This window comes from Mesorhizobium sp. WSM3879 (assembly GCF_002294915.1).
Classification (GTDB): Bacteria; Pseudomonadota; Alphaproteobacteria; order Rhizobiales; family Rhizobiaceae; genus Mesorhizobium.
This window is the reverse complement of sequence record NZ_NSFZ01000004.1, coordinates 1-55961: the sequence shown is the minus strand read 5'-3', so window position 1 is coordinate 55961 and position 55961 is coordinate 1. Positions and strand designations below refer to the sequence as shown.

Annotated in this window: 58 protein-coding genes and 1 pseudogene; 26 read left to right on the top strand and 33 right to left on the bottom strand. The window is 62.3% G+C overall.

Annotated elements, in window-relative coordinates:
* Positions 1-337 precede the first annotated feature (337 nt).
* Both CK218_RS10105 and CK218_RS30920 read left to right on the top strand, forming a co-directional pair.
* Entirely contained in the window at positions 338-547 is a 210-nt protein-coding gene (locus CK218_RS10105) for a hypothetical protein (RefSeq protein WP_066994857.1), read from the top strand.
* 344 nt (positions 548-891) lie between these two features.
* Positions 892-996 carry a putative RiPP precursor gene (locus CK218_RS30920; RefSeq protein ID WP_210201060.1) on the top strand — a complete coding sequence of 35 codons (105 nt, stop codon included), beginning with the start codon at positions 892-894 and terminating at the stop codon, positions 994-996.
* Positions 997-1693: 697 nt separating this feature from the next.
* Here CK218_RS30920 and CK218_RS10100 read toward each other — a convergent pair.
* Positions 1694-1906, bottom strand: coding sequence for a hypothetical protein (locus CK218_RS10100; protein ID WP_095827607.1), 213 nt, complete (start codon positions 1904-1906; stop codon positions 1694-1696).
* Positions 1907-2306: 400 nt separating this feature from the next.
* Positions 2307-2747: a hypothetical protein gene (locus tag CK218_RS10095; RefSeq protein WP_245434962.1), complete on the bottom strand. Its 441-nt coding sequence runs from the start codon at positions 2745-2747 to the stop codon at positions 2307-2309.
* Between the two features lie 175 nt (positions 2748-2922).
* Here CK218_RS10095 and CK218_RS10090 point away from each other — a divergent pair, with 175 nt between their 5' ends.
* Both CK218_RS10090 and CK218_RS10085 read left to right on the top strand, forming a co-directional pair.
* The gene (locus CK218_RS10090; RefSeq protein ID WP_066994860.1) at positions 2923-3216 is read left to right on the top strand and encodes a hypothetical protein; all 294 of its coding nucleotides are present in this window, start codon (positions 2923-2925) and stop codon (positions 3214-3216) included.
* 663 nt (positions 3217-3879) lie between these two features.
* Complete coding sequence (locus CK218_RS10085; RefSeq protein ID WP_095827606.1) at positions 3880-4794, top strand: YihY/virulence factor BrkB family protein; 915 nt, start codon at positions 3880-3882, stop codon at positions 4792-4794.
* A 231-nt stretch (positions 4795-5025) separates the two neighbouring features.
* Here CK218_RS10085 and CK218_RS10080 read toward each other — a convergent pair whose 3' ends face one another.
* Positions 5026-5463: a CBS domain-containing protein gene (locus tag CK218_RS10080; RefSeq protein ID WP_095779493.1), complete on the bottom strand. Its 438-nt coding sequence runs from the start codon at positions 5461-5463 to the stop codon at positions 5026-5028.
* Between the two features lie 315 nt (positions 5464-5778).
* On the opposite strand from CK218_RS10080, the gene CK218_RS10075 reads away from it, so the two are divergent.
* The 4 genes from CK218_RS10075 to CK218_RS10060 all read left to right on the top strand — a co-directional run bounded on the left by CK218_RS10075 (position 5779) and on the right by CK218_RS10060 (position 11733).
* Positions 5779-6879, top strand: a complete 1101-nt coding sequence (locus CK218_RS10075; protein WP_095827605.1) for a chemotaxis protein CheB — start codon at positions 5779-5781, stop codon at positions 6877-6879.
* Positions 6833-10426, top strand: a complete 3594-nt coding sequence (locus CK218_RS10070; RefSeq protein ID WP_095827604.1) for a CheR family methyltransferase — start codon at positions 6833-6835, stop codon at positions 10424-10426. The genes CK218_RS10075 and CK218_RS10070 overlap by 47 nt, the downstream gene beginning before the upstream one ends.
* The gene (locus tag CK218_RS10065; RefSeq protein WP_067320576.1) at positions 10423-10827 is read left to right on the top strand and encodes a response regulator; all 405 of its coding nucleotides are present in this window, start codon (positions 10423-10425) and stop codon (positions 10825-10827) included. Before CK218_RS10070 ends, CK218_RS10065 begins: the two co-directional genes overlap by 4 nt.
* Before the next feature lie 342 nt (positions 10828-11169).
* The gene (locus tag CK218_RS10060) at positions 11170-11733 is read left to right on the top strand and encodes a sigma-70 family RNA polymerase sigma factor (RefSeq protein WP_067320579.1); all 564 of its coding nucleotides are present in this window, start codon (positions 11170-11172) and stop codon (positions 11731-11733) included.
* A gap of 9 nt (positions 11734-11742) precedes the next feature.
* Here CK218_RS10060 and CK218_RS30530 read toward each other — a convergent pair whose 3' ends face one another.
* The 20 genes and pseudogenes from CK218_RS30530 to CK218_RS09960 form a co-directional block, all read right to left on the bottom strand.
* The gene (locus CK218_RS30530; RefSeq protein ID WP_082953720.1) at positions 11743-11919 is read right to left on the bottom strand and encodes a hypothetical protein; all 177 of its coding nucleotides are present in this window, start codon (positions 11917-11919) and stop codon (positions 11743-11745) included.
* Positions 11920-12102: 183 nt separating this feature from the next.
* A complete protein-coding gene (locus CK218_RS10050) occupies positions 12103-12321 on the bottom strand; it encodes a hypothetical protein (RefSeq protein ID WP_095827963.1) in 219 nt (72 codons plus the stop codon).
* Between the two features lie 64 nt (positions 12322-12385).
* A complete protein-coding gene (locus CK218_RS10045) occupies positions 12386-13294 on the bottom strand; it encodes a class I SAM-dependent methyltransferase (RefSeq protein WP_095827603.1) in 909 nt (302 codons plus the stop codon).
* Entirely contained in the window at positions 13291-14283 is a 993-nt protein-coding gene (locus CK218_RS10040) for a GNAT family N-acetyltransferase (protein WP_095827602.1), read from the bottom strand. The genes CK218_RS10045 and CK218_RS10040 overlap by 4 nt, the downstream gene beginning before the upstream one ends.
* Complete coding sequence (locus tag CK218_RS10035) at positions 14280-15344, bottom strand: glycosyltransferase (protein ID WP_095827601.1); 1065 nt, start codon at positions 15342-15344, stop codon at positions 14280-14282. Before CK218_RS10035 ends, CK218_RS10040 begins: the two co-directional genes overlap by 4 nt.
* Positions 15345-15366: 22 nt before the next feature.
* Positions 15367-16299 carry a beta-xylosidase gene (locus tag CK218_RS10030; protein WP_095827962.1) on the bottom strand — a complete coding sequence of 311 codons (933 nt, stop codon included), beginning with the start codon at positions 16297-16299 and terminating at the stop codon, positions 15367-15369.
* A complete protein-coding gene (locus CK218_RS10025; RefSeq protein WP_095827600.1) occupies positions 16292-17053 on the bottom strand; it encodes a TIGR04290 family methyltransferase in 762 nt (253 codons plus the stop codon). Before CK218_RS10025 ends, CK218_RS10030 begins: the two co-directional genes overlap by 8 nt.
* Positions 17054-17055: 2 nt before the next feature.
* Positions 17056-17859: a sugar phosphate nucleotidyltransferase gene (locus CK218_RS10020; protein WP_095827599.1), complete on the bottom strand. Its 804-nt coding sequence runs from the start codon at positions 17857-17859 to the stop codon at positions 17056-17058.
* Entirely contained in the window at positions 17859-18959 is a 1101-nt protein-coding gene (locus CK218_RS10015; protein WP_095827598.1) for a glycosyltransferase, read from the bottom strand. The genes CK218_RS10020 and CK218_RS10015 overlap by 1 nt, the downstream gene beginning before the upstream one ends.
* Positions 18960-18972: 13 nt before the next feature.
* Complete coding sequence (locus CK218_RS10010; protein ID WP_067320596.1) at positions 18973-19566, bottom strand: histidine phosphatase family protein; 594 nt, start codon at positions 19564-19566, stop codon at positions 18973-18975.
* Positions 19563-20666: an inositol-3-phosphate synthase gene (locus tag CK218_RS10005; protein WP_095827597.1), complete on the bottom strand. Its 1104-nt coding sequence runs from the start codon at positions 20664-20666 to the stop codon at positions 19563-19565. The genes CK218_RS10010 and CK218_RS10005 overlap by 4 nt, the downstream gene beginning before the upstream one ends.
* A gap of 191 nt (positions 20667-20857) precedes the next feature.
* Positions 20858-21016 carry a DUF3309 domain-containing protein gene (locus tag CK218_RS10000; protein ID WP_066991972.1) on the bottom strand — a complete coding sequence of 53 codons (159 nt, stop codon included), beginning with the start codon at positions 21014-21016 and terminating at the stop codon, positions 20858-20860.
* A gap of 453 nt (positions 21017-21469) precedes the next feature.
* Positions 21470-22426 (bottom strand): annotated as a pseudogene (locus CK218_RS09995) (UDP-glucuronic acid decarboxylase family protein); the annotation flags it as partial.
* A gap of 23 nt (positions 22427-22449) precedes the next feature.
* Positions 22450-23559: a glycosyltransferase gene (locus CK218_RS09990; protein WP_095827596.1), complete on the bottom strand. Its 1110-nt coding sequence runs from the start codon at positions 23557-23559 to the stop codon at positions 22450-22452.
* Positions 23556-24650 carry a glycosyltransferase gene (locus CK218_RS09985; RefSeq protein ID WP_095827595.1) on the bottom strand — a complete coding sequence of 365 codons (1095 nt, stop codon included), beginning with the start codon at positions 24648-24650 and terminating at the stop codon, positions 23556-23558. The genes CK218_RS09990 and CK218_RS09985 overlap by 4 nt, the downstream gene beginning before the upstream one ends.
* Positions 24647-25777 carry a glycosyltransferase gene (locus CK218_RS09980; protein WP_095827594.1) on the bottom strand — a complete coding sequence of 377 codons (1131 nt, stop codon included), beginning with the start codon at positions 25775-25777 and terminating at the stop codon, positions 24647-24649. Before CK218_RS09980 ends, CK218_RS09985 begins: the two co-directional genes overlap by 4 nt.
* A gap of 2 nt (positions 25778-25779) precedes the next feature.
* Complete coding sequence (locus CK218_RS09975; protein ID WP_066991984.1) at positions 25780-26880, bottom strand: glycosyltransferase family 4 protein; 1101 nt, start codon at positions 26878-26880, stop codon at positions 25780-25782.
* On the bottom strand, positions 26865-28157 hold the full coding sequence (locus CK218_RS09970) for a TIGR04295 family B12-binding domain-containing radical SAM protein (protein ID WP_095779481.1): 1293 nt from the start codon (positions 28155-28157) through the stop codon (positions 26865-26867). The genes CK218_RS09975 and CK218_RS09970 overlap by 16 nt, the downstream gene beginning before the upstream one ends.
* Positions 28154-29227 carry an NAD-dependent epimerase/dehydratase family protein gene (locus tag CK218_RS09965; protein WP_095827593.1) on the bottom strand — a complete coding sequence of 358 codons (1074 nt, stop codon included), beginning with the start codon at positions 29225-29227 and terminating at the stop codon, positions 28154-28156. The genes CK218_RS09970 and CK218_RS09965 overlap by 4 nt, the downstream gene beginning before the upstream one ends.
* Positions 29224-30330: an SDR family NAD(P)-dependent oxidoreductase gene (locus CK218_RS09960; RefSeq protein WP_067320618.1), complete on the bottom strand. Its 1107-nt coding sequence runs from the start codon at positions 30328-30330 to the stop codon at positions 29224-29226. Before CK218_RS09960 ends, CK218_RS09965 begins: the two co-directional genes overlap by 4 nt.
* Before the next feature lie 213 nt (positions 30331-30543).
* Here CK218_RS09960 and CK218_RS09955 point away from each other — a divergent pair, with 213 nt between their 5' ends.
* On the top strand, positions 30544-30816 hold the full coding sequence (locus CK218_RS09955; protein ID WP_095779479.1) for a hypothetical protein: 273 nt from the start codon (positions 30544-30546) through the stop codon (positions 30814-30816).
* Positions 30817-30896: 80 nt separating this feature from the next.
* Here CK218_RS09955 and CK218_RS30025 read toward each other — a convergent pair whose 3' ends face one another.
* From CK218_RS30025 to CK218_RS09945, 3 genes are all read right to left on the bottom strand, one after another.
* The gene (locus tag CK218_RS30025; protein ID WP_128292676.1) at positions 30897-31139 is read right to left on the bottom strand and encodes a hypothetical protein; all 243 of its coding nucleotides are present in this window, start codon (positions 31137-31139) and stop codon (positions 30897-30899) included.
* Positions 31140-31202: 63 nt separating this feature from the next.
* Positions 31203-32381: a zinc-dependent alcohol dehydrogenase gene (locus tag CK218_RS09950; protein WP_095827960.1), complete on the bottom strand. Its 1179-nt coding sequence runs from the start codon at positions 32379-32381 to the stop codon at positions 31203-31205.
* 80 nt (positions 32382-32461) lie between these two features.
* Positions 32462-33247, bottom strand: a complete 786-nt coding sequence (locus tag CK218_RS09945; RefSeq protein WP_095827959.1) for an SDR family NAD(P)-dependent oxidoreductase — start codon at positions 33245-33247, stop codon at positions 32462-32464.
* Between the two features lie 160 nt (positions 33248-33407).
* Here CK218_RS09945 and CK218_RS09940 point away from each other — a divergent pair, with 160 nt between their 5' ends.
* Both CK218_RS09940 and CK218_RS09935 read left to right on the top strand, forming a co-directional pair.
* Positions 33408-33647 (top strand): hypothetical protein, encoded by a 240-nt coding sequence (locus CK218_RS09940; RefSeq protein WP_095779478.1) that lies wholly within the window; start codon positions 33408-33410, stop codon positions 33645-33647.
* Between the two features lie 564 nt (positions 33648-34211).
* Complete coding sequence (locus CK218_RS09935) at positions 34212-35078, top strand: Ku protein (protein ID WP_095827958.1); 867 nt, start codon at positions 34212-34214, stop codon at positions 35076-35078.
* A gap of 389 nt (positions 35079-35467) precedes the next feature.
* Here CK218_RS09935 and CK218_RS09930 read toward each other — a convergent pair whose 3' ends face one another.
* Positions 35468-35788: a hypothetical protein gene (locus CK218_RS09930; RefSeq protein ID WP_095827592.1), complete on the bottom strand. Its 321-nt coding sequence runs from the start codon at positions 35786-35788 to the stop codon at positions 35468-35470.
* A gap of 197 nt (positions 35789-35985) precedes the next feature.
* Here CK218_RS09930 and CK218_RS09925 point away from each other — a divergent pair, with 197 nt between their 5' ends.
* The 3 genes from CK218_RS09925 to CK218_RS09915 all read left to right on the top strand — a co-directional run bounded on the left by CK218_RS09925 (position 35986) and on the right by CK218_RS09915 (position 38174).
* Positions 35986-36471, top strand: coding sequence for a hypothetical protein (locus tag CK218_RS09925; RefSeq protein WP_095827591.1), 486 nt, complete (start codon positions 35986-35988; stop codon positions 36469-36471).
* Positions 36472-36809: 338 nt separating this feature from the next.
* A complete protein-coding gene (locus tag CK218_RS09920; protein ID WP_066992011.1) occupies positions 36810-37235 on the top strand; it encodes a hypothetical protein in 426 nt (141 codons plus the stop codon).
* A gap of 618 nt (positions 37236-37853) precedes the next feature.
* The gene (locus CK218_RS09915) at positions 37854-38174 is read left to right on the top strand and encodes a hypothetical protein (RefSeq protein ID WP_095827957.1); all 321 of its coding nucleotides are present in this window, start codon (positions 37854-37856) and stop codon (positions 38172-38174) included.
* A 72-nt stretch (positions 38175-38246) separates the two neighbouring features.
* Here the strand turns inward: CK218_RS09915 and CK218_RS09910 are convergent, their stop codons facing one another.
* A complete protein-coding gene (locus CK218_RS09910; protein WP_095827956.1) occupies positions 38247-40238 on the bottom strand; it encodes a protein-L-isoaspartate(D-aspartate) O-methyltransferase in 1992 nt (663 codons plus the stop codon).
* Between the two features lie 469 nt (positions 40239-40707).
* Here CK218_RS09910 and CK218_RS09900 point away from each other — a divergent pair, with 469 nt between their 5' ends.
* A complete protein-coding gene (locus tag CK218_RS09900; protein WP_066992318.1) occupies positions 40708-40971 on the top strand; it encodes a hypothetical protein in 264 nt (87 codons plus the stop codon).
* Between the two features lie 287 nt (positions 40972-41258).
* Here CK218_RS09900 and CK218_RS09890 read toward each other — a convergent pair whose 3' ends face one another.
* A complete protein-coding gene (locus tag CK218_RS09890; protein ID WP_066992020.1) occupies positions 41259-41819 on the bottom strand; it encodes a hypothetical protein in 561 nt (186 codons plus the stop codon).
* Between the two features lie 579 nt (positions 41820-42398).
* On the opposite strand from CK218_RS09890, the gene CK218_RS30525 reads away from it, so the two are divergent.
* From CK218_RS30525 to CK218_RS09860, 5 genes are all read left to right on the top strand, one after another.
* Entirely contained in the window at positions 42399-42560 is a 162-nt protein-coding gene (locus CK218_RS30525) for a hypothetical protein (RefSeq protein WP_082953723.1), read from the top strand.
* A gap of 178 nt (positions 42561-42738) precedes the next feature.
* On the top strand, positions 42739-43545 hold the full coding sequence (locus CK218_RS09875; protein WP_095827588.1) for a nucleotidyltransferase: 807 nt from the start codon (positions 42739-42741) through the stop codon (positions 43543-43545).
* On the top strand, positions 43538-44284 hold the full coding sequence (locus tag CK218_RS09870; RefSeq protein WP_095827587.1) for a metallophosphoesterase: 747 nt from the start codon (positions 43538-43540) through the stop codon (positions 44282-44284). The genes CK218_RS09875 and CK218_RS09870 overlap by 8 nt, the downstream gene beginning before the upstream one ends.
* Before the next feature lie 76 nt (positions 44285-44360).
* Positions 44361-44537 (top strand): hypothetical protein, encoded by a 177-nt coding sequence (locus tag CK218_RS30520; protein WP_095783951.1) that lies wholly within the window; start codon positions 44361-44363, stop codon positions 44535-44537.
* 5 nt (positions 44538-44542) lie between these two features.
* Positions 44543-45367, top strand: coding sequence for a Ku protein (locus CK218_RS09860; protein WP_066992028.1), 825 nt, complete (start codon positions 44543-44545; stop codon positions 45365-45367).
* 16 nt (positions 45368-45383) lie between these two features.
* Here CK218_RS09860 and CK218_RS09855 read toward each other — a convergent pair whose 3' ends face one another.
* Positions 45384-45665: a hypothetical protein gene (locus tag CK218_RS09855; protein ID WP_066992031.1), complete on the bottom strand. Its 282-nt coding sequence runs from the start codon at positions 45663-45665 to the stop codon at positions 45384-45386.
* A gap of 131 nt (positions 45666-45796) precedes the next feature.
* Complete coding sequence (locus tag CK218_RS09850) at positions 45797-46828, bottom strand: ATP-dependent DNA ligase (protein WP_095827586.1); 1032 nt, start codon at positions 46826-46828, stop codon at positions 45797-45799.
* 159 nt (positions 46829-46987) lie between these two features.
* Here CK218_RS09850 and CK218_RS09845 point away from each other — a divergent pair, with 159 nt between their 5' ends.
* Positions 46988-47596 (top strand): cysteine hydrolase family protein, encoded by a 609-nt coding sequence (locus CK218_RS09845; protein WP_066992037.1) that lies wholly within the window; start codon positions 46988-46990, stop codon positions 47594-47596.
* 942 nt (positions 47597-48538) lie between these two features.
* The gene (locus CK218_RS09840) at positions 48539-49225 is read left to right on the top strand and encodes a response regulator transcription factor (RefSeq protein WP_245299539.1); all 687 of its coding nucleotides are present in this window, start codon (positions 48539-48541) and stop codon (positions 49223-49225) included.
* A 149-nt stretch (positions 49226-49374) separates the two neighbouring features.
* On the opposite strand, the gene CK218_RS09835 is transcribed toward CK218_RS09840, so the two are convergent.
* Positions 49375-50457, bottom strand: a complete 1083-nt coding sequence (locus tag CK218_RS09835; RefSeq protein ID WP_095827585.1) for a hypothetical protein — start codon at positions 50455-50457, stop codon at positions 49375-49377.
* A 548-nt stretch (positions 50458-51005) separates the two neighbouring features.
* Here CK218_RS09835 and CK218_RS09830 point away from each other — a divergent pair.
* Entirely contained in the window at positions 51006-51593 is a 588-nt protein-coding gene (locus CK218_RS09830; RefSeq protein WP_170950320.1) for a sugar transferase, read from the top strand.
* Positions 51594-51676: 83 nt separating this feature from the next.
* On the opposite strand, the gene CK218_RS09825 is transcribed toward CK218_RS09830, so the two are convergent.
* Complete coding sequence (locus CK218_RS09825) at positions 51677-51925, bottom strand: hypothetical protein (protein ID WP_095827584.1); 249 nt, start codon at positions 51923-51925, stop codon at positions 51677-51679.
* A 411-nt stretch (positions 51926-52336) separates the two neighbouring features.
* Here CK218_RS09825 and CK218_RS09820 point away from each other — a divergent pair, with 411 nt between their 5' ends.
* The 3 genes from CK218_RS09820 to CK218_RS09810 are packed head-to-tail and all read left to right on the top strand — an operon-like array spanning position 52337 to position 55531.
* The gene (locus tag CK218_RS09820) at positions 52337-53641 is read left to right on the top strand and encodes an O-antigen ligase family protein (protein ID WP_066992048.1); all 1305 of its coding nucleotides are present in this window, start codon (positions 52337-52339) and stop codon (positions 53639-53641) included.
* A gap of 43 nt (positions 53642-53684) precedes the next feature.
* The gene (locus CK218_RS09815; protein WP_095827583.1) at positions 53685-54518 is read left to right on the top strand and encodes a hypothetical protein; all 834 of its coding nucleotides are present in this window, start codon (positions 53685-53687) and stop codon (positions 54516-54518) included.
* 8 nt (positions 54519-54526) lie between these two features.
* A complete protein-coding gene (locus CK218_RS09810; RefSeq protein WP_095827955.1) occupies positions 54527-55531 on the top strand; it encodes a hypothetical protein in 1005 nt (334 codons plus the stop codon).
* Positions 55532-55961 lie beyond the last annotated feature (430 nt).

The window sequence follows — 55961 nt, the reverse complement described above, 5'->3', positions numbered from 1 at the left end:
CCTATGCCGATGACAACCGGTACGGAAACACTCCTCCCGCCCGAGACAAACGGATCACCAAGAAAAAGTTCCGCCATGGAGGAACACCTCGCATTCGAAGAGGTTTGGGGCGCGGCGGCGCAATTCCCTCCCGATCTCGTGCACAGCCGCCGGGCGGAGCCTCCCATTCTCCGCAGGCCCGCTCCCTGGCTCCCATCAGGGGCGGGCCTTTCTTTTAGATCTCGCGGTAAGGGAACGCTCACGGGAGTTCCATATTGAATCAAATTCGAGTTTCCCCATTGGGGTTCGCATGCGCACGCCTGCCGGCAGAGCCAGGCACGAATAGGAGTTCACCGCCATGGCGATCCGCCAAAGAGCACTGGAAGCGGAAATTTTCGATCCGGAAGAGCTGGAATTTCTGGCCCGCGTCTTCGACCGGTTGAAATATGATGGCCAAACTACGGAGCAGCGCGAGGCGCTGGCCTCTCGCATCATCGCCAACTTCATGGCGGGTATTGTGGACGAGAATGAACTGGTTTCGCTATCCAGGCTACCTTTAGGTAGGTAACGGTCTGAACGGACTGGACTGCCTGCCGCCCGCCCCTTGTGAATATTCGTCATTGTTGCCGCTGGGCTACAGCCCTTTGGGGGCGACTGTATTAGGAAACGCTTGTGCGGGGTTCCCGGAATCGGGCGGACCATCTGGGAAAGGGGCGCACAGTTTTGAGGGAAAATGGCCCGTCGGCTTTGGTCGGCGGGCTTTTCTTTTCTATGGCCTTGTCGTCGAGCAGCGCCGCTTTCCTCGTGCTTCGGCCCTTTCGTCGCTACTTCCGGACCTACATCTTTTTTAAATGACGGTCGGGTGCTGCCTCAGCCAGATCGGCGAGCCAACTTCAGCAAGGGGGATTCGCCATGAAGCGCACTTATGAAAAGCCCGTCCTGGTCAAGCGTGACCGCCTGTCGGCCGTTACGGCCGTGATCGTCGTCTCGCTCGTGAACGGCGCGACGTCCCGATAAGGACGATGCCCGTCACTCCAGGCAGGAAATGGCGGGCATCTCTCTAGCTGCGACCGACCAGGAAGGTGACGCACTTCCTCACCGGCTCTATCAAATGATGCAGCGAGGCTTAGGTTTCAGCATGGGGACCAAAGCGTCAGCCTCTCGGACTTCTGTCGCATCGGCGGAAGGGAACATTCTGCCAATCGTCCCGGTTGGGTCGCGCGGCGTGTGTCTCCGGCAGAGGTTCACCGCGCCGCGCGGAGGCGTAGCCCGTTCGATCTCAGGCGAGCGGGCTCTCTTGTCTGTCTTGGAACAATTCTGTGCCGCTGCAGTTCGCCTTCCGGGCGCAGCTCCCGGCAAACAGGGACGGTCGAGCGCGCCTTGGTCGGGTTGACCCCGACGCAAAGAGCCCGCCCGCGGAGGAGGTGCGGCGGGCTCTTCCGCTGATCCGGCTAATTCAGCCTGGCCGGCGGCTCGCCGGGATAGCAGTAGTGATTACTATCCGCAGGCCGACCGGGGTATAATCTCCAATGGCCGTTCGGATAGCGGTTGTCCTGGCGCTTCTCGCCGCCTTCGCCTACGGGTTCGCAAAACTCGTAGAGCGGTATGGCGGTGCGGGCAATGATCCCGCATCACCCTGCGGCAAGGTGCCAAGCGTCGATTGCCCGGACCCGAATGCGCCGCCTCCCTTTCCCAAGCCCGACCGGACGGAGCCTCAAAGGCAGTCCGGTGCGTCAAGCCTGAAGGCATATTTATAAATTGCGCGGTTTCCCTCATCGGTCACCCGCACCCAGAAATGTTCATCCCGTCTCGCCAGGACGTCTTTGCCGGTGACTTTCTGAGCAGCCTCCCAAGGGGCACGGGCATTGGCAACGTGATAAGCCACCACCTGGTCGCCAACCATCTCTTCAACTCGGTAAGTCTTCATGATCGCTCCAAACAGCGACCCGAACTTGGAGCGAGGAGGGTTGTTCCGGGTCTTCCATTTCGCTGGCCCATAGCGAGGGCGATTGCAGGGCAGCCTTGGGGCCTAGAGGACGGGGCAGGTGGCCCGGTAGCCTGGGTGGCTGTGGGGTGGCCACCGGGCCTTGGCCGGCAGGGGCTTAGGGAACACGATGCCGGCAAACGAGTATATGCACATCTACTAATAAATCAAATTCAGCCAAAAGACCGAGCTCGCCTTGAAACCCAAACATGACGGCTGGACACTCCAAGCGCCGATCGATGCGGGCATGTCTGCCACGGCCGGCTGCCTCGACTGCCATCGTCATCAGAAGCTCGATCACCGGCGATCCGCGACCGCTTGGGTGAACAGGAATCTGGCTCAATCAGCCCGGTTTGGAGAGCCGGTTGAAATTTGTTCGGACCCGGCGGCCGGCAGGTTTCAGTGCTGCGACCATGGACTCGTTCAGCGTGCCGCCGCTTAGAAAAGACGGGCTCCGGCCGGATAGAACTTCCGGCCAAGACCTCAAAGCCGTTCGTAAGATAACCAATTGCGCAGCGGCCATGCCTTCGGCGAAGGCGAGCGCCTTCTCGTTGACCGCAAGCATCGCCTCAATCCCTTTCGGGGCGCGGCTGCTTGCATCCAAAGCAATCAGCGGAAGGCGCATGGCGACGACAGCGGGTGCCAACATCAGGTCTCCACAAAGCGAGAATGCATTTTGGGTGTGGCGCTTCTTGCGAGTTGACATTGTGCCCCCATCTGGACCCGGCTGTTCAGCCAATACGCACCAATCCGGGGTTTGTTCCTGGAGGACGGCGGCCTTCATGAGCTCGTTAAACCGGTTGTCGGCCACCAGCCTGCAACAGCGTCCCGCCCAGCAAGGGCCTTGGCGTTTTTCATCATCGTTCGTATAATCACAATCATCGCCGGCAGCTGGCAAAGGAAGCCGGCGAGAGAACAGCTACCGCGCTCCCGTCTGCAGCAAAGGCCGGAGACCTGCCATGTCCGACGATCCCATATACGAACGGCCGCTCCAATCCGAGCATGACAGGAACGTGATTGCTCAAACCAGAGCATCGATTGACCGTTCAAGAAAATTACTACTCGCCACGAAGCTGCCCGGGGCCAAGCGCGGCACCGTTTCCATCAAGAAAGCCGGGGACGAATGGCACGTTTTGATAGAAGAGACGGGACTGCGTGACCGCGTTCGGTCCTTTGATGTGGAGGCCCATGCGCTCAGCTACGCCGAAGAGCAGAAGGCGCGGCTACGGCTCAACGAAGTGAGGCGCATCTAGGCTGCGTCCACCCCTTTGTGCCGTTTCCAGCAACCTCGACAGGTGCAAGTCGTGGAAGGACTGTAAGCTTTCGAGGACTTCTAGAAATTCTTGCGCTTTGTCGGCCGACAACCCGAGGCGCTCCAGTTCGGCAATACGACCCCGCTGCTCGGCGATGTGTCGCTGGCCTTGTCGAACGTGCTGTCGTGCCATTTGAATGTCATCTGCAAGGGCCATTGCCGATAACGGTCTGGCGGGCGAGGCGTTCCGGCTATTTTTCCTGCCGTCCTCTGGACGTGACTTCGCCACCTTTATGGCACCGGGCGGCTCAGGGCGTTAGATTCGCCAACCTTGGCCGGACTTGCGCTATTAATTCTGGTCCGCAAGGAAGGGACCATGCTCGCCGGCCCAATCAAATGATGCAGCAAAGCGTAGGTTTAGAGGTGTCAGCCTCTCCGACTTCTGTCCGAGTGTGGAACATCGCAATCAAGCAGCGTGACGTCCCGCCGAGACATCGAACAGATCGGAACCTCCCGCCCGCGGCGTCATTGATCTCTGCGGGCCGCGTCAGCCGGACCTGGTGGCAAAGAGAACAGGGTGGTTTTTCCGGCTTCACATCCTGGCCAACGAAAAGGCAGTCGAGCTCTTGTCCCACCCGGCCCGCTTCAGTTCGGTGTCGAGCGCATGGCGGAAGACAGGAAATCGAAGACCGGCTGGCTTCAGGAAGCCTGGCTTCTGCTGAAGGAAAGCGTCAGCGGTTATATGGATGACAACGCGCTGAGCCATGGGGCGGCGATTGCCTTCTATGCCACCACCTCGCTTGCGCCGATCCTTCTCATCGTCGTGGCGGTCGCAGGTCTCGTCGTCGGCAAGGACGCCGCCCAACTCGCGCTATCGGCCCAGATATCGGGCGTGATGGGTCCGCAGAGCGCCGAGCTCTTGAAGGCGACGATCGAGACCGCTTCGCGTCCCTGGTCCGGCGCGCTTGCCACCATTATCGGGCTGGTGACGCTCCTGATCACAGCTTCCGGCGTCTTTGGCGAGATGCAGCAGTCGCTGAATGAGATCTGGAAGGTCGAGCCAAGGGCCATGTCGCTCTCGCGTTTGGTGCGGGCGAGGGCGGCGAGCCTTGGTCTCGTAGCCGCGCTCGGTTTCATGCTCCTCGTGTCGCTCGCGGCGAGCACGGCCATCTCGGTGTTGGCCGATGTCATCAACCAACACCTGCCGTTCGGCGAACTGATTGTGAGTTCGATCAACACGATCGTATCGTTCGCGTTGATCGCGCTGCTCTTTGCGGCGATTTACAAGGTCCTGCCGGACCGCAGTCTCAAATGGCGCGATGTCGCTGTCGGTGCGCTGGTCACCGCGCTTCTCTTCACCATCGGCAAGTCGCTGATCGGCTGGTACATCGGCAGCAGTTCGATCGCCACTTCCTATGGCGCCGCCGGCGCGCTGATGGTGGTGCTGCTATGGGTCTATTACTCGGCTCAAATCTTTCTGTTCGGCGCCGAAATCACGCGCGCCTATTCGGTGAGCAGAGGAAGCCGGGCCGACCTCAGGCGGGTTATGAAGCCGGAGGTCGGAAAGACGGAGAGGTGACGGTCAAGCAACGCCGGAGAACGCAACACTGCGCGCGACCCTCTGGCTAAAGAGATCAGGCGTTGGGCCAGACAGCGTTGGCTTAGGCTGACAACCTGAGAGGGATCGTCGCCACCTGTCGGTCCATCAGGACGTGATTAGGTTGCGAAGCCGCGATGAGGCCGCCGCAACCCAGTCACGCCCGGCGGGCGTCAACCGACGATCAAACAGACCCCGATGTCGTCGTTGTCATCAATGGGCGGTCTGCGAATGAACACCGCCCGGCGCCGAAATGCCGCTCAAAGCCTCTCCAGCCTCCCGTGTCTCACCCTTTCTTGCGAGGTCTCCGAGGGAGATGATGCCAACGAGCCGTTTGTCTCGGTTCAGAACCGGGAGCCGGCGCACCTGCAAGTCTCCCATGTTAGCAAGAACATGATCGACGTCTTCGTCATCGAAGCAATATCTTACCTCTTGGCTCATGACATCGCGCACCTTGGTATCGGGACCTTTGCCCAGCGCTATCCCGCGGATGACCATGTCCCGGTCGGTGATCATCCCCACCAGCCGGTCATTTTCACCGACAGGCACGACGCCGGCGTCGAGCTTGCCCATCATCAGCGCCACCTCGCGGATCGACTGTTCGGGATTCGCGACGGCAACGTCCTTTGTCATGCAACTGCCGACCTTCATGGCTATCTCCCTTTGTTGCGGAGCCCGCCCGCCGAACCTGAACTGAGAAAACAAATGCTCGGCGCTATTGGTTCCTTCAAATCTCGCGCGGGAGAGGGCACGGAAAGTTCCGCCGTGGGGCTCGAATGACAGCCGGACAGGCGACCGGTCCTTGCGGAGGCCCGAGGGAAGCAGGCCGGCACCCCATTGCGCATGTTCGGCCGAGACCCGTTCGTGCTGTTGCCGATCCGGCGATCGTTGCGTGCGCGGCTCATGGAACAGAGTCCTGCCTTCGGCCATTGTGTTATGGGCCGGGGGCGACCTGATAGGGGAGCCATGGCCGACTTTCGAAACCGGATCTCACCTGCCCGCGAGGCCGAGACAAGCTCGCGGCAAGCTAAGGCGCGCAACCGCTGCATCATCGTCATCGGCGCGTCCGCTGGCGGGGTTGAGCCCCTGAAAGCGATCGTGAGCGACCTGCCTGCCGATCTACCGGCGGCCGTGTTCGTCGTGGTCCATGTCGGCCAGGTCAGCTATCTGCCGGAAATCCTCGACCGTGCGGGAGCGCTGAAAGCCTCCGGCGCCAAGAACGGCGAGTCCTTCAAGATGGGAAACATTTATGTCGCGCCGCCCGGCTTCCATCTTCTTCTGCATGACGATCACATGATGCTGCGCCGCGGCCCGCGCGAGAACCTCGCGCGGCCGGCGGTAGACCCGCTGTTCCGCTCGGCGGCGCTGAGCTTCGGCGCAAGCGTCGTCGGCGTGCTGCTGTCGGGCGCGCTTTCCGACGGCACCGCCGGCCTGCGGGCAATCAAGGCGGTCGGCGGCCTCGCGGTGGTCCAGCATCCCAAGGACGCGCTGGTGCCTTCCATGGTGGAAAGCGCGCTGCGTTATGTCGACATCGATCATTGCGAACCCGCCGCCAAACTCGGCGGCTTGCTGGGCAAGCTGGCGGCCGAGCCGGCCGGAGAAACGTTGCCGGCCCCACCGACGGTCAGGCTGGAGGCCGCAATCGCGGCACAGGAGCATTCGACCATGAAAGAACCAGATCGACTTGGGCAACTGTCGGTGTTTACATGCCCGGAATGCCACGGGCCGCTGTGGGAGATCGAGGACGGTGACATGCTGCGCTATCGGTGCCATACCGGGCACGCTTTCACCGCCGATGCGATCATGGAGGCGCAGGCGATCGAGGCGGACGAGATCCTGTGGAGCCTGCTGCGGTCGCATCAGCAGCGGGCGGAGTTTGCCCGGCGCATGGCGGAGCGGGAGAAGACGCGACATCGCTCCCAACTCGCCAGCGAGTTCGGCAAGCGGGCGAGGGAATACGAAGCGGATGCCTCCGTCATCGAGCGCATCCTGGAAAGCAGGCGGACACAGGTAACAGGCAATGGCGCAGGCGGCGAGGAAGGCAAGCACAAGGAAGGCACGGACTAGCCCGCGCCAGGATGAGAGAGAGCCCGCGCTGTTCCCTGTCATCGGCATCGGCGCATCGGCCGGCGGCATCGCGGCGTTGCAGAAGTTCTTTCCGGAAGTGCCGGCCGACAGCGGCTTTGCCTATGTCGTGATCCAACACCTCGATGCCGAGCATGAGAGTGTGCTCGCGAGCATCATCCAGCGCTCCACCGCGATCGAAACGCAGACCGCGGTCGAAGGCGCGGAAGTCGAGCCGAACAACATCTACGTCATCCCGCCGGGCGTCTCGGTGACCATCCGGGGACAGCGTTTCAACATGGCCAAGATGGCCGCCACGCGCGCGAAGCGGACGCCGATCGACGATTTCTTCACGTCCCTGGCACAGGATCAAGGGGAGGATGCGGCCGGGCTGATCCTTTCCGGAACCGGCAGCGACGGCACGATCGGGCTCAGGGCAATAAAGGAACATGGCGGCCTAACGCTGGCGCAGCAGAGCGCCGAATATGATGGCATGATGCGCAGCGCCGTGCAGAGCGGCCTGGTTGACATGGTGCTGCCGGCCGAGGAGATGGCTGCGAAGCTCGTCGGCTATTTCAGCCACGCCAACCGCGATGAAAGCGAACGCGACCGCCGCAAGCGCGAAGTGGGCGAACAGCTTTCGCGGATCACGGGGCTGTTGCGTACGCGCACGGGCCATGATTTCAGCGGCTACAAGGACAACACCATCCTGCGGCGCATCCAACGCCGCATGCAGGTGCTGCAGATCGACGATCCCACGGCTTTCTACGAGCGGCTGCGCGACGAGCCGCAGCAGGTCGACCTTCTGTTCCAGGACCTGCTCATCGGCGTGACCAGCTTCTTCCGGGACCCGCAGGCCTTCGATGCGCTAGAGAGCTTAGTTATTCCGAAGCTTTTCAGGGGCCGCAAGCCGGACGAGACGATCAGGGCCTGGGTGCCCGGCTGCGCCACCGGAGAGGAAGCCTATTCGATCGCCATGCTTTTGAAGGAGAACGCGCCGCGGGGCGCCGCTTCTCCCAACCTGCAGATCTTCGCCACCGACATCGACGAGCGTGCGCTGGAAGTGGCGCGCGCCGGCCGCTATCCGGCGACCGTCGCAAGCGACATCACGCCGAAGCGCCTGAAGGAATTCTTCTCGCGCGAGGACGGCACATATCGTGTTTCCGCCGAGTTGCGGGAAGCCTGCCTGTTCTCGGCGCACAATCTGTTGCGCGACCCGCCGTTTTCCAAGCTGGACCTCATCGCCTGCCGCAACCTCTTGATCTATATGGGGCCGGAGCTGCAGGAGAAGATCATCCCGATCTTCCATTATGCGTTGCGCAATAACGGCTATCTCTTCCTCGGCTCGTCCGAGAACGTTACGCGCCATGCGCGCCTGTTCTCGACCATCGACAAGGCGACCCGCATCTTCCAGAAGCGCAGTGAGGTCGCCGCGCAACGCCTGCCGGAATTCCCACTTGCCGCCGCCGCCAGGCAGGCTGTTCCCAGCACGCGCCCGCGGGCAACGACAGGAACCCTGCAAGAAGTTGCCGAACGCTTCCTGGTCGAGCGCTATGCTCCGGCCTACGTGGTCGTCAACGCCGCCGGCGAATTGATGCACAGCTCGGGCGGGACAGGCAAATATCTGGAACTTGCCGCCGGCGCGCCCGACCACAACGTCTTCTCCATGGCCCGTCGCGGGCTGCGCATGGACCTGCGCGCTGCCCTTCACAAGGCAGTCAGCACCGGACAGATGGCGGTGCAGAACAAGATCAGCATCGGCACCAATGGCGGACGCCAGACGATCAGCCTCGCCGTGCAGCCGCTGCCGGTCGACGGCAATTCGGATCCGCTCTACATGCTGGTCTTCCGCGATATCGGCGGGATAAAGGCGGAGGTAGAGGACGAGCCCGTCCACACGACCGACGATGTCGAAAGCGCCAATGTCAGTCAGCTCGAAAAGGAGCTGCGGGAAACCAGGGAACGGCTGCAGATCACGACGGAGGAGCTAGAATCCTCCAACGAGGAGTTGAAATCCTCCAACGAGGAACTGTCCTCCATCAACGAGGAGCTGCAGTCCTCGAACGAGGAACTGGAAACCTCGAAGGAAGAACTGCAATCGATCAACGAGGAATTGCAGACCGTCAATGCCGAGCTCAACATCCGTGTCGACGAGCTCAGCCGCGCCAACAACGACATGTCCAACCTGCTCGAGAGCACGCAGATCGCGACCGTGTTCCTCGACCGCGATCTTTGCGTCAAGAACTTCACGCCGACGGCGCGGGACCTGTTCAGGCTGGTCGAAAGCGATGTCGGCCGGCCGCTTGCGCATGTGCGGCCGCGCTTTGCCGCGGACCGGCTGCAGGCAGACATGGAGCAGGTGCTGCAGCGGCTGGGGACGATAGAAAGGCAGGTGGAAGTCATTGAAAGCGCCAAGCGATACATCATGCGCGTGATGCCCTATCGTACCGTCGACAATGTCATCGCCGGCGTCGTCGTCACCTTCGTCGACATTACCCAGATCGCGCAGGCGGAGGAAAAGATCGGCGCGCTGTCGCACGACCTGCGCAACCGCCTCGAAAGCCTGGAGACTGTTCTGGATCTTGTGCCTGTCGGCATCTTGATCGCCGAAGACGACGACGGCGATGCCATCCGCGCCAATCGCCGCGCGGCCGAGCTCGCCGGCCGGCGCGCCGCGGACGGCAAGCTCAGCACTGTGCCGGCGGTCCTGCCGCTGATGGTGAACGGCTCCGTGGTGGAAACGCACGAGCAGCCGCTGCAGAAGGCGATGCGAACGGGCAAGCCCGTCCCCGGCTACGAAGCCCGAATCGCCCAGGGGGACGGCTCAAGCATCGACGTGATGATGTCGGCCAATCCGCTGTTTGACGAGTCCGGCAGGGTTCGGGGCGCTATTGCGGCCCTGGTCGATGTCTCGAACCATAAGGAGGCCGAGCGCGCTCAGGAGAGGCTGCTGCACGAGCTGCAGCATCGTGTGAAGAACATCCTAGCCACGATCACCGCACTGACCTCGCGCATGATCCGCTCGTCAAGCTCAATGGGGGAATTCGCGACATCATTCCATGAGCGACTGCACGCGATGGCGCGCACGCATGAGGTCCTGTCTTCCCACAATTGGGGCGACGCCGACCTCGAGGAACTGCTGAGGGCGACGTTTTCCCCCTACAGCAGCACGGGACGCCAGAATCTAGTCGTTCACGGCCGGCCGTTCCACCTCGATGCGGCAACGGCGGCGGCACTCGGCATGGTGTTCTTCGAGCTTGCCAGCAACGCCGCCAAATATGGGGCGCTTTCCGTCGAGACCGGACGCATCGAGGTCTCCTGGAACGTGGTGAAGCCGGGCATGCTTTCGATCAGCTGGAAGGAACTCGGCGGTCCGGCCGTGGAAGAGCCATCCCGCAGAAATTTTGGAACCACTTTCATCCAGCAGAGTTTGGAGTACGAGCTGAGGGGGAGTGTCGAATTGAACTTCCGGCCCACCGGCCTGGAGTGCCTGCTTGAAATCCCCCTTGCCCGAACCGAAGCCTTCGAGCCGCTGCCCGGCTACGCATGAACAAGAGCGCTCCATTATCGGGCCTGCGGATCCTCGTCGTCGAGGACGCTTTCCTGGTTGCGCTCGACCTCTCCGACGAACTGACCGATGCGGGCTGCCATGTGGTGGGGCCCGCGCCCTCGGTTCAACAGGCGCTCGAGCAGATCGATGGCGTCGAACTCGATGGGGCGGTGCTCGACGTGAACCTGCATGGCGAACGCAGTTTCCCGCTTGCCGAGCACCTCGCAGCGCGCCACGTTCCTTTCCTCTTCCTCACCGGCTATGACAGCGCAACGGTCTTTCCCGATCAGTTCCGGGATTCGCCGAGACTGTCGAAGCCAGTAGACTCCAAAGTGCTGATCGAGGCGGTCGCCCGATTGGCGAGCGCAGGCACCGAGGCCGCGCGGCGCTCTCGCCTGTAGCAATCGGGCTCCTGCAAGGGTTTCGCAATCCAATGTAGGTATTGGTCTGCAGGTCTTTTCTACTCCTCCGCTAGTGAATGATCGCAGGATCACGGGCGGCCGGGTCAATAGTCGGACCACGAACAACCTCGGAGCATAACGAGCGTGGTGATCTTTGCGGCCTCGGCGGATTGGTCGCGAGTTGGTTTCTCTAGCTCGAACGGCGACCCCGTTGGTTGGCCGGAGGCGTTCAAGCAAGTTCGTTTACAACAGGAACGATCATCATCGTCACGCATTCTCCCTAATCAATGCCCATCAACTCTCTCTGCTGGGGTGAGAACCGTGTTACCCAAAGGCCATGCCGTGCCTGACTGCGTACCGGGCGAGGTCGCTGTCGTCGACCTCATTCCTGCCTTGCGTGCTTTTGCGCGCACTTTTTGCCGCTTGCCCGATGATGCCGACGATTTGGTGCAGGAGACCCTGACCAAGGGGCTTGCGAACTTGGACAAGTTCGAGCCGGGGACGAGATTGAAGTCCTGGCTTTTCACCATCATGCGCAATACGCATTATACGCGGGTCAAGGCGGCAGCTAGGGAGGCGCCCGGTTTGCTTGACTGCGCCTCCAGCCGGCCGATTTCGGAAGCCTCGCAGGACTGGTCCGTTCGGACCAAGGAAGTCTACCGCGCCATCCAGAAGCTTCCGATACATCAGCGCGAGGTACTGACGCTGATCGGTGTGCTGGGCGTCAGCTACGAAGAAACCGCGGAGATATGCGATTGCGCGGTCGGGACCGTTAAAAGCCGTCTCAACCGCGCGCGTGCAAGCGTCCTGGAATTCCTTGATGAAAGCTCATCGCAAGCGCTGGTCGAAAGACACGACCATCTCGCGGAAGATCACTGGGACAGAAGCGCTGACAGGCATCGATGAGGCTTGCCGTCAGTTCTCCTTTTTGCACCGGCGCTTCTCGATCAGCGCATTCTGCAACTCGATCGCGAGCTTAGCCAGGCGATCAGGAACTTTTTCCTGCTCAATGGCGGTCAACAACGACGCGATCTCTTGGTCTATGCCCAGGCTTGCCTGGCTGACGGGATCGCGCTGGCTCGGACGAGACATGGCATTCTCTTAGCAAATGTGGCCCCTTTGAGATTCACTTGAGACCATACACGGCCGGAGTTTGCAAGGCGCTTCCAGCCGCCGATCAGCTTCAGCCCCGCAGCAGATCGTGGCGGAGCGAAAACCCTTTGCCTGAACTGATCCGTTGCGAGCCGGCAAAGTCTTGCGATAGTCCCCGCAAGATCAGTCTTCCGGAATCCGGTTTGCCGCGTGGTCCTGATACTGATCGGACTTGATCCGATTGCTGTCGAGGCCGCGTTCTTTTGTATGCTGCTTCTTATCCCCGTTCGACAGGACGTCATTTTCGCCATTCATGTCTTTCGGAACCGTCGTCTTCGCTCCGGTCCCGTCACCTTTGCCCTGACTGCCGCGTCCCATGTGTTTCTTACCGCCGGACGCCATCTTGTTCTCCTGGGTCTTCCAGCTTCTGCGCAAGTGGTTTGGGAGCCGAACTTCGGTCCGTCGGTTATGTTCCGCCGGTACGACGAATAAGAAAAACGGTGCCGTCCCATCGACGGAAAGGCATCTCGCCATCGATGAGGACGTCCATGGCGCATATTCGGGCGAGATGGCGGATGTCGGAGGAATCGGCGGCGGGCGACATCCGGTACGAATAATTCAGGATTGCCGCCATCCCTCCCGGCCGCAACACGCGCGCCACTTCGATAAAGTGCCGCTCGGCGACGCCGGCAAGTACCAGGTAAGGGAAGCTGTCGACCGCCAGCACGCCATCAAAACCCGCATTGACGAATTCGCCAAGGTCGAGGCCGGAGGTCCGGCGGAATTCAACATTGCCAAGACCGGCGCAGCGTCGGCGCGCGACGGCAACCATCCTGGGGGAGATATCGATGCCGACGATATGCTTCGCTCTGGCGTGGAGCGCGCATTCGAAGCGGCCGATGCCGGAGCCGATATCGAGTATTGTCTTGTCCGCGCCGGTAAAATCCTGTCGCTCCAGCCAGGAGACGATTTCGGCCGTTGCAGCCGTAAGCTTTTCCTCGTCGCCAAGCGACGAAAGTTGGACGCTGGCCGCCGGAGAGATGGCGACCGCCTCGTCAAAGCCCCCGGCCAGCCGGCGGATCGTCATCTCACCGGTTTCGCCGCGCAGACGGTCATGACAAACCGAAGCTGCCGTTGACCTCAGACTATCGAAGGCATCTGCCTTGCCTGAAAGAAGCACAGCGATGTCCTCGAGCCAGCCCCTTTGCTCGACAGCGCTTGTACGCATGTCCAATGCGACGTCCGCCAATTCTGGCGCGCGCATATCCGTCTCGACTGCCAATCTGGCGACCGCGACTTCGGCGGACAGGTCGGTCGCCATGCAATCCTCGAGGATATGCCTCGCGGTCGACCTCACTCGCTCTGCTGTGGTCATGGCGAGGCGCTCCGGGTCCAGACCCGTTGTATGGTCCATCGGTCCTTTGCTCCCCAGCTGTATTTGTAGCTCTCCCGGCCGCGTAGAAAATCGAACTCTCGCGCGCCGTCCTGAACGGCTTCGGCGATAGCCTTGCCGATCAGAATGGCGCCGGGGCTCTCCGATGCGTAAGCGGGGTCGAAGCCGCCGAGATAGGCATAGGCGCGGTCGTGGTGATGAAAACCGTAATACGCGCCGACGACGGCGCCGTCGATTTCCATCAGCCAGCACCGCGCCAAATGGCTCGCGGCGAGACGGGGCAAGGCATTGCGATGAAACTCGATCGCGCTTTGCGTCAGCACGCCGCCGCCCTGTCCGGCCCAGCGGGCGTCGTGCAGGCGGATCAGCTGACCAAGAAATATCTCCGGCGCGGCCTCCGCCCGGTTGATCGTCACCCGGCCTCTCCGTTGCGCGGCTCGCAGCGCGCGACGCAGCTGGCGTCTTCGCCGCGCGGGAACGCACCCTGCAAGCGTCTCGTCGCCAGCCAAGGCAAGCACGGGGCAGGCGGCATGGCCGGTAGATCGGCTCTCTTCGATATCGGGCAGCAAAAGCTCCAGGGATGCGGCTTCACTCGAAAGGTCCGGCAGGATCCATTGCGACCATTCGAGCGAAAGCACAGTCTCGGCAATCAAGGTACCGACGGCTTCTTCGAACTTGGGTGCGCAAAGAATATCGAGATAGTCGCTCAGCGATATTCCGATCGGAAGCAGGCGCAAACCGGAAGCGTGCCGTTCGAGGTAGAGTGGTGCCAGGCCGACGAGATCGTTTCCGTTCCACACGGCGATCGCCGAGAGATCGCCCGGCGCGAATGTCCGCCACCATGGCAGGAGCCAGGCGGGTGACTGGAAAGGCGTAGCAGAGCTGCATTGCGACCAGAGCGGCCACCAATGCTGCTCTAGACCGTCGAGCGCTTCTTGGTCGCGGATGACATCGGCACGCAGGCCGCTCACCCGGCGACTCCCAACCGTGCTCGGGAATCGCCGAGCTTTGCCAATGCCCGATAGGCATCCATATAGGCCGAAACCATGCGATCGAGCGAAAACCGATCTCGCGCCTCGGCCCGGCATGTTTCGTTGTCGAGGTCGGCCGAAGCGTCGATGGCTATCGCCATCTCGTCGATATCATTGACCAGGAACCCGGTCTTGCCGTGCTCAACGACATTGGGCAGGGCGCCATTCGGGAAGGCCACAACCGGCGTGCCGCAGGCGAGGGCTTCCATGGCAACGAGCGAGCTCGTCTCCGCGGCGAGGCTCGGAATGACCAGGCAGCGGGCGGCGTTGAGAAGCCACCGCTTGGCGAAAAACCCGAGCGGTCCCAGGAAACGCCGCCGCCTGTCGAGGCGAGGCTCCACCTCGTCGGCGAAATACTGAACATGTGTCCGGTAGGGATATATCTGCCCTCCTATTGCAAGCGGCACTCCAGCGCGCTTCGCGGCGTCGATCGCCAGGTGGATGCCTTTTTCCGGGCATATTCGGCTTAACACGAGCGCGAAATTGCGATGCGACCGGGGGGCGGCAAGCGCATTGACGTCAACCCCGTTTGGGATGGGCGCGATCAGTCTCGATCCGGCCGGCGCGGTTGCTTGCTGCGCCTCCGAGACCGCGTGCAGCCACAGGTCTTCACGGGCCGGGCTCAGCACTCCGGCCGGATACCAGGCAAGCGGCAGGTGCAGTGTCACGAGCGTGGGGCCGTCATCGGGAAGATAGGCATCGAAATCGATGCCATGCAGATGGACGACATCGATCGGCCAGCGCGCACGCGCGGCTGCGATCGCCGCGCGGTGCGCGTCCTGGGCGCGGCTCTTTGCCGTCTCGTCGAGCGCGCCTGTTTCGGCAGGCGTCTCGACCAAGGTCCCGGCCGCGCTGGAGCCCCGGCAGGCGACGACGATGGATTGATGGCCTTGCCTGACCAGTGCGTGATCCAGCATCGACAGCACCTGCTCGGCGCCGCCGACCGCATCGAGGCCGACAGGCGCAAGCGGATAGGCGACGTTGAGCACTGTAAGCGTCATGGCTGATCGAGCCGAAGTGACCTCATGCGGCCGAGACCCGCCGCATGGGAATCGCGGCGTCGCGCACGCCAGGTGCGTAGCGGCGCACCATCTTCGCGCAGAATTCGGCGAACTCTTCGGGCGCCTGTGGCGGGCTGGTGTGATGAGGCTGCAGGCCTCGGTGCTCGGGCGTGAAGCAGAAAGTGATGGTGACGTTGAAGTCTGCCAGGGCTTCCATCTGGCGGTCGAACCAATCGAGGGCATTCGGTCTGAAACTGTCGGCCCAAGAGAGGCCGGTGCGCAGATTGGTGACGCCCAGCCGCTTCATCCAGGCGACGGCGTCGTCCAGCCGGTGGTCCTCGAAATGGAACCACTGGACGAGGCCCATTTCCGGAGTGTGCCGCACGAACTCTTCGAGCGCGGGCTTGGGCGAGCCATCCTCGCGCAGAAGACCCATGTAGAAATGACGGTAATAGGAAGAGCCTTCCACCTCGCGATGCCGTGTGGTCGCTCCCCAAGCATGCGGCAAATCATAAAGGCTATACCATTGGACGCGGGGCGCGTTGCCAAGCAGAAGCTCCGCCGTCCGCCGCAGGCCCCAGACCTGGACCTCCTCGGCGCCGAAGCTCGACACGCCGACTTCGCTGATCCAAATCGGCAGATCGGTGACTTCGGCGATCTCGCCGAGCTTTTGCGGCCATTCATGGATCTGCCAAAGGTTCCAGTCGAGCGGGAAGCCGTGCACGGCGACGGCGTTGACATGGTCGAGGACACCATACCCCTTGATCAGCGACATGAAGCCGGCATCGATCGGCGAAATGCCGCCAAGCACCCTGGTGATCGCCGGGTTTTCAAGCCCGATCGCGTCCGCCGCCAGGATAGTCATGCCGGCGAAGCGGCTCCAGTCCGGATCGAGCTCTGGGTCCCAATGCGACTTGTTGTTGGGCTCGTTCCAGATCATGGCGGCTTCAATCATCATTTCGTCCTTTCGACGGGTAGACCGCACCTTCACCCGCCGGCTCATCGGACGCGCGGCAGAAGTAGACCTCGTCTTCCGGGTGAAGCAGGATCTGGAAGCCGGCGCTGCGCAGCATCGCCTCGATGCAGCCGCGGTTCGGGATCCACCAGTTGGTCGGATCGTCGGCGTAGCGGTGCTCGATGAAGTGCAGCTTCGGGAATTCGGTTCGATCGAACAGGTCGAGCGTCCAAAAATCATAGTTCTGTTCGAGCGCGAGGATTTCGCTGCTCCCGCGTTGCATCGACTGGAAGACCATCAAGTCGCGCGCAACATGCTCGCGGATCAGGTCGAGCGCCAGCAACGGGTGGCGTAGATGGTAAAGCACGCCCATGAAGAGCACGATGTCGAAGGTCTCGCCGAGCGCGCCGACGTCGTAGACCGACAATTGCCGGAATTCGATGTCGCACTCGGCGATTTCGGCGGCGAAACGCGCTTGCGTCAGATAGTCCACGTCGAAATCAATGCCGAGCACGCGATCGGCGCCTCGCTTCTTCATTTCAATGGAATAGAACCCGGCGTTGCAGCCGATATCGAGCACCGACTTGCCCGAGAGATCGGCCGGGATCGCATCCGCGAATTTCTGCCATTTCACCAGAGGATAGTTGCCGAGGAAATGGTCGGGAGCGGTCTCCACGCCCGCCAGTTCCATGTTGTGGAACCACGGTCCAAGCGCATCGATACGGCGGCGAATTTCCGCGTCGGAATGCAGCACGGTCAGCCTCCTTCGCCTGGCAAGGATGGCACCTGCGAGCGGCTCGGCGGCACGAATATCGCTGTGTCTTCGTCTTCCGAGGCGTCGTTGTTTTCAAGCAGCCGGAGCGCCGTGCGGTAGCCGTTGAAGGTGCCGACATCGACATAGGCCGAGCCTGCCTTGACGCCCCAGGCTTCACCGCCGACGGCAAGGTAAGCATTGACCAGCGTTCCGAAATACTCGTCGCAGCCGTCCCGCTCGCGCCAAAGCGCCGCGAGCCGCTGAAAGGTGAAGCCCGGCATCTTGAACGCGCCCCAGACCCAGTCCGTGGCTGCGTCCTGCTGCTTGACCTGAATCTGCTCGACGCGGCCGTCCTGATCGACAACCACGGCGTCGAAAAGCTCGGGACGGTCTACAGGAAACAGCAGGAATGACAGCCGGTCGTCCGGCAGATGGCAGAAGCCGTCCTCGGGGAACCAGATCGTGTCCGGCAGACCGATCAGGACGGTCTCTTGCGGCGCGACGAGAGGGGCGGCGCGGAAGATCGCGTCGCAAAGACCGACGGGAGAGGGCTGGGCCACGAAAATTGCGGCCGCGCTGTCATAGCCGGCCGCATAGTATTCGAGGATATCGGACTTACCCGAACCGATGATGAAGCAGATCCTGTCGACGCCGTTGCGCACCATTCGGCGCACCAGATACTCGCTGACCGCGCACGGACGCTCGGTTTGCCCGTCCATCCGGCTGCCAACCGGGAGCAGTTCCTTGGAAAAACCCAGCGGTTGAATGCGGCTGCCGCGCCCCGCCGCAGGCACGATACCCAACATCAGACGGTTTCCTTCATCGGTTCGCTTGCTGGCGCGGTGGCGGCTTCGACCAGAATCCGGTCCAGTTCCGCGGCGCGGCGTGCGGATGTGTGTTCGTCGAGGACGCGTTCGCGGGCTCGGCGGCGCAACGCCTCGAGCTCGCCGTCCGACAAACCGAGCGCGGCGACCACATCGTCGGTGGAATGTGCAAGCAGGATTTCGCAGCCGGGCTCGAAGAAGTCGTCCAGACCCGGCCAGTCGTCGGAAACGATGGCGGCGCCGCAGGCAGCCGCTTCGAACAGCCGGCCGGAGGGGCACCAGCCCTTGCGCGCCATGGCCTCGCGGGTGACATTCAGGGTGAGACGTGACGAGCAGAAGAAGGGCGGATGATCGGCAGGCGGCAAATGCCTGACGAAGAAGATGTTGTCGCTCCACGGAAACTCCTGCGGATATTGAGCGCCGCCAATGACGAAACGGCGATCCGGCAGCCGGACAGCGGGCGCGACGAGCAGCTTCTCGACGCCGGCCTGGCGATCCGCGGCATAAGTGCCGAGGTAGGACAGATCGCCGGCAAACTCGGCCCTGGGCTTTGCCGGCCGATGACGCTCCGGATCGACATGACCGTAGAGCGGCACGACGCGGCGCGCCCCCAGCATGGACTTGAGCGAACCGAGTGCCTCGCCGCCGGTGTAGCTCAGCACCAAATCGAAATCGCGAAGGCCTTCCGGACCGAAATAGGGAGGCTGCTCCCCCTGCTCGATGCGCGCGAGCGTCACCGCGGTGTCAAGATCGTAGAACACCTTGAGCCCACGGCAACTCTCCTGCGCGAGGCGTGAGGCTTCAACAGCATCCGGGCAGTAGGAGGTGACGATGACCGCGTCAGCCTGCCGGACCGCAATTGCCGCAGCCTGGGCAATATCATCCCATCCCGGATAGAGCACCACGTGGCCGCCATCGAGATCGGTGAGATCCCTTGCGCCGGCATAGTAGGGCGTGTCGCGCTCAAAGAAGCTGATCGACCAGCCGAGTGGCGCCAGCGCGCGTATCAGCCCGCGCCAAAGCGTGGCATGTCCGTTTCCCCAGGAAGAGGTGACCGTGAGGCCGAAGATCACCATGCGCATCGGGCAGCTCCAGTCAGGCGATTTCGTTCAGGCGAATGAGCTTAGAGCCCCAGTCGCCATGGACGACGGTGGTGATCGAGGCAGGTTCGATGTCGAAGCGAAAACAGTCGCCGAGCTGAAGGCCAAGCACCTTGCACACCGCAGCCTTGATGACGTCCGCGTGACTGATCAGTGCAACGCATCGGTTTGGGGCCTGTTCGCGAAGCACGTCCATGAGGTCGACGATCCGCTGCTGGGTGTCCTGCATGGTCTCGCCGCTCGGTGTTCGGGCGCTCTGTCGCTGGTCGTTCCACATCCGCCAGGCGGCGTCATCGGCCAGCTCTTCGAATGTCTTGCCGGACCATGCGCCGAAATCGATCTCGTCCAATTCCTGGCAGATTCCGATCTGCTCGATATTGCAGGCGACAGCGATCGGTTTCGCGGTTTCCAAGGTGCGCTTGCGCGGGCTGCTGAAAATGGCCGCGAGCGGTTCCCTCGCCAGACGGCGGGCCAGACGCAGCGTCTGTGCCTGGCCGGTTTGGCCAAGATCGATATCCTGGCGGCCTGCCAGATAGCGGCCGACATTGTCATACGCAGCATGCCGCACGAGGAAAATAGTCGTTGTCATTCCGCGGCGTCGAGCATCGGCTCGCCCCTACCGGCTATGAAGGCGAGGGTGCGCAGGCGGGCTTCGGCATCGGTGAACTGCTCCGGCGGAGACTTCATGAAATAACTGCAAGGCCCGGTGAGCGCCCCAGCGATACCGCGATCGAGCGCCAGCTTGGCGCAGCGCACCGCGTCGATGACCACTCCGGCGGAGTTGGGGGAATCCCAGACTTCCAGCTTGAGTTCGGCATTCAGCGGGACGCCGCCGAAGGTCGTGCCTTCGACCCGGATATAGGCCCATTTGCGGTCGGTGAGCCAAGGCACATGATCGCTGGGTCCGACATGGATGTTGCCGGGCTCGAGCGGTACATCGATCTGGCTGGTGACCGACTGCGTCTTGGAGATCTTTTTCGATTCCAGCCGCTCACGCTCCAGCATGTTGAGGAAGTCCGTGTTGCCGCCGAAGTTGAGCTGGTAGGTGCGGTCGATGCGCACCCCGCGCTCCCGAAACAGATTGGCGAGCAGCCGGTGAACGATGGTAGCGCCGACCTGGCTCTTGATGTCGTCGCCGATCAGGGGCAGGCCGCGCTCTTTGAAGCGCCGGCGCCATTCCGGCCGCGAAGCGATGAAGACCGGTATGCAGTTGACGAAAGCGCACCCGGCCGCCAGCGCGCATTCGGCATAATAGCGGGTTGCCGCATCCGAGCCGACCGGCAGATAGGACACCAGCACCTCGGCCCCGCTTTCCCGAAGGCCTGCGGTCACGTCGGCGACCGGCTCATTCGCTTCCTCGATTTCATCGCGCAGATATTTGCCGATGCCGTCGAGTGTAGGTCCGCGTTGCACGCGCACGCCGATCGGCGCCACATCGGCAAAACGGAAGGTGTTGTTCGGGGCGTTGTAGATTGCTTCGGCCACATCGCGCCCGACCTTGCTCTTGGCGACGTCGAAGGCGCAGACGACCTCGATGTCTTCGACATGGTAGCCGCCGAGATCGGCATGCATTAGCCCGGGGATCGGCTCGTTGCTTTTTGCCTGACGATAATAGGTGAGGCCTTGCACTAGGGAGGATGCGCAATTGCCGACACCGACGATGCCGATGCGAACCTTTTTCGATGTCACGAAACCGCCGCCTCTATTGTTGGAGGTAAGTTCCTCGCGCCGAACTGTGACCGGTCGGGAATGTTCCTTGAGAGGTGGAAAATTCGCCGATGCGGTCGACGTTCGAGACTCCCGTTGCCGGGTTGTCTCCGAGCGGCCAGCGCAGGACGCGAGGTTCGGAATGCGGCTAATGGAATCTCGCCCGCTCGGCCTCAAATCCGGCCCATGAGCGCCATGATCACCAGGATGACAAGTATGACGCCGAGCACGCCCGAGGGCCCATAGCCCCAGCCCGACGAATACGGCCAGGCCGGGATCGCGCCGATCAGCAACAAGATCAGGATAATAATGAGGATTGTGCCGAGACTCATATCGGGTCCCCTTCATTGACGAGGTGGACGTTCGGACCTCAGACTGCGGGGCTCATATGCATATTTGTTCGTCATTCGTCTGAGGCGCTGGGGGCTCAGTCCAGCTTTCGCAGCATGTCAGCTTCCCGCTCGAGGATGGTTGCGACTTCCTCGCGTTGAAGATGCGTCATCATCAGGCTGACGCAACATTCGAGGTAGGTGATGGAGGCTCGTCGCAGGAAGGCGGCGGTTTCCGCGGCCGCCATCTGCTCGATGTCCTTGGCTGATCGCTTCGACTGCACGACTGCGTTCTCCGTGCCGGTTATCGGGCCCAACCAGAATCTCGGTCGGATGTTCCGCTTCGGTGAAAAGAACGCGGGACGCATCGGGATCCTGCGCGCCGCCGGTTTCAAATCCGTCTGCTCCGGGCCTGTTGGTCGCGGCGGCGGGCGACACGGTCGCGCTGCCTTCGAGTTCGGCGAAGTAAACGACCGTTTGCAGCAGGCCCTGCCGGAGAGGTACCTTGGGGGCCCATCCGAGAAGCTCCTTCGCACGGGCTATATCCGGGCGTCGCCGGCGAGGATCGTCTTCCGGCAAAGGCAGGAATTTCACGGGCGACCTGGTGCCGGTCAGTTCCCTCACCAGGCTCGCCAGTTCGAGGACGGTAAATTCCCCGGGGTTGCCAAGATTGATCGGCTGGCGCGGATTGGGCTCGATGTCCATCAGCCGCAGCAGGCCTTCGACCAGGTCGGTGACGTAGCAGAAGGATCGCGTCTGCCGGCCATCGCCGAATATCGTCATCGGCCGCTTTTCAAGTGCCTGCATGACCAGATTCGAGACGATGCGACCGTCGGCGGGGTCCATCCTTGGGCCATAAGTGTTGAAGATACGGGCGACACGCACGTCGGCGCGATCGGCCCGAAGATAGTCGAAGCAAAGCGTCTCCGCGGTGCGCTTGCCTTCGTCGTAGCAGGCGCGCGGGCCGATGCAGTTCACATGGCCGAGATAGTCCTCGCGCTGCGGATGCTGCTCGGGATCACCATACACTTCGCTGGTCGATGCCTGCAGGAAGCGTGCACCGTCGCGAACGGCAAGCTCGAGGAGATTGAGCGACCCGACCACGCAGGTGCGCGTGGTGTGAACGGGATCGGCCTGGTAGCGGGGCGGTGACGCCGCGCATGCCAGGTTGAAGACACGGTCGACCGGTTCACCCAGTTCCAGCGGGCTGCAGATATCCTGCTCGATCAACCGGAAGCGCGATTGGCCGATAAGCGGCGTAATGTTCTCCATTCGGCCGGTGAGAAAGTTGTCGATGCAGATCACGCGATAGCCGATGCCAAACAGGGCCTCGCAAAGGTGCGAACCGAGGAAACCGGCACCGCCGGCGACAAGCGCCGTCCGTGTCTGTTGGGCCTTTCTTGAACGCCGCATCTGTGTGTTCTCCTGTCTGCCTGTCATGCTGCACTTTCGACATCCAGATCGAGCACCGGACGTGTCTGTCTTGCCCGCGCCAGCATCGACGTGAACTCTCGTGCCCGAGCAACTCCGGTATGTCTTTCCAGGACCAGCGAATGGGCCTGCCTGGCCATGGTGAGCCTGGCGCGGTCCGGCTGTCCCAGAAGAATTCCCGTCACATCATCCGCGCTGCCGGCCGTCTGTATCGCCGTAGCCGGAAAGAAACTGTCGAGGCCGGGCCAGCGATCGCTGATGATCGGCGTCCCGCACGCCGCAGCTTCGAAAAGCCTGACGCTGGGCGACCATCCGGCTTCGACCATCGAAGTGCGTGTCACATTCAGCGTGTAGCGCTGCCGGCTATAAAATCCGGCATGCTCGGCCGGCGGCAGGTGCTCGATCCGCTCGACATTGTCGGGCCAGTCGATATCGTGCGGGTATTGCGAGCCCGCGACCACGAAGCGTCGATCCGGCAGTCGACGCGCAGGCTCGAGCAGAAGCGTTTCCAGGGTCTGCTGCCGATCCGGACTGTAGGTGCCGAGATAGCCTAGATCCCATTTGATCACATTTCGGTTTCGATGGTGCCGCTCGGGGTCGACGGAGCAATAGAGCGGTTCGGCCCGACGCGCGCCGAATTCGAGCTCCAGGCGATGGAGGGTCGGTCCGCCCGTGAAGGAGAAATAAAGGTTGAAATAGGGAACCTGCCGGCGGGCGAGATAGTCGCAGTCATCCTCGGCAACCCTGGCCAGCGTCACCGGCGTGTCGATGTCGTAAAAGCAGAATAGCCCGGTGCACAGCGACGCCAGGTCGTCGATGACCGCCCTGCCTTCGGGCACGAACGAGCCGATGACCACGACATCGGCCTGCTGAAGGTCTCGTTCATGGTTGCGACGAAGCTCCTGGACGGTGTCGTAATAGCGCAAGTCGCAGTAATCGGGGTCGCGCAGGTCGCGGTGGTGCGCGTACCAGGGCACGTCGCGTTCGAGGAAGGTGATGCGATGGCCGAGCTCGTCGAGGCCCCGCAGCAGTCCCCGAAAGGTCGTCGCATGGCCATTGCCCCAGGAAGAGGACAGAGAAAGACCCAGGAACACGATGTCGAGTGCCTTCGTCATTCTGCAGCCTCCACGGTCTCGCGCTCGAAATGCGCCTTGAAGATTGCGTCAACCCGTTCAGCCCTCAGTGTGTACGTGTGCTCGGCCAGAACACGCCGAAGTGCTGCCGCCCCGATCGCCTTTGCGCGCCCTGGTGTGAGCGTGCACATGATCTCGACAACATCGGCGCCGTCCCGCGCCACCAGGATTTCCTCGCCAGGCGTAAGGAACAGCTCGACACCGGCCCAGGCATCGGTGATGAGGCATGCACCGGCGCCGGCCGCCTCGAACACCCGCGTTGCCGGCGAAAAGCCGTTGCTGGCCATGCTGTCGCGGCTGATGTTCAGCACCGCCTTCGGCGTGACATTGAAGGCGTTGTGGTCTCGAGTGCCGACATGGCCGAGCCAGGAGACATTCTCCGGCATCGCCTTGTCGCCCCAGCCTGATCCGCCGAGCAGGAACTTCTGGTCCTCCAGCGCTCCGGCCGGCTCGAGGAAGAAGCCTTCCACGCGGGCCTCGCGGTCCGGCAGGCGATTGCCGAGAAAGGCGAGATCGCAGGCGAAGCGGGGATCTCGGGCGACAGGGAAATGCGTCTCAGGATCGAGCGCGTTGTAGATCGGCACACATTCGGCGGCGCCAAGCGCCCTATAGTCCCACACGACCGGATCTCCGCCGCCATAGGTCAGCACGAGGGCGATCCTTTTGAGCTCCTCGTGGAGAGGATGGCCGGCATCGTTCCGCAAGTCGCTGAGCGTCGCCGGGGCGTCGACGTCCCAGAACACCGTCAGCGCGTCATTGCGCGCGTGGTCGAGCACGGCGCGCAACAGTGCTTCGTCTTCGAAGCCCACACCGCTTGCCTTGACGACGATGTCGGCCTGCGCGGCGCAGCAAGCGACTTGCATCAGCGCATCCGGCGTCGCCTCGTAGACGACGACGTCGCACCAGTCGGGAACCTCGATGTCGCGGTGCTTCTGCCGGTCAAAGGCGTCCGGCTCGTAGAAGACGATGTCGTAACCGCGCCGGGAAAGTGCCTTCAGCAGGCCGCGATAATAGGTGGCGGCGCCGTTCCAATAGGACGACAGCAGGCTGGATCCGTAAAAGGCGATCTTCATGCGGCGGCCTCCCTTGTTGGCACCCCGTCAACCGCATGGCGATTGCCGCATGCGGCGAGTATGTCGAACAATTCGTCGGCGCGGCGCCGGCATGTGTGCCGTGCCAGGATGGTTTCCAGCCCGGCTGCCGCCAGAGCCTTCGCAAGCCCGGCGTCGTGCAGCACGTCGCGCAGGTGCTGGCGCATCTCGGCGCCGTCGCGGGCAAACAGAAAGTCCTTGCCGGGACGGAACAGCTCTTCGACGTCCGACCATGGCGCAGAGACGAGGGGAATGCCGCAGGCCAATGCCTCGAACATGCGGATCGTGGGAATGCCCGGCAGATGGTCCCGATAGGGTCGGCGCGGGATGTGCACCGTCACGCGATGCTGCGCGAACGCTTTCGGGACGTCGGCATTGGCGATCCAACCCTCGTGGCGCAAGCCGGCGTCGGCGAGCGCGGCCCGCGCCTGCGCTGGGTAGCGCACCCCGTGAACGGTTCCCGACAGGCCAAGCTCGCGTGCCGGCTCCACGAGGAACTCCTGGATTTCGGCGCTGCGTTCGTCGTCGCCCCAGTTGCCGACCCAGACCAGATCCGATACGGCGTCGACTTCGGGAGAGGGTTTGAACAACCGTTCGTCCGCTGCTTCATGCCAGGTGAAAGCCCGTCGGCCCCAGCCGGCGCGAAGGTAGCTCTCGCGCAACGCCTCGCCGAAGACCAAGACGCCGTCATAGTGCTCCAGGTTCAGTGCCGAGATCGACTGCGTCGCCGACACGGCGCGGTGATGCGTGTCGTGAAACAGCAGCGTGAACTTGCCGCCGTTGAGCTTGGCCCGCCCGATCCGCGCCACAAGATCCGGATCGGTCCATTCATGAACGATCACCACATCCGCCTTCGCAATCCAGGCCTCGTGATCGAAGGACGCATCGTAGGTCACCGGCATCAGCTCGGGAAAATCCTTCCGGAAGCGCTCGACGGCGAAGGGGCCTTGCTCGGCCAGAAGGTTCGAACGACTCCAACCGTCCGCGGGTTCGAGCGCGAGGGCGTGGTGTCCGTTCGCAACAAGCTCGCGCATGATGCCGCGCTGGAAATGCGCATTGCCATGGTTCCAATCGGAAACGACGGAATGGGTGTAGAATACAAAATGCATGCTCAGCGCCCTGCGACGGCCATCGCCGCGCGATCGTAGATTTCACTCATCGCGACCGCCTGCGCCTGCGGCGAAAATTTGCGCGCGCGACGGACGGCGCGCCGGCCAAGCTGACGCCGCAAATTTTCGTCGCGGGAGAGGTGGGCGATGCATCCGGCAAGCGCATGCGGATCGCGCGTGTCGAAGAACATAGCCGCGCCGTCCCAGAGTTCGCGATAGGTCGCGATGTCGGCGAGGACCAGCGGCGCGCCCGAGAGCGCGGCTTCCAGAGCGGCAAGCCCGAAGGGCTCGTAGATGGATGGCGAAACGAAAATGCCGGCCCGCGCCATCCGCTGGCGCACTTGGGCATGGCCGATCGAGCCGAGCGCGACGCAATGATCGAGACACGCCATCTGCCCGTCCGGCCCGCCGAGGGGGCCGGCGGCATGGACCGGCCATTCCGTCATGGCAGCCGCGGCATCCAGCACAGCCGCGTTCTTTCCTTCATCCCACCAGCGGGCGGCGGCCAGGACGAAAGGCTCGCGGCGCGAGGCGACCGGGCCGGGAAGAGCACTGTTGTGGACGACACTTAGCCGCGCGACCGGCCCGTAGCAGGCCTCAAGCATGTCGGCGTGGCTTCGGCTGGGTGCCACCACAATATCGGCGCGATTGAAACCGGCCCAGTTGCGGTCCTTCTGCCAGGCCCAGCCGTCGGTCGGCACCTGACCGCGCACGGCATGCAGCCACGTCACGACGCAGGAGTGCGAGACCGTGAGAATGGGGCAGGGCAGATCGACCTCGGCCGCCTGGGCCGGAGCGTTGAGATGAACGAGGTCCGCGGCACAGGTCGTTGCAAGCTCGCGAAGCTCGCCGGGCAGGCCGTCGAGATCGCTCTCGTTGCGCGTCATCCAGTCCGGAGGGGTCTCGAGCCAGGCGAGCGTCGCGAAGGACTGCGCTTCTTGTGCCTGCTCCCGAGAAGGCCGAGGCCCTAGCCCGGCCAGCACGACGCTGTCCCCTCGGGCGGTGAGCTCGCGCGCCAGGTCGAGCGAATATCGCCAGACGCCACCGACGGAGTCGGTGGTCATCAGGATGCGCCGCGGGCGATGGATCAATGATTGCAGCATGAGGACTCCAATTCGGCCAGCGCGCGCGGGCGCTGATCCTGGATGTCGCTGAACGTCCTGAACGAAGCCAGATAATGCTCATGCGCGCGCTCCCAGGCGAAATCGTCGGGCTCGCCCCACAGCTCGCGGTAGCTTGGCGAGCTCGGATAGGGATAGAGCGGCACCGGCTCGTTGGCCCAGACACCGTTGTCAATGAGGTGCTTGCGCCAATACTCCACCAGGGCCGGATCGTCCTCGACCACGCCGATCAGATTGGCCTGGACGAAAGGAACATGGCGGCGGGCATCGACCAGCAGCGCGGCCAGTTCCTCAGTGCCCAGCCGACAGCGCTTGGCCAGCATTTCGCGGCCTTCGACGGTCAGGCTTTCCAGGCCAGCTTCGATCGAGACGCAGCCGGCCTCGCCCAACAATTCCAGCAACTCCGGTTTCCAGAGGTCGATGCGCGTCTGAACGCCGAATTGGATATCGCGGTCGACAAGGGCCTCGAGCAGCGCCTTCTGGGGCAGGAAAATCTCGTCGATGAAGTAGATGTAGCCGACGCCCTGGGCCATCAGACCGTCGATCTCGGCGACGACCGCGTCGTGGTTCCTGCGGCGGTAGGCGTCGCGAAAATCGATCTTGGCGCAGAAGCTGCAATTATAGGGGCAACCCCGCGAAGCTTCCACCTCGGCACCGGCGCCCTTCTGGTCCGCGTCGAACCGATGATGGTGGTGCGAATGGGCCGCAATCCAATCGGACGGCCAATGAAGTGCCGGGTGGTCGACGAAGCGGCTGACGCTCACGCCACCGTTGCAGGCCAGCACGCCGCTCTCGAGCCGCGCCGTGTGAGGGACGGCGCTCCATTCGCCGCGCCCGGCAAGCTCCGCCACCACCTCCTCGCATTCGCCGCGCACGACGACATCGACGCCAAGCTTGCGCAGGGTAGGGGCCGGCGTCGCCGAGCCATGCGGCCCGACGGCGGCGGTGCGCCCGCCGCGCCCGGCGAGATGCTTCAGGAATTCTGCCGGCACCCGCAGCTCCGGCGGCGCGCAGCGCCAGAACAGATAGGTCGGCGCGGTGGTCACGACGGTCATTTCCGGCCCGTACGCCGCCACGCGCTCGGCAAGTTCCGCGTTGTCGAGATTCTGCAACTGTCCGTCCAGCATCAGCACGCTGTGGCCGTCGGTCTCCAGCAGGGCTTTGCAGTAGCCAAGCTCCAGGGGCAGATGCGGCTGGCGGCAGCCGAAATAGATGCTGTGTTCATATGTCCAACGCGGGTTGACCAGTGCTACTTTCATGCGACGTACCTCGCCACTTCAGCGTGCGGCTGGAGACGGTGCCGCAACAGCCAGCCGGCAAGGTCGCTGATGCCTTCGCGCCACGGGACATGCGCGCGCCAGCCAAGCGCGGCCTCTATCTTGCGGGTATCGGCGATGAAGAAGGGCTGGTCGCCGGTGCGTTCGATATCCTGCCGGAGCACGATGTCGCGGCCGGTCATGATGGCGATCTCTGACAGGAGCGAGCGCAGGCTGACGGCATTCCGCGGTCCGCCGCCAAGATTGAACGCCTGTCCCTTGAGGTTTTCGATCCTGGCCAGCACTCCGCGATAGGCGGCAACCGCGTCGGACACATGCAGGATGTCGCGCACCTGCTTGCCGTCGCCATAGATGGTGATGGGCCGGCCGCTGAGCGCGCTGAGGAGGAAATGCGCGACCCAGCCCTGGTCCTCGGTGCCGAACTGGCGCGGTCCATAGATGCAGCTCATGCGCAGCACCGCCGTCGGCAGACCATAGGACTTAGCATAATCAAGGACATACTGGTCCGCAGCGCCCTTGGAACAGCCATAGGGCGTGCAGAAACGGAGGCCGATCGTCTCGTCCACGCCATTGGCGCGGATGGCTTCGTCGCAAGGCTCGTAACGATCGTCCGTTTCCCGCACCGCGAGCTGGGGCAAGCTGCCGTAGACCTTGTTAGTGCTGGCGAAGATTACCGGGGCGCTCACCTGGCGCGCCGCCTCAAGCACGTTGAAGGTGCCTTTGAGATTGATGTCGAGGTCCTCCGCGGGATCGATCAGGCTCGTGGTCACAGCGGTCTGGGCGGCCAGATGGAAGATCGCTCTTGCTGGCGTCAGCACCGAGGCCAGCCTGGCTTGGTCGCGCACGTCCACGGTTTCAACTCTGAGATGGCTGCCGTGCTTTTGCGCCAGCCATTCGAGGTTCTGCTCGACGCCGGCTCGGCTGAGATTGTCGATGACCAGAACGGGCTCGCCATCCGACAACAGGCTGTCGGCGAGGTTTGAGCCTATGAAGCCGCTGCCGCCGATGACGGCCACCGGCGCTTTGCCAAGGCCGCGATGCCGCTCACTCATGACACCAGCCCCCGCTCTTCAAGCTCGCGCTTCATGTCGGCGCCGCGGTCGATGACGACGGTGTTGCGAACCCAGGCCGCGAATTCACCGAGGGAGTTCTCAAGCCGATGGCTCGGCTCGAAGCCAAGCAGCTCGCGCGCCTTGGCAATGTCGGCAAAGCAGTTGCGGATGTCGCCGGAGCGCGCCTTGCCGAGGATTTCGGGCGGCCGCTTCGGAACGCCCATCGCTTCTGCAAGCAATCGAGCGACCTCGCTGATGGTGTAGGACCGTCCGCTGCCGATATTGATCGCGTGGCCGGCTGCCTGGCGTTGCTCCAGCGCCAGCCGGAAAGCCCGGGCGACATCGCGCACATGGACGAAGTCGCGCTTTTGCTCGCCGTCCTCGAAGATCATCGGCCGCTTGCCGTTGGCGAGCCGCGAAGCGAAGTTGGCAAGCACGCCGGTGTAGGGATTTGCGAGCGCTTGACCGGCGCCGAAGACGTTGAACAGGCGCAATGCCACCGCATCCACGTCATAAGCCTGACCGAAGATCAGCACCGCGCGTTCCTGCGCATATTTGGTCAGCGCGTAGATCGAAGCGAGGTCAGGACGTTTCTCCTCGTCGGTCGGAATCGGCGACAGCGCTTCGCCGGCAGCCGACAGCGGGTCCCATTGGCCGATCCTGATGTCGCTTGGCTTGCGATGGGCATCGTCGATACGCCGCCCGTCTGGTGTCTTGTAGAGGCCTTCGCCGTAGATGCTCATCGACGATGCGACGACAATGCGTTCGACTGGTTTCTTGATCAACGCCTCGAGCAGGGTCGCGGTGCCGAGATCGTTGGTGCCGACATATCGGGCGATCTCGTACATGGATTGGCCGACGCCGACCTCGGCAGCGAGGTGGATGACGGTGTCGACATCCGCTACCGCGTCGGCGACCGCGTCTCGATCACGGACATCTCCCCGTATCAGCTCGGCGCCAGCTGGAATGCTGACGGCTTCATTGCCGTGCACTTGGTCCAAGAGTGCGTCCAGGACACGGACCTCGTAGCCATGCTCGATGAGTTCCTGGGCGACATGCCGGCCAATGAAACCGCAGCCTCCCGTAACCAGGACACGTTTCACGAGAACTCCTTGCCGAGTTAGCGTTGGGGCCGATTTAGCGTTGGGGCCGATTTAGCGTTGGGCTCCCGAACTTCGGGACAAAAGGTTTGTTCCCTGCTTCATCAAAGTTCCCTCCGTGGCGAAGCTGTCGGCGGGTCGCCCGCATGCCTGGGAACATTGCCCTTTGCGCGCTGTTAGGGCCGCTCACCGACGTGCGGCGAGAAAGGGAATGCCATGTCTGAAGCGAAGACGACCACCAATCACGACGAAATTCGCAAATGGGTTGAGGAGAGGGACGGCCATCCCGCCGTGGTTCGCACCAAGGGCGAGGGCGGCATCCTGCGCATCGACTTCGGCGAGCCGGAGGAAGCGCTCGAACCGATCGAGTGGGATGAGTTCTTCCGGATCTTCGACGAGAACGACCTTGCCTTCCTCCATCAGGACAAGGCCGGGAGCGGAGGAAAGAGCCGCTTCAACAAATTTGTCGAGCGGAGCGGGAATGGTTGACGCGGGCGGCGGCAGGTAACCAGCAACGAACGCACGCAAGCGGCCCGACCGGCGGAGGCTGCCGCGCCGCCCCGGTTGCCTCAATCCAATGGCTTGTCGGTTGGGCGCGGGGTGGTTCCGGCCTCGCGCTTGCGACCGGCATTGCGATTGGCAACCTTGCTGTCGAGCGGTGATGTCGACTGTTCCTCGGCGGCGCCGGCTGTTTTGGGAACTGCCGGTCTCGCGCCGGCGTCGCTATCCATAGCATCGCGATTAGGACGCGGAAGGCCTTCAGCGTTCGGTGACCTGGTGGCCGGCCGAGATGTGTTTTTCAGTTGAGCCATTTGATACCTCCTTACCTGATCGCAACGACAGGGCGCCCGGGCGAGTTCCGGGCAAAGACGCGGTCACCCGCGGGGGCGCATCACGACCTTGATGCAGCCGTCCTGCTTATCGCGGAACTTCCTGTAGAGGTCGGGTCCGGCCTCGAGCCCGGCGCGGTGGGTGATCACGAAGGACGGGTCGATGTCGCCGCTTTGGACCTTGTGCAGGAGAGGCTCGAGATAGCGTTGCGTGTGGGTTTGTCCCATGCGGAACGTCAGCCCCTTGTTCATCGCCGCGCCGAACGGGATGTGGTCGACAAGGCCGATATAGACGCCGGGCACCGAAATGGTGCCTCCCTTGCGACAGCAATAGATCGCCTCGCGCAGCACATGCGGCCGGTCGGTGCCAAGATAGACACTCGCCTTGACCTTATCGAGCATGGAATCCGGGGTGGCGCTGGCATCGGCTTCGGTGCCGACACAGTCGATGCAACTGTCCGGGCCGCGACCGTTGGTCATGGCCATCAGGGCATCGTAAATATTCAAGTTGCTGAAATCGAGGGTCTCGGCCTTGCCGTGGTCGCGCGCCATAGCAAGCCGCTCCGGCACCTTGTCGATGGCGATCACGCGACCGGCGCCAAGCATCCAGGCGCTCTGGATCGCGAACTGGCCGACCGGCCCGCAGCCCCAGATGGCGACGGTGTCGCCCTCCCGGATGCCGGCGTTCTCCGCCGCCATATAGCCGGTCGGGAAGATGTCGGAGAGGAACAGGACCTGTTCGTCGTCCATGCCGTCCGGCACCTTGATCGGGCCGACATCGGCAAAAGGCACGCGCAAATACTCGGCTTGCCCGCCCCAATAGCCACCGACCAGATGCGAATAGCCGAACAGGCCCGCGGGCGACTGGCCCATGAGCTTGGCGGCCTGGTCGGCGTTGGGGTTCGACCGGTCGCAGAGTGAAAATAGGCCGTTCTGGCAAAACCAGCATTCGCCGCATGAGATATTGAAGGGAACGACGACGCGATCGCCCTTCTTGAACTTGCTGTGTCCACGGCCGACCTCCACCACTTCGCCCATGGTCTCATGGCCCAGCACGTCGCCCGATTTCATCGTCGGCATATAGCCGTCCATCAGATGCAGGTCCGAACCGCAAATGGCGCAGCAGGTAACCCTGATGATGATGTCGCGGTCGTCCTCGATCGCGGGATCGGCGACCGCGTCGCACCGGATATCGCCCTTGCCGTGCCATGTCAGCGCTTTCATCGTGCCGTTCCTGTCGATTGGAGGATTGAGTGCATCGAACTTGCGCCCGGCTGGAATGTTCCCCGGGCGGCGCCTCGCATTCATCCGTTGTTCGCGGAGCCCGGTTCGGCGGCCTTGCGATGCTGCTCGGCCAGCGTGCCGGCCGGCGTGACGTGGGCCGCGGCAGCCTGCATCTTGTTCTTCAAACCGCTAACGACCTGCTCTTTTCCGGCCATCATGGCGTCATAGCCGTCCTTGGCCACATCGGCCGGATTGTCTTTCTCCTGAGTCCCGATTTCGGTGTCCATCATGTCGGCCCGCTCGAAGAAGCGGGTCTGCGTCGCGCCGGGCATCAGCACTGTCACGGTCACACCGCTGTCCTTCAACTCATGGCGCAGCGCGATGGCGAAAGAATCGATGAAGGCCTTGGTGCCGTTGTAGACCGCTTGGAAGGTGCCGGGCATGAAGCCGGCGATGGAGCCCGTGAACAGGATCCGGCCGCGGCCACGCCGGACCATCTGCCGGCCGAGCCGATGTGCCAGATAGACCGTGCCGGTGATGTTCGTGTCGATGACGCGGCGCGCCTTGGGCCAGTCCTGATCGATGAAGCCCCGGCCCAGGCCTCGTCCCGCGTTGAGGAACAGAAGGTCAATAGCGCGGTCACCAATCCTCGCGATCAGTTGATTGGCCCCTTCCTCGGTCGCGAGGTCGGCTTCTACCGCCTCGACTGCAACGTGGTGAGATTGCAGCGCCTCGGCAGCCCGCTCTATCGCCGGCTCGTCGGCCACGATCACCAGTTCGTAGCCATCTCTCGCGCATAATTTCGCCAGTTCCTTGCCGATGCCGCTGGAAGCGCCGGTCACCACGGCGAGCTTTCCGCTTTCCATTTCGTTCTCCGACCGTTCGAGTGTGGTCCGGCCGAACATGCGCAGAGTGCGATTGTTCCGTTCGAATTCTTGGGATTCGGCAACGCGCGGCAAACGAGGCTCGGCGAGACGGAACCAATTCGGGGCACGGCTGTTCCGCCGTCAATGTGGAGCGACAGCCATGGGCATCTTTTCCGATCTGGATAAGAAACTCACCGACAACCTCTATGAGCATGGCAGCCAGCTGACCGATCCCAGCGCTGATCTGCCCCGTCGGGTCAAGGAGAGGGTCGATCTCCTCATGCCGTTCATCCAGCCAGAGGCGCGTGAGGCGGTGAGGCTGCAAATCCTCGGCATCATTCACGAGCACATATTAGATGAGACCGAGATTGGGCCTGGAGAGCCAGCGGCCAAGGAATGAGAGAAGCTGGCTGGACGCGTCATCGATTTCCGGCCGCCCTAAAGCGGCAGCGCCGAACGGAGCCAGGCGCTAGCTGATATCTATGATTTTTCGCTTCTTGGGCGTCCGGCCCGGCCTGGCCGCGGGAGGAGGTGACTTTGCCGCCGGTGCCGCGGCCAAACGCTGCTCGCGTAGTCGCGCTGTCTTTGCCTGGCGCGCCAGTCGTTCCGTCTCAAGCAGTTCGCGCGCCGCATTCGAGGTGCGCTCACGCCTGTCCTTGTCGATCTTCCGCGTCGCCACGGTCGTTCCAGATCAATTCGCCGTTGGAGCCGTATCCAACTTGCCCGAAGGCCCATTGTTCCGAATGATCCCGCGACGGACGGACGTTTCGAACGAAATGTCTGCAACTCGATTATGTGGGGCCAAGCCCTTGTCGGAAGCTCCCGTTGCTTCTCCCGCCGGGAAGTTCAGCGCTGCTTCGCGGTTCAGCCGGCTGAAGCCGACGCGATGCGCCGGCCTGCGACGTCGGAACCGAAGCGGTGCGTTCGCCGTTCCGGCTGCATTCCTGTCGCCAAGGAGATCGCCATGGCGCCGCGTCCCGCCTGGAGCGGTTATCTCAAACTGTCGCTGGTCACCTGCGCCGTCGAATTGACGAACGTCGTGACCCATGCCGAGAAGGTTTCCTTCCACGTGCTCAATCGCAGGACCGGCAACAGGGTCCGGCGCGTCTATGTCGATGCCGAGAGCGGCAAGCCGCTGGATAAAGACGACGAGGTCAGGGGCTACGAAGTCGGCAAGGACGAATTCATCTTCATCGAAGAGGAAGACATCGAGGCGGTGCAGATCGAGTCTTCGCACACGCTCAATCTCGACGGCTTCGTCGACAAATCGTCGATCGAGCAGATCTATCTCGACGCGCCCTACTACGTCACGCCCGCCGACAAGGTCTCGGAAGAGGCCTTTGCGGTGATCCGCGACGCGCTGGCAGAAAAGAAGATGGCCGGGCTCGCTCGCATCGTGCTCTATCAGAGGGAACGCCCGGTGGTGGTCGAATCACGCGGCAAGGGCATGATGCTGACCACCCTGCGTTATGGCGACACCGTGCGCGAGCCCGCCGGCGTCTTCGCCGAGATCAAGTCGGGAAAGCCCGACAGCGAGATGATCGGGTTGGCCGAGCACATCATCGATAAGCAGAAGGGCAAGTTCGATCCCACCGAGTTCCGGGACCGATATCAGGAGGCACTGCTGGAACTGGTTCGCGCCAAAAAGGCCGGCAGGAAGGCGCCGAAAGCCAAGGCGGAACCCAAGCCGTCCAATGTGGTCAATTTGTTCGATGCGCTGAAAAAGAGCCTCGGCGCGGAGGCCGGGGCAAAACCCAAATCCCCGAAGTCCAGGGGAGCGCCGAAACGAAAAAAGACGAAGAATTCTGCACGGGGGCGCAAATCGGCATAGCAGTTGTCTGTGCGGTGAGCGACATCAAGCTGGCTTGCAGACCGAGGCAAACAAAGCTGGAGGCTTGGCGCCTTCGCCGAGGAGGAATTCGGGTAACGCTCAGCGCGGGCTAAAACACCGTCCGTGGCAGAAGAGCACGAGCTCGAGGATTTCGCGCGCCGGCGGCACCGAGCACGATCCAAAAATCTATCCGTTGCGTTCCTCGCTTTCACGCAACAGCCGCACGATCGCATCGACTGGGGACGGATCGGCCGCCGGCTGGATTTTCCGTCGCCAAAGATGGCGAAGAAGCTTTTTCAACATGGGCATGCACATGCTCCCTAGCTACCAGACCTTGCATCGGGCGTTCCGGGTTGGAGCGCCACTTCCTCGACGAGCCGGCATCGGCATCAACCCAGGCGAGCGGCAAGCAGGAAAGCGGCGCCCGCCAGAACCACGAGCGCTGCAATCACCAGCACCGGCCCGTTTCTGCTCGGCTGAAGGCCGGGCGCGTTCTGGGGGCGCTGCATGGCGTCGGCGAAGCTCGCCTGATTGGTGAATTTCGGTTCATCTGGTGCGACGCGATGGGCGGAACTCGTCGACCCTCCCGCCTCTGCATCCGTTTCCTGCGGGGCGGCAGAAGGGTCGAATCCGGGCGTCTTGTCCCGGGTAATGCCCATCTGCATTTCGCCTCGACCCTCGGCGGGTGTTCGCTTGCTCGGTGAGGTCATCGGACAGCTCCTTCGCTACCAAACATCTGTCCGGCGTCGGTGTTCCCACGGGATCTTGAACGCGAAGTAGAAACGCTGCTGTCCAGGAACTCGTTTCCGGGAAGGGGGAACTATCGCTGCCGCCAATCGCTGAGCGCGGCCGGAACATTTCCTGTTGGGCAGCTTTTACCTTCGTTATCTAAGATGACGAGGCACCGATGCAGGTTCTCGAGACCCAAATAGTTTCCAACTCGGAAGGCGTGGTGACAGTCGAATTTCTCGGTGAGGGCGGCGAAAAGATTGCCGTCACAATGGCTGGATCCGATCCACGGCCGACGTACGGCGACACCGCTCTTATCGATCGCGCCAAAGAGATGATGGTGCAGTGCGCGGTTTTCGAGACCGTGGAACACCGGTCCGCGCAGGAGAGCAACCGCGACCTCAGCGAGCCCGCCAAGCCGGACAGCCCCTTCACATTCGAATATCGCGACCATGATGGCATGCGGCAGCTGAAGGGCGTGGAATTCCCGAATCTGGAGGCCGTGCATGACGAGGCGCTGCGTTCGGCGATTGATTTGCTTGACGACACGGCCGCCGAAGGTGGGCAGCAGGGCTGGGCCGTCCGGGTTCGCGACGCCAACGGAAAGATCGTGCTGGCGATCGACTTCGACGAGGCGAAACGGAAAAAGGCGGCAGCGGAATGAGGACCGCGGGCTGCGTGGCCTGAGAAAGAACCATGCTCCCGTTCCTATCACTGGATATGATATATTCGACAAGCGCCTGCATCTTAGTCCAGCCTGGGCTCGCAACTGAAACGCCGTGCAGTCCTGCACTTGCGGAACCTGTCGATTGTCTGCATTCCAAATGAATTCCGTGTTCATCCGGAACTTTGGGGACGACTGTCAGTTCGATGATTTGCAGGCGCCGCTTTTTGGCGCCTGCCGGAGATCGGTGGGAAACACTGATCGGCCCGCACCTCAGACGCGGGCCTGCCGACCCCGCCAGGACAAGCCGGTCAGCCAAGTATGGACGGGAGCCTATCATGAAACACCAAACGCTCGACCAACTGCACGCAGTCGCTGATATCAATCCGCTGGTGCCGCTCACGACAAGGACTGAAAAGATAGAGAGGTGGGCAGAACTGCTCGAGCGGAATCCGTTGCGCTGTCTCGCCGCGCTCACCGGCACCGAGTATCTCTATCCAGGCATGCGGGAAGAGGCGCGGGCGGCTGGATCCCCGCTGACGGTTGCGTTCGAAGACCCGTTGCTCAGGGCCTCGGGCCTGCAGTCCGATACCTATGGGGAAGCCAAACGCTTCTTTGAACTCTCCGATTGGCAGTTGCATGAAGTCGTCTGCAGCTGCCATGCCGGCGCAACCATGCAGGCCAGTTGGGCTGCTGGACGCGTCCGGAGAATTGTCACAGGCAATCGCATTTTTGCCTGGCTGAGAAGCCGCTTCATACACTGACTGCGTCTCAACTGCTCGCTATCGCGGCTGTTGCGACAGCCGCCGGCGGCGCTCGGACGTTGATCCATCCGCGGAGCGATAGGTCCATGAAGAAGGCATGAGCGCAAATAGTTCGGCGCCGGAGCCTTGCTCGCGCGAGCTCCCGCCGGCTTGTCCCTCCAAGGCCTGGCGAACCAAGTGCGCGCGAGACCGCAATGCAGCGAAGACGGCGATGCGCCGATCGAAAGGCCCTGCCTCAGCCGTTCTGGTCGATCGCGTGGGGCGCTGGCTGCTGGCTCCCGCCGCTCGGGCGCTCGGGCTCTCGGCCGGATCCAGGCCCACACGGTTATCAACAAAATCACCACGATCGCGATCACTGCAACGATCCGGGGCATCAGAAATCCTTTCGTCCGCTGCTAGCCGCCCGGCTTGTTCGTGTTTGGAGCCGAAGCCGCGCCGACTGTCGGATCGGGCGCAACCGGACCGCGCTTGGCCTCCGAACTCTGTTTGCCTAATTGGGCGATGGCGTGTTTGTTCCATCGGACTGATGGGAGCCGATTGCCCGCGTCCCTCATCGGCCAGGTCGGGGAACGCTCTTCTGACGATCTTGTTATCCTCCAGATCAACCCGGAGAGAGTCATGGGCAAGGAAGAGAACCGCCGCGAGACCGGCGCCAGGAAGTACCCGGCCAACACCGATCCGGATCCCTCAGACCGGTTTTCGCAGGCTGCGGCCAGCAACGAAAAGCCTCACGATCGCTTTGGGCTCACCCGCAGACAGGGCGAGGTGGAAGACAAGACACATCAGTCGGAAGGGCAAAACCCTCCGGGACGGGCGACGCCTGGTCGTCCTGCAACGGAAAAGGCTTCCGGAGCGGGCCCATCGGCCGCCGAGCAATCCAAGAATGCAAAGGCGCCCAAAGGCGGCCGCCGGCCTGGTGCCTACGTGAAAGAACAGTAGCGTTCGCTCGCCGCATCACCTCTGCGCCGAAGGTTCCGCATCAGCGCGATGTCGAATGCAACCGTCCATCGCCTACACGCCGAAGGGGTAGGTGTCGGGGACACCGCGCGTCGCATGCTCCGGCCCGAGCGGCGTCACGGCGGTGGTTTCATCGAACCAGACGAAGGCGTCGAATTGCCGCGCAAGCGAGGCGTCGGCATAGTGGCTGTGCAGTTCCGTTTCCGGCCGATAGATCACTCCGATGAACCGTTCCAGCCGACGTTCGGTCAGCCGATCATGAAGGACTGGATCAGCTCCAAGGTCGAGCAGGAAACGAGCGGTGCCGGCGTCGTGGCAAAGCCGCTCATAGCTGTCCTCGCGCGAAGGCCGCACGGACATGATCTCCATTTCGCCGTCCCAATGCTTGGCTGCAGCGACCGTGCCGGCATGCGTGCCGAAGCCGATGAGGGCTACGTCGTCGCCGAACCGCTGGCGGCAGAGCTGACCGATGTTCACTTCGTCCCTGACGATTCCCATCTCCGTGAAGCGAGCGTCGCCGATATGGGAGTTGTGCGCCCAGACCACGGCCTTGGCATCGGGGGAACGCGCTTCGATAACATGTTGCAGCGTGTCGAACATGTGCGTGTCGCGCAGGTTCCAGGATTGCGCGCCGCCATAGTACATCACGCGATAGTAGTGCTCGGCGGAGGCGATGAGCCGGGCGTTCTGCGCGGCATCGAACAATTCGTCGCCGTCCTGGCCGGCGTGATCGAGCTGACGCGACAGCATGTCCCGGCACTGCCGCAGCACCGCCTCCTCGCATTCCCGGTAGCCTCGGGTTAGCGCCGCCCGGCCATAGGTGGCGGGTTCGTGCTGCCACGGCGTCAGGCAGCCGTAGCGTTCGCGGGCAATGCTTGCCGCCTCCGGATCGATGCGGTCGAGATATTCCAAAACCGCCGCGATCGAGCCTCTCATATTGTAGATATCGAGGCCGTAGAACCCTGCCTGGCTTGCCGGTGTTTCGATCTGCTCGTTGTGCGCACGCAGCCACTCCACGAATGCCGCGAATTCGGCGTTGCGCCACATCCAGGTGGGAAACCGCTGGAAAGGCATGTCGGCGCGCGGCGAAGGTGGGCGGTGGCGCACATAGCGGTCGATCGCCGCGGCGTCGGGCCAGTCGGCTTCAGCGGCGACGATCGTGAAGCCATGTTTCTCGATCAGTCTTCTGGTGATCCAAGCCCGCGCCCGATAGAACTCGGATGTGCCGTGGCTCGCTTCGCCGAGCAGCACGATCCGCCGGTCGGCAAAGCGATCGAAGGCCTCCACAAAGGCGGGATCATCGAATTCAGGAAGCGGTTCGGCCGCCGCGGCAATCATCTGCGGAAGACTGCGCGCTGGCAAGAGCGGGGAGATACGGCTGGTTCGGATGCGGTTGTCCTCCTGCCAGCCTTCTTCGCCGATCAAAGGGACAAAGCGCACCGCACCGAAATCTTCCTCGCTGTAGGTGGAAGCGCCAGTGCGGGTGACTTTGAGGAGACGCTGCTCGTCAGGGTCATCTCCGACCGGAATGACCAACTTGCCGCCGACATCCAACTGCTGCTGCAGCGCGAGCGGCGCGCCGGGCCCGCTCGCCGCGACGACGATGGCATCGAACGGTGCCGCTTCGGGCCAGCCCTTGGTGCCGTCGCCGGTGCGCACCTCGATGTTGCGATAGCCAAGCGTCTCGAAGCGCCGTCTCGCGGTTTCCGCCAGGCCGGCGTGCCGTTCCATCGTGTAGACATGATCGACGATGCGGCTCATCACGGCGGCGGCGTAGCCAGATCCCGTGCCGACCTCGAGGACGTGATCGCCGGGCCCGATCTCAGCCATTTCCAGCATGAACGCGACGATATAGGGCTGCGATATCGTTTGGCCCTCGGCAATCGGCAGCGGTCCATCCTCATAGGCAAATTCTTCGAAGCCAGGGTCCACGAAAGTCTCGCGTGGGACCTCGCGCATCGCTGCCAGGATCTCACGATCATGAATGCCGCGGCGGCGGAGATGAACATCGACCATTCGGCGACGTTCGCGGGACAGGTCGAGCATGTGCATCCTCAACAGGAAGTTGGAATCGCAAGCGGCTGCGGCAACGTCATCCCTCGGCCTCCATCATCGTCCTGGCCGGCTCTCGCGCGACGTTCTCCTCGATCCGCTCGCGCCCCGGAGTCTCCGGCAGCGCCTTGCGGAATTCTTGGCATAATCGGGTGGCATCTTCGGCGGTTTTTCCGCAAAGCCTCCATGACGCCGTTGATGCCATCGCCGAGCAGGCCGAACATGACCTCGACATCCCAAGCAACTCGAGTGTCGACGAAGATTTCGGCTGCATTTGGCATGGCAAGGTTCCAATGATTGCCTTCCGAACCAGTAGGGCGGCAGTTGGTTCCCTTGCCCACGCCATCAGGCCACCGCCTCGCAAGGAGCGAATTCGCGGGAACGAGCGAGCCGGACGCGGATTGAATCCCCAGTCGCTGACGAGCAAAGCGCCAGGATTGGCGATTAGCCGGAAGGGTTGATCATGAGCGAGCCACTGAAAACCACAAATCACGAGGTGATCCGGGCTTGGATTGAAGCCCGCGAAGGCAGACCTGCAGTCGTGCGGACTGCAGGCAAGGGAGCGGTGCTGCGCGTCGACTTCGGCGAGCACGAAGAGGATCTGCAGCCCGTCGAATGGGAAGAGTTCTTCGCCATATTGGATGAGAACGAACTTGCCTTCGTGCACCAAGACCTAACGGCGGAAGGTTTGCCCAGCCGTTTCAACAAATTCGTCGAGCGCGGATGAGAGAAGCGCCAGGCGATCAGGCGGAAAGCAACTCGCTCGCCTGATGCTCGCTGCTTACGCCTTCCGCTATTGATTGCCCGGCATTTTGTTGCTGCCTTGCGGATCCTTTTCTATGCCGGCGGCGGGAGACGTGTCCTGGGGTGCGTTTCCGCCCTGGTTCTGCTCGGGTGCCCGCTTCAACGGTGCCGTCGGCCAGCTACTCTGGACATAGGCGAAGGCCAAGTAACATGCCAACAGCACAACCACTGTCAGGATCAGCGGCAACAGCACTCGTCTCACGCTGACTCCTATTTGCTCTGCTGACGGTAATCGCCGGCCCGCGGATCGAATCCGGTCCAACCGCCAGCTTCGTAGTCGTTCCGCCGTTCGCCGATGTCCACCGACCTGGAATCGTGGAGGATCGCTTGTGCTTGCGGAGCGAGGTCATCTTCGACGCGAGCGGTAAGCAGAGTGCCGCCCCGGCGAATGCCTTCGGCATAGACATGGGCGTCGCCCTCCGACACGCCGCCGTCGGTCAGACTGCCGATGATGCCGCCGGCCGCTCCACCGACAACTGCGCCCGCGGCCGCGCCCGCGGCTGTCGCCGCCAGCCAGCCAGCCGCCACGACCGGACCGACGCCAGGTATTGCTATGGCGCCGAGGCCCGTCGCCAAGCCGCCGGCGCCGCCCACGACCGCCCCGATCCCGGCTCCACTGGCTGCATCTTCGGCGGCCGCGGAAGAATGCCGGCCGTCGGCATTGTTGGCGATGATGCTGAGATCGCTCGGCGGTACGCCCATGGACTCCAGCTCGCCCACGGCATCGGCGGCATCGTCATAATCGTCGAACAGTGCGGTGATCGTCTGCATTTTGATGTCTCCTATCGATTACTGTCGGCCGGCAAAGGTTTGCGCGTTATCGGCTGCGACCGCCGGAAAAAACGAGGAGGTAGCAGCGACGGCTAATGGCGCGAGAAGTGTCCGCATGTTCATGGCTTCAAGCTCCTGTGGCCGATGGCCGGAGCCGAACAAGCGACTCAGGGCTTTGTTCCAGTCGGAGTCCTTTGATTTTCAGATGGCGTCTGCCGGAATCCGCAGGCTGCGTTCCACGACAAGCCGACCTCAGAGGTTCTTGCTCGCCGCAGTCGCTTGGACGGAACGGCCTTTCCTGCTGCGGTTTGGTCAAGAGGCCGCTCTCGGCAAGAGACAGCGCGCATACGGCGGGCCCAAACGAACTGGCGGCTACCGTCTGCGATTTCCTTCGGCCGTTTGGCTCAGGGTGCCGCAACGGCCGGACATGGTCGCCAAGGCGATCCCGCCGGGCGCGTAGGCGGCTGACCATGCAGGCCGCCTACTCCGTTGGACAGGAACATTTGCAGCCGTTATCGGTTAGCTCAAGACCAGCGATAGGCTGCTGGAGAAACCACCTTCGACAGGAAGGAAAACGCCATGTTCGGCTCCGATTTATGGCTGTTCGTTGTTGCCGGCGGTCCGCTGATCCTTCTCATTGCGATCATCTACGTGCTTTTCACCCGCCGTCACAGAGGCCCAGTCGAACGGCGCGAGAGCGACCGCGCGACCGAGCGCTTGTACCGCGAGCAAAAGGACTAGCGCACCAGCCAAGCTGTCGCGCCCAAGTCGTTTTCACGCGATTTCGGCAACGCTCCGCGCGCGGCGCGGCTTGCCTGATCTCCGGACGGTGTTGCCGGGCCCATTTCGCAAGCTCCGACAGCGGAACAAGCGGGCCCCGCGGCTGTTATCGAAAGGTCCGAAATCGGAGCAGCAGTTGATGACCAACGACGAGTTGCCGGTTCTGCCAGCATCGCTCCCCGTGATCGACGCGAAAGCCGAGCCAACGCTGAAAAGCGCAGCGGCGGAAGCGTTCTACACCCATGCGATCCGCGAGCTCGCCGCTACCGACATTCCTTTCCTCGTCGCCGGGACCTACGCGGTGAGCGCCTATACCGGCGTGGTTCGGCAAACCAAGGATCTGGATATCTTCTGCAAGGCCGGAGATTGCGCGCGCATACTCGAGCACTTCAAGAACATCGGCTATGCGGTCGAGATCCGGGACGATCGCTGGCTCGGGAAGGTCTTCGAGGGCAAGCATTTCTTCGATGTTATCTTCGCCTCGGCCAACGGCACAATGCAGGTCAAGGATCAGTGGCTGGAGCATGCCCGCCAAGTCGAGCTGCTGGGCAGCCGGGTCCGGATCATCGGCCCAACGGAGCTCATCTGGTCGAAATGCTTCATCCAGGACAGAGGACGCCACGACGGCGCCGACATCGCCCACACCATCCTCAAGGCGCACGACCAGATCGACTGGCAAAGGCTGCTCGCCTATCTCGATGTCCATTGGGAAGTGCTGCTGATGCAGGTCCTCAACTTCCGGTGGATCTATCCCAGCGAGCGGGACCGCATCCCAGACTGGCTGCTCGACGAACTGCTGGGCCGGCTTGCGCGCCAACGGCAGCTGCCGTCGCCCAAAATGAAGATCTGCCGCGGCCGCCTGCTGTCGCAGGTCGACTATGAGATCGACGTCAAGGAATGGGGGTTTGCCGGCGTCGGCGGCGTTGGAGAGATGCGCGATGCCTGAACCAGCCACATCAGCGAAATCAAACGGCAACGATGTCATCAAGGTCGCCGCCATGGGCGACCTGCATGTTCAGGAAGATGCCCAGACCTCGTACCGCGACCTGTTCGGCGAGATATCGCGCGAGGCCGACGTCCTGGTCCTTACAGGCGATCTCACCAATCTCGGAAAACCGCGTGAGGCGGAACTTCTTGCCGAGGATCTGCGCGCATGCTCGATTCCCGTGGTCGCGGTTCTCGGCAACCATGACTACGAATCCGGTTGCGTCGAGCAGATCGCTGCAACGCTCCGCCAGGCGGGGGTCCATCTCCTCGATGGCCAGGCGATCGAACTGAACCATGTCGGCTTCGTCGGCGTGAAGGGTTTTGTCGGCGGCTTCGGTCGAAGGATGCTGGGCTCCTTCGGCGAGCCGGCCATCAAGGCCATGGTGGCCGAAAGCGTCAACGAGGCAATGCGGCTCGAGAATGCTATGCGGCAGGTGCGCGCCAAGCGCACGCTCGTGGTGCTCCACTATGCGCCGGTCCCGGAGACCGTGGCGGGAGAGCCTCCGGAAATCTTTCCGTTCCTCGGCTCCTCGCGGCTGGCCGAAACCATCGATCGCTTCAAGGTAAGCGCCGTGGTGCATGGCCATGCCCATCGCGGCTCGTATGAAGGCCGGACCCCTGGTGGGGCCAGCGTCTACAACGTCGCCATGCATATCGCGAAGCCGACCGGCCGTCCTTACGCGCTGCTCGAAATCTGAGGCGCAGCGCTGCCTGCCGCTTCGGAACCATGCCGGCAGCGATGAGTTGTGCAGGAGACCAACGGAACCAACTTCGATGCCTGACCCCAGACAACCGGATCCCGATCGCGACACGCCGATGCCGGCGCCCAGCTGGAAACCGGAGCCGGTCAGGAAGCCGGAGCGGCACGGGCTGCCGGACGAGGCGCCGCGCCCAAATCCCGATGAAACCGACGATCCGCCGGCGCCTGCCGGGCGCATCCGGACGGAGTAAGCTCGATGGCTGCGCCTCGCGCGATCTGGAAAGGCTTCATGAAGGTCGGATCGGTTTCATGCGGCGTCAAGATCGTCGGCGCCACCAGCGAAGCGTCGAAGATCCATTTCAGGATATTGAACCGGAGGGACGGCCTGCCGGTGAAAAGCGCCTATGTGGATGAGGAGACCGGCGAACCGGTGGACGCCGAGGACCAAGTCAAGGGCTTCGAGACCGACAAGGAGGATTTCATCCAGATCGAGCCCGAGGAGATCAAGGCGCTGAAACTCACCTCCGAGCACACGCTGGAAATCGGCGAGTTCGTGCCGGTCGCAGACATCGACGCGCGCTATCTCGAAAAGCCCTATTACCTCATTCCGGCGGAGGATGCTTCCGCAGAGGCGTTCAACGTCCTTCGGGAGGCCATGAAGAACAAACGGGTGGCGGCGCGATCCTGTGTCGTCCTCTACCAGCGCGGACGCGAGGTTCTCATCCAGCCCTTCGGCAAGGGAATGCTTCTCACCGAGCTGCGGGACCGCAATGAGATGGTTTCGGAGGCGACGGTGTTCGAAGGGCTGAAGAAGCAGGACTACGAGGCGGACCTGCTCGAGATCGCCGGCCTGCTGATCGACAAGAAGGCGACGAAGTTCGATCCTTCGAAATTCGAGGATACATACGAGAACGCGCTGATCGCCATGATCGAGGCCAAGCGCAAAGGCAAGAAGCTGCCCAAGGCGGCGCCGAAACCGCGTGAGAACGTCATCAATCTGGCCGACGTTCTGCGCAAGAGCCTTGCCAAGGAGGGCATCGCCGCGAAAGGCGCGAAGCAAGGCAAACGCAAGTCAGCTTGACGCCAAGAAAGGCCGCTCAGACCTCGTCGAACCGGCTTCCTTCCTTGGAGGGATCGCGCGCGAGGACCCGCTCCTCCTCGTCGTCCGGGAGTGCCTCGTCACTTTCCTGATAGGGATTGTCGTCGTCTTCTTCGGGGAGCGTTCCCTCCGCTTCTTCATCGTCCTGCGGGTCGCCGTTGACGGCGACGCTGTCGGGCAGGATCCGGCCGCCCTCAAGCGCGTCCCAGTCCTGCTGCTCGACTGCCGGAGCCTCGGTTTCGTCCTGATTTGCGGTGCGTTGCTTTTTACGCGGGTCCATCTCGTTCTCCAATGCTGCAAGCCTATCCGGCTCGCGGTTCGCTCAGTTGGAAAACCGCTCAGGCGATTGGTGGTTCCGCCTGTTGCAGCAAGTGGCGGCCGTTGTGGCGTCGCCTCTCGCTGGTAGGTGTCCTACGCGATCTGTTCGAACGTGCATTGGCGCGGCGCCTTGTCGGGCCGCCAGCGCACCAGCCTTGTTCCATGCCGGAATCGGTCGCCGGTGACATGGTCGAAGCGGACCTCCACGACCAATTCGGGCCGCACCGGCTCCCATTCTCCGCTGCGCTCGGTGCTCCAGCGGCTCGGGCCGCCGGGTGCCTTGCCGGTGAAGCCGAGCCCGCCGCGCAACGCTTCAAGCCTCCTGGTCAGCGCCGCTCGCTCGTCACTGGCGATGGTCGAGGTGAAGCCGACATGGTCGAGCTGGCCGCGGTCGTTGAAGAGGCCAAGCAGCAGCGAGCCGATCTGGCGCTTGCCGCTCAGGTAGCGAAAGCCACCGACCACGCAGTCTGCTGTACGCAGCCGCTTGACCTTGATCATGGTTCGCTCGCCCGGGCGATAGGGTTCGGCCAGTGCCTTGGCGACCACGCCATCGGTGGCACCTTGGCCGGCGCCACGCAACCATCGTCTGGCGGTCGCGAGGCTCGATGTGGCCGGCGAGAGCTTCAGCCCGGCGTTCTCTGCCCTGGCAACGAAGTCCTCGATCGCCCGGCGCCGATCGGGCAAGGGCAAATCGAGCAACATCTCGCCTCCCGGGGCAGCCAGTGCATCGAACAGGATCAACCGCGCCGGTGTTTCCGCGCTCAGCTTGCGGATACGGCTCTCGGCCGGATGAAGGCGCATCTGCAGCGCGTCGAAGGAGACGCGCCCGTCGATCTCGATCACGATCTCGCCGTCCACGACGAATTGCCTTGCGGCGAGGTCGCGCAGCATCGTGATCAGTTCGGGAAAATACCGGCCGAGCGGCTTGCCGGATTTGGCGCGAAGCTCGACGGCGTCGCGGCCCTTGAAGGCCAGGCAGCGAAACCCGTCCCATTTGGGTTCGTACTGCCAGGGACCTTCAGGCAACGCGTCCGCGGTCCGCGCCTCCATCGGCGGCGTATCCAAAGACAGCGGAAACTCGGGGCTCGATATCGCCGGTTGGGACGTGGTCCTGGAGGTCTCCATCTCGGTAGAACGTTCGACCACACCTGTAGTTTCCGGTCGGCGGGAACGAGTTGCACGGCGAGGCGTTGCCTCACCAAAGTTCTGAAACCAAATGTCGAGCTTTGACCGCGCCGGGCACTTCTTCACCAGAGCGAACATGAACTTCCGACAGGAAATCCGATGTCGGCTTCCGGCTTGAGCTATGGTCCTCTGGGCGAGCGCTGCGCGCATCTATGCGTCGACATGCAGAAATTGTTCGCGGAACCTTCGGAATGGGCCACGCCGTGGATCACCCGCGTCCTTCCGAGGATCGTCAGCCTCGTCGAATGGAAAGCCGAGCAGACTCTTTTCACGCGCTTCGTGCCGGCTGAAAAGCCTGGCCTGGGTGCCGGCACCTGGAGGCGCTACTATGAGCGCTGGGCGTCGATGACGATCGAAAATGTCGGGCGAGAAATGGTCGGGTTGCTGCCGCCGCTGTCATCCTTCTGTCCGCCGGCGCAGGTGATCGACAAGCATGTTTATTCGCCCTGGCCGGAGGGCAGACTACAGACGGCACTTGCCGCGCGCAGCATCGACACCCTGGTGGTCACGGGAGGCGAAACCGATGTTTGCGTGCTCGCAACCGTCCTGGGGGCGATCGACATCGGATATCGCGTGGTGCTGGTCACGGATGCGCTTTGCAGTTCATCGGACGCGACGCACGATGCCCTGATGACCGTCTACCATCAGCGCTTCGCGCAACAGGTCGAGACCGTCGAGATGGAGACGGTCCTTTCGGCCTGGACCTGAACGTTATGAGACGATCCGCACCGGCTACAGCCGAAAGCGACCGATCAACTGCTGTTTGACGGGAACCGCAATGTTTCTCCGAAATTGCGCAGGCAGGGAGTGTGTAGATGCCTAAACCAGCGAAACGGGAAAAAGCTCGCAAGCCAAATCCGTCTGACCCCAACCCAAAGCAAAAGCCGCCGAGGGACACGCGCGAAAACCCGACACGGAATCCGGATGGTCCTGGCGAATTGCCGGACACGGCCACGCGAGAAGAAGTCGAGACAGTCAGGCCTAACCTGAAACGCTAGTACCGGTAGGCGTGATTTCCGAGGCACGACGCATTGATGTTGTGGAGATAGGCCGCGCGAAGATTGACCTTGCCGGCCCGACAAGACTGCGATTGCCGGCCAAAAAGAAACCCCGGCTGCAGTGGTTGGGTGGGGGGCACCGCAGCCGAGGTCAATGTTTTTCTCAGAACTGTGGCGCCGTTTGCTCCAAACCGCAAATCTCGCTCTTAAGTCGAGACAGGCTTGCGCGCAGCTTTTCAGGAGCATAATTCCTGTTTAGCAACTTCAGGTTGTCATCCTTTCGGTCATATTAGCCACCTAAGATATAATTACCAAATTGTTAACCAGGATTAATGCGCCTTTTCCACAGCATCGTAGTATGCGTTTGAGGCTGGATTACCTCAATGGAGCGGGGATCCCATACGTCCGTGGGTTGGGCCGGCGTATGCACTACTCCTTGAATCTATTCCTCACTAGCAGCTAGTCGCCCGACACAACGGTAAACGAGCGTAACAGTTCATGCCGCTGACAAGCCCTGCGTGGGAGTCAAAACAAAAAGGGGAGAGAGCAAAGTCGGCGGCGGAGAGGAGTAAATAAGGCGATGGGACATCTTCAAATTTCCGAGTCTTGGAAGGATGCGACGGGGTCGTTGCAGAACGGGCATCTGACGGACGTGAACGGGCTCGGCACGTCTGATCTCGAAGAAGGACACCCGACCGAAGGTCTGGTCGTAATTGTGGACAAGCGGGCACTCGAGCGCGAATGTCTTGCTCGAGGCCTTATCGAACATAATCCGGCTTTGCGCGTCAGCGCCGTAGGATCTCTTGATGAGATTCAGCACGTCGCCGGCGGGGCGGAGGCTTCCGCGATCCTCGTTATTCTCGGCGCCCGAAAGGTGACCGACCAGAGCGTTCGGGCGGAACTTGTGCACCTCATCTCCGAGGTCGGCGCCGTACCGGTAATCGTCGTGGTGGATTCCGACGAGCCGGGGGAGATCCTTGCGGCTCTCGAATGCGGCGCCCGCGGCTACATTCCCACGAGCGTCAAGGTCAAGGTCGCTGCCGAGGCCATCGGTCTCGCCCGCGCCGGAGGAATCTTCGTGCCCGCCAGCTGCGTGCTGGCGCTTCGCGAGATCATCCATTCGACGGCAAATGGCGCCCGTCCGCTCGCCGGAATGTTCACCTCGCGCGAGGCCGCGGTCGTGGAAGCGCTCAGGAAAGGCAAGGCCAACAAGATCATTGCCTACGAGCTCAACCTCTGCGAGAGCACGGTCAAGGTCCATATCCGCAACATCATGAAAAAACTGAAAGCCACGAACCGCACTGAGGTGGCCTACAAGCTTAGACAGATGATGCTTTGAAGGCTGCCCAGGCCTGGTGCCTGGCAATAGAACGACGCGCACGCCGATCCTCGACGTGGAGGCGGACCTATTTCAGGTCCGCCTCCCTTCGAGATTCAAGAGTAGGACCGTGCCTGCAGGTCTTGAAACGGATGCGCTCAGGCCGATGCTCAGGCATGTTCCCGGTCGAGCATCTCGAATCCTGCCTTCACGAGAAATCCAACACTGTCGCGGCCCAACTCCGCACCGCGATATGCTGCTTCGGCAGCCTTCAGGCCTCCCGTCAGTCTGCGGATCACCGGAGCCGCTCCGAGTATCTCGAGCGGCAGGCCCAGCTCGCCGCGGTTGGGGCGCTTCGGCGGCCATACCCTCAGGCCGAAATAGCTGGCGGCCGAGCGGTCGATCCCGCCGCTGAACTGCACCAGCAGCGCCTGGCGCGTTCTCCTGGCGATGCGGCCCAGGCTGTTGATGTCCATCGGTGGTTTGGCTGAGGGCCGCATAGCGACGATGATCACCTCCCATGCATCATCGGTCAGCAGAACCGGATGGGAAAAAACACCAACTCTTGCTCCACGTTCGGCGAGCATACGCTCGAGGAATGGTGCGCAGGGCGTGTCGCAGACGACGGCGAATCTCGAGGCACGCTGATCGACGCCGGCATCCTCGAGTAAGACCCGGCATAAGCGCGCGAATTCCGGCATCAGGTCTATGGCCGGGTGACCGAGATTTGGAGCAGCAACCTTGATGCCGGCCTCGTCACAGGCATCGAAGTCCAATACGCCTTGCCGAAGCTCCCAAGGCTCGGCCATGAGCGAAACGACCGCATGAGAGGGCAAGAGCTCGATGAGCGATCTCGAAATCGGTCCGACCTGGGGACAATTGGTGATGAGGTCGACCTCCTGCCATTTGCGGCTTTCGATGCGATTCGTCACTTCCACGCGTTCGGCGACCTTGGCGTATTCGGCAAATGCCAACGTCGCGTCCGCGGCCGCCGCCAGGCTCGGATGTCTGGAGGATACGCGGGTGAGTGCAACGACACGGTCCGCATTGGCGAGCGCCGCGGCTGTCGCAGTCACCGCCTGATAGCCCGTCGCCGCGCCAACCACCACAGTGAGGCCGGAGAGATCAAGATCGAGCAAAGCTATCTGCTTGCGGACGACGGCAAGTGCTTCCGTATGGTCGACCTCCAGAACATGACGAGTGCCCGGTCTTGCGGGGAAGTCACCGGACGAAGGCTTCGGAATGGGCGTCACGTTGCGTGCTCCACTGACAGGCTGGCAGGCATTCTTTCGACGCGGAGATCTGTCTCGTCGAATCTCGTCGCATGCGCGCGCATGGTTTTCAGGCATTGCCAGACGGCTGCCGGCTCGCCCATCCGGCACCAGTGGCTCCAGACATTCTCTCGGCATCCTCGCCATCAGAGCTAGGGCCTGAATTCAGTCGGCGGTCTGGATCGCCCCTAGCCGGACCAGTTGCATTTCGTCGATCACGAATACAGTCGAACTTGCCCGAACTGCTACTGCAGAAAATGGGTGCCAGTGTTACGCCGTTTGATCAGAAGGCTTATCGACACCGCGCCGGCAATACGCGTTCAGGCTAAGAGGCTAACCGGCGCCAGATAGGGCGCTACCTCCTTTGCGGTTCTTGCCGGGAATGATCCGCCGCGTGAAGTTGAGCGCTAAAATCAGCCGTTTCCTTGGCGAAGCTCATGACAATCAGCGCATTCGACACGAACCCCCGCAGACCCGGAATAGGCGTCGGTCAAAACCATCGTCCGCTTGGGGGGCGGCGCAAGAGGATCATGGACGTCGCCGTCGCATCGATAGCGCTTGTGCTTGCCGCTCCGATCATGCTTGTGGTTGCCCTCTTGATTTTGGCGACCGACGGCGGACCGGCGATATTCTCTCACACCCGGGTCGGCTTCAACGGCAGGCGTTTCGCCTGCTACAAATTCAGGACCATGGTTGCCAACTCCCAGCAGGTTCTGGCCGACTATCTTGCGAGCAATCCCGAAGCCGCCAAGGAGTGGGAGCAGAATTTGAAATTCAAGAACGATCCGCGCGTCACCTTCCTGGGGCACATTCTCAGAAAGTCGAGCCTGGATGAGTTGCCTCAGCTCATCAACGTGCTGCGCGGCGACATGAGTTGCGTCGGTCCTCGGCCGGTCGTCCCCGACGAACTGCAACGTTACGGCGCCTGCGCGATCGATTATCTTCGAACCCGGCCCGGGCTGACCGGCGCGTGGCAAGTGACGGGCAGAGACGCAATAGACTATCCCAGCCGTGTCTCCCTCGACAGCCGCTACGTGCGAAACTGGTCCATATGGGCCGACGTCGTCATTCTCGTTCGGACGGTCTTCGCCGTGATGAGATTCGATCATGCGTCCTGACTGGCGAGGCAGGCAGCGAGCATTGGCGGCATCGCCGCTTTAAAAAAGTCCGGCGCCAGCGACGAAATGGCAGCCGCAGTCCGTCAATGCTCATCGGTCACGGCGCGACGCCACACGATGCCGAGGAAGATGCCGAGCAGGTAGGCGCCCTGCAGCGTGACAACGAAAAGCAGGATCGAAAGCAGACGGTCCCAGGCAAACAGGCTGCCGATGCCGCCTGCAATGGCGCTGAACACCACAATCACCGCGGTCATGACGATGAGCGCCGGCGCGCGAACACGAAATCCGAGCAAAATGCCGATCACGCCGACGGCGACAAGACCCCAAAGCACGGCGATCTCCTACGGTGTGAAAGACTCGGTGTGCCGCGCCCAAGTCTCCCACATATGCAAATCCGCACCAACACCGAATCCCCGCCGCGGCTAGACGGGATCTCGACCAGGCAAACTGGAATCGCAGCACCACCAGCCCTTGCACAAAAGGCGTAGGACACCTTGTCCCAATGACGCGTTTTCGCTCATTTCCTTGTCATCCCGCTGCGCCTACGCTGCTTATGAAATAGGTACGCGGAGTATTCACCCGCGGTGCGGCAGCGCGCCTTGAATCACCGTCCTGGAGTGAACGTTGTGTCTCTATTTCTTGGCGTTGCCGTTCAGGACACAGGGGCACCGGACGCAGCCTGGCGAGGCAAGAGCGCGTCGGCCCGCGGTTGTTGCATAGCATTTTCAGCGTGACGTCCATCGATGCTGCAGGCTTCCATCCTTTTGCTGATCGTGTCGATATGGTTCCCTGGCGCCACGCGGATTGCCGGAACCGATGGCTCGATTTCCTTTTTGCTCGCTTTGTTCTGCGGCCTGGTAAGCCTCGTTCCCTACGCCGAAGCGACAAAACGTCTGCATCGCACCGACACGGCCCTGGCGGCTGCTGTGCTGACAACATCTGCCCTCATCATGGTTCTATCGCTGCTGTCGGCGCTACACGCGGACAATCCGGTCAGGACCATGCGCGCTGTCTTCGCCCAGGTGTTTGGTTTCGCCACTATCCCGACCATTGCATTGATCGCCGCGAGGCCTAGGAGTTTTGAGGCAATCGACAGGATTGGGATGACCATGGCCATCATGGTTGCTGTTACATCCTGCCTTGTCGTTATTGGCCTCGGCGATGCTCGATTCGCCGATCGGGCGGAAGGCTATTTCAAGCATGCAAACCAGCTCGGAATTGCCTTGTCGGCCGGTCTGCCGCTTGTCGCCGCGAAGCTGGTCGCTTCTCGAAGGCACCGAATCCTCCTTTCGGTTTGCCTCCTCGCGGGGTTGCTGGGTTTGGTCAAATCGGGATCCAAGACGAATTTCGTTCTTGGGGTCGTCGGTCTCGGCACGTTCTACGGGCTATACTGCATCTATCTGGTGATAAGGAAGCAGCGTCCGGTAACAGTGATCGCGGCGACCGTTACGGCTCCGATATTGTTCCAGGCTAGCTTCATGATGTTGCAGTTCCTGAATCCACGGGCCTACAAGCTGCTGTCGCTTCAGCTCTCCGGCGGGGAGGCACATTCGATCGTTTCGCGGCAACGACTGTGGTCGATATCAATCGATCTGGGCCTGTCACATCCGTTCATGGGCGTGGGCGCAGGGCAATGGGTGGGCGACATCGCTCCGCACAGCCACAACCTGTTCATCGATTATTTTAGAACGCTGGGAGTGCCCGGCCTCGCCTTGGTGGTGATCATGGTTCTGCTGGTGGTGGGTTATCTGATCAGCGCCGTTCTTCACACATTGGTCGACAGGGGCAGGAGCGAACAAGCGACCGAAGTGAATGTCATGGTGCTCGGAACATCGGTCGCCGTATGGAACTACTTGGTCGCCAACCAGATGAGCGATTCCTTCGGGCCGTCAACCGCGGCCTTCTTCTGGCTGCCGCTCGCTTTGCTCATAGTCTACCGCGGCATGCAGCGATCGCTGCAGACCGGCCTTGCCAAGACACCGAGGTTGTATGTCGGGACCGGGTCTCAGCTGCTTGAAGTTGAGTATGCCCCTCGCACATCGCCTTGACTTCATTGGCGTTCCAAGAGTTCATCGTACCACCCGAAATCCAATGACTTCGCACACCGTTGGTGACCTGGCGGCAAGTCTCCCGCCAAGCGTCGAAGCACGCGCGCCGTGGACAGACATTCGATTTGTCGAATTCTTTGGTCTGCCCGGGGTCGGAAAGACAACCACCTCCGGCCTGCTGGCGAACAGCCTGCGACGGTGCGGCCTGCTGGAAGGCGACGTGCGAGTGGCGTGGGAAGGAAGAACATTCATCGAGAGGCAGATACACAGAATGGGCGTTGTCGCCCCTCGGCTGCTAGATCGTGAGTTTCGCTCGTTGCTTGCTCGAATTGCCCGTTTCGTCATCGAAAGCAGGCAAGTGTCGCGCCTTGATGCCATCAGGCTTGTCTGGAATCTTATCAGCCTGGTCGCATTTATCCAGCATGAGAGGGCAAGAAGAAATTCAATAATCATAATGGATCAGGGGTTGCTGCAGGGATTCTGGTCCATATTGCTGAAGAGCAGATGCAGAAAAACATCCGAGAATTGGCTGGATATGCTTTCTGCCGTCGGATTGCATGACATGGTTTTTGTCCACCTGCGCAGCGAGACCGGCATCGCCAGAGACCGGCTCCTGACCAGGGGGGATCGCTCCTCGCGGCTGCAACGGACATCTCCGGACAGCGATCCCGACCTTTGGTCTGCGGCGGATCGGGCTTGCCGCGAAATGGCGGCCGCTCTTGAGCGGGGAATGGGAACGGAAGATCGCATGGGCGTGCTGGCGGCTATCGAGATCGAAAGGCTTGCTTCGCCCGAGGCCGTGGCCTCGAGAGCTCTCGAGGCGGTCCGTTCGGCCTGTCTCGACCGTCATCGGCAATTCGCTTCTTCAGGTCAATGAGGATGAGGATGGACCGCCGTTCATTCATGGGTCTTGCTGGGCTGTCTCCCGTGTTCGCCCTGTTGCCGGGCACGTACCAGGCGGAGGGCGGGCAGATGCCGGAGGGCAAGCAGCTCGTTCTGACGGGCGAGCATGGCTACGAACAACAAATGTTTCGGGATCTCGAAGCCGGGGCGACAATCGATGCCCGGAATGCTTCCTTCACAGTCGCCAACAGCAGAAATCCTGAGCCCAGCGCGATGATGGGCTGCGACGAAGGAAACCTGCCAGTCAATCGCTACCCGGTGGTCATCCGCAACTGTCCGGGCGTTCATTTCATCGGAGGGCGCTTCGACGGCCAGGTGCCGCTGACCTCCGATTGGCGCGACACCTACTGCAACAGCGCGGCTCTGCTTGTCAGGGACGGAACCGCCAATGCGACAATAGAAGGTGTCCGCGCGCGGCGCTGCTGGGATGGCGTGCGGTTCGCGGCGCGGGCCGACGGCTTTCACCTGAAAGGCTGCTGGCTCAGCGAAATCAGGGATGATGCGGTGGAGAATGACTACCTGCTCAGCGGCATTGTCGAGGATTGCCTGTTCGACGGCTGTTTTTCGGGGATCAGCGTGGATCCTGCCTCAAACGAACGGGATGGGACACGGGAGACAGTGCGGATCGATCGAACCCTCATTCGCATGCACCCGTTTCTCTCCAAGGACGAAATCACACATCAGGCGCCGATCAAGGCCGTCGATCAGTCACCCAGGCTGAGGATAACCGGATCGGTTTTCGCATTGGCTTCGGTGAACATGCGTGGACTCCGTCGCCTGGAAAGAACCTGGGGGCTGGCTATCGAAAGCCGGGACAACGTGTTGCTGTGGCTGCCCGACGATCCAATTCCTTCGGAATTGCCGCTGCCGCCATCCGGTTTCAAGGTGCTGACGGGTGCTGACGCGCGCGAATACTGGAACAAGGCTCATCTGCAATGGGTCGCGGCGCATCAGAACGTGGCCCGGTTCTCCGACGAAGCGCTGTGACAAGTCGCACTCGGGGGCAAACATTCGGTTGCTTAGCTGCGTTGGGCGAAGTGAACTCCTGCCGAAAGGCTTGCCAATTCGCCCATTGAACGTACCTGTTTCGCAACGATAGGTTGGACCGCCGTCGCGTTTCGGCAGAGGGGGAGAGGACTACTCGATGAATCACGAGGCGGGTAACGGAACGGCGCCGCCAGGCTCCACCGCTCATATCCCGGCCACGTTTGTGACCCAGGGACGGCTGGCACGCGTCAGGGGGCAGAATATCCTGTTCAGTCCTTCCCAGCGGGCCATCTTCGCCGTCAACGATACTGCTGCCGAGATCTGGCGCTCCCTAGAAGAGGGCACATCGGCGCGGGGGGGGGGGGGGGGGGGGGGGGGGGGGGGGGGGGGGGGGGGGGGGGGGGGGGGGGGGGGGGGGGGGGGGGGGGGG

Coding starts and splice junctions, on each gene's coding strand:
- CK218_RS10105 (WP_066994857.1), top strand. CDS start 338: ATGGCGATCCGCCAAAGAGCACTGGAAGCGGAAATTTTCGATCCGGAA.
- CK218_RS30920 (WP_210201060.1), top strand. CDS start 892: ATGAAGCGCACTTATGAAAAGCCCGTCCTGGTCAAGCGTGACCGCCTG.
- CK218_RS10100 (WP_095827607.1), bottom strand. CDS start 1,906: ATGAAGACTTACCGAGTTGAAGAGATGGTTGGCGACCAGGTGGTGGCT.
- CK218_RS10095 (WP_245434962.1), bottom strand. CDS start 2,747: ATGAAGGCCGCCGTCCTCCAGGAACAAACCCCGGATTGGTGCGTATTG.
- CK218_RS10090 (WP_066994860.1), top strand. CDS start 2,923: ATGTCCGACGATCCCATATACGAACGGCCGCTCCAATCCGAGCATGAC.
- CK218_RS10085 (WP_095827606.1), top strand. CDS start 3,880: ATGGCGGAAGACAGGAAATCGAAGACCGGCTGGCTTCAGGAAGCCTGG.
- CK218_RS10080 (WP_095779493.1), bottom strand. CDS start 5,463: ATGAAGGTCGGCAGTTGCATGACAAAGGACGTTGCCGTCGCGAATCCC.
- CK218_RS10075 (WP_095827605.1), top strand. CDS start 5,779: ATGGCCGACTTTCGAAACCGGATCTCACCTGCCCGCGAGGCCGAGACA.
- CK218_RS10070 (WP_095827604.1), top strand. CDS start 6,833: ATGGCGCAGGCGGCGAGGAAGGCAAGCACAAGGAAGGCACGGACTAGC.
- CK218_RS10065 (WP_067320576.1), top strand. CDS start 10,423: ATGAACAAGAGCGCTCCATTATCGGGCCTGCGGATCCTCGTCGTCGAG.
- CK218_RS30530 (WP_082953720.1), bottom strand. CDS start 11,919: ATGTCTCGTCCGAGCCAGCGCGATCCCGTCAGCCAGGCAAGCCTGGGC.
- CK218_RS10050 (WP_095827963.1), bottom strand. CDS start 12,321: ATGGCGTCCGGCGGTAAGAAACACATGGGACGCGGCAGTCAGGGCAAA.
- CK218_RS10045 (WP_095827603.1), bottom strand. CDS start 13,294: ATGACCACAGCAGAGCGAGTGAGGTCGACCGCGAGGCATATCCTCGAG.
- CK218_RS10035 (WP_095827601.1), bottom strand. CDS start 15,344: ATGACGCTTACAGTGCTCAACGTCGCCTATCCGCTTGCGCCTGTCGGC.
- CK218_RS10030 (WP_095827962.1), bottom strand. CDS start 16,299: ATGATTGAAGCCGCCATGATCTGGAACGAGCCCAACAACAAGTCGCAT.
- CK218_RS10020 (WP_095827599.1), bottom strand. CDS start 17,859: ATGTTGGGTATCGTGCCTGCGGCGGGGCGCGGCAGCCGCATTCAACCG.
- CK218_RS10015 (WP_095827598.1), bottom strand. CDS start 18,959: ATGCGCATGGTGATCTTCGGCCTCACGGTCACCTCTTCCTGGGGAAAC.
- CK218_RS10010 (WP_067320596.1), bottom strand. CDS start 19,566: ATGACAACGACTATTTTCCTCGTGCGGCATGCTGCGTATGACAATGTC.
- CK218_RS10000 (WP_066991972.1), bottom strand. CDS start 21,016: ATGAGTCTCGGCACAATCCTCATTATTATCCTGATCTTGTTGCTGATC.
- CK218_RS09990 (WP_095827596.1), bottom strand. CDS start 23,559: ATGACGAAGGCACTCGACATCGTGTTCCTGGGTCTTTCTCTGTCCTCT.
- CK218_RS09985 (WP_095827595.1), bottom strand. CDS start 24,650: ATGAAGATCGCCTTTTACGGATCCAGCCTGCTGTCGTCCTATTGGAAC.
- CK218_RS09980 (WP_095827594.1), bottom strand. CDS start 25,777: ATGCATTTTGTATTCTACACCCATTCCGTCGTTTCCGATTGGAACCAT.
- CK218_RS09975 (WP_066991984.1), bottom strand. CDS start 26,880: ATGCTGCAATCATTGATCCATCGCCCGCGGCGCATCCTGATGACCACC.
- CK218_RS09970 (WP_095779481.1), bottom strand. CDS start 28,157: ATGAAAGTAGCACTGGTCAACCCGCGTTGGACATATGAACACAGCATC.
- CK218_RS09965 (WP_095827593.1), bottom strand. CDS start 29,227: ATGAGTGAGCGGCATCGCGGCCTTGGCAAAGCGCCGGTGGCCGTCATC.
- CK218_RS09955 (WP_095779479.1), top strand. CDS start 30,544: ATGTCTGAAGCGAAGACGACCACCAATCACGACGAAATTCGCAAATGG.
- CK218_RS30025 (WP_128292676.1), bottom strand. CDS start 31,139: ATGGCTCAACTGAAAAACACATCTCGGCCGGCCACCAGGTCACCGAAC.
- CK218_RS09950 (WP_095827960.1), bottom strand. CDS start 32,381: ATGAAAGCGCTGACATGGCACGGCAAGGGCGATATCCGGTGCGACGCG.
- CK218_RS09945 (WP_095827959.1), bottom strand. CDS start 33,247: ATGGAAAGCGGAAAGCTCGCCGTGGTGACCGGCGCTTCCAGCGGCATC.
- CK218_RS09940 (WP_095779478.1), top strand. CDS start 33,408: ATGGGCATCTTTTCCGATCTGGATAAGAAACTCACCGACAACCTCTAT.
- CK218_RS09935 (WP_095827958.1), top strand. CDS start 34,212: ATGGCGCCGCGTCCCGCCTGGAGCGGTTATCTCAAACTGTCGCTGGTC.
- CK218_RS09930 (WP_095827592.1), bottom strand. CDS start 35,788: ATGACCTCACCGAGCAAGCGAACACCCGCCGAGGGTCGAGGCGAAATG.
- CK218_RS09925 (WP_095827591.1), top strand. CDS start 35,986: ATGCAGGTTCTCGAGACCCAAATAGTTTCCAACTCGGAAGGCGTGGTG.
- CK218_RS09920 (WP_066992011.1), top strand. CDS start 36,810: ATGAAACACCAAACGCTCGACCAACTGCACGCAGTCGCTGATATCAAT.
- CK218_RS09915 (WP_095827957.1), top strand. CDS start 37,854: ATGGGCAAGGAAGAGAACCGCCGCGAGACCGGCGCCAGGAAGTACCCG.
- CK218_RS09910 (WP_095827956.1), bottom strand. CDS start 40,238: ATGCTCGACCTGTCCCGCGAACGTCGCCGAATGGTCGATGTTCATCTC.
- CK218_RS09900 (WP_066992318.1), top strand. CDS start 40,708: ATGAGCGAGCCACTGAAAACCACAAATCACGAGGTGATCCGGGCTTGG.
- CK218_RS09890 (WP_066992020.1), bottom strand. CDS start 41,819: ATGCAGACGATCACCGCACTGTTCGACGATTATGACGATGCCGCCGAT.
- CK218_RS30525 (WP_082953723.1), top strand. CDS start 42,399: ATGTTCGGCTCCGATTTATGGCTGTTCGTTGTTGCCGGCGGTCCGCTG.
- CK218_RS09875 (WP_095827588.1), top strand. CDS start 42,739: ATGACCAACGACGAGTTGCCGGTTCTGCCAGCATCGCTCCCCGTGATC.
- CK218_RS09870 (WP_095827587.1), top strand. CDS start 43,538: ATGCCTGAACCAGCCACATCAGCGAAATCAAACGGCAACGATGTCATC.
- CK218_RS30520 (WP_095783951.1), top strand. CDS start 44,361: ATGCCTGACCCCAGACAACCGGATCCCGATCGCGACACGCCGATGCCG.
- CK218_RS09860 (WP_066992028.1), top strand. CDS start 44,543: ATGGCTGCGCCTCGCGCGATCTGGAAAGGCTTCATGAAGGTCGGATCG.
- CK218_RS09855 (WP_066992031.1), bottom strand. CDS start 45,665: ATGGACCCGCGTAAAAAGCAACGCACCGCAAATCAGGACGAAACCGAG.
- CK218_RS09850 (WP_095827586.1), bottom strand. CDS start 46,828: ATGGAGACCTCCAGGACCACGTCCCAACCGGCGATATCGAGCCCCGAG.
- CK218_RS09845 (WP_066992037.1), top strand. CDS start 46,988: ATGTCGGCTTCCGGCTTGAGCTATGGTCCTCTGGGCGAGCGCTGCGCG.
- CK218_RS09830 (WP_170950320.1), top strand. CDS start 51,006: ATGGACGTCGCCGTCGCATCGATAGCGCTTGTGCTTGCCGCTCCGATC.
- CK218_RS09820 (WP_066992048.1), top strand. CDS start 52,337: ATGCTGCAGGCTTCCATCCTTTTGCTGATCGTGTCGATATGGTTCCCT.
- CK218_RS09815 (WP_095827583.1), top strand. CDS start 53,685: ATGACTTCGCACACCGTTGGTGACCTGGCGGCAAGTCTCCCGCCAAGC.
- CK218_RS09810 (WP_095827955.1), top strand. CDS start 54,527: ATGGACCGCCGTTCATTCATGGGTCTTGCTGGGCTGTCTCCCGTGTTC.